Below are 53,464 nucleotides of genomic sequence, written 5' to 3' on the forward strand. Positions count from 1 at the left end.
TCGGCGCGACCGATGCGGTCGGCGCGGGCCAGATGATCGCAGACACCCGCGCTCTGACCGACCGCCCCTTCAACGTCAATCTGTTCGTCCACGCCGCGCCGCGCCGGGATCCTGTCAATGAGGCGGCCTGGCTTCAGGCTCTGGCGCCCCAGTTCGCGGCCTTCGGCGCCGCGCCGCCGGCCGGTTTGGGCGTGATCTATCGCAGCTTCGCCGACGACGACGCCATGCTGGCCCGATTGCTGGCCGATCCGCCTGCGGCGGTCAGCTTTCATTTCGGCCTGCCCGACACTACCCGCATCCGCGCCCTGAAAGCGGTCGGTTGCCTGCTGTTGGCCACCGCCACCACGCTGGACGAAGCCCTGACCTGCAAGGCGGCCGGCGTGGACGCCCTGGTGGCGCAAGGCTGGGAGGCTGGCGGCCATCGCGGCATGTTCGATCCCGACGCCGAGGACAGCCGCCTGGGCGCGATGGCCCTGACCCGACTTCTGGTCGCCCGCGCCGGTCCCGTCATCACCGCCGGTGGGATCATGGACGGACAGGGCGTCCGCGCGGCGCCGAATCTCGGCGCCGTCGCGGTCCAGATGGGCACCGCCTTCGTCGCCTGTCCCGAAAGCGCCGCCGACGCCGGATACCGCGCCGCCTTGGCTGGCGACGCCGCGCTCCATACCGTCATGACCCGCGCCATATCCGGCCGCCCCGCCCGCTGTCTGGCAAATCGCTTCACCGCTTGGGACGCGACGACCGCGGCCGTCCCGCCCGACTATCCGGTCGCCTATGACGCCGGAAAGGCGCTGAACGCCGCCGCCAAGTCCGCTGGTGAGTTCGGCTTCGGCGCCCAATGGGCCGGTCAGGGCGCCGCCCTGGCCCGCACCCTGCCCGCCGCCGACCTGATCGCGGCGCTGGTCGCGGAGATGGACGTCTAGCCGAACGCCGCCAGCCGCCGCTCCAGGCGGTCGCGGACCTCGGGCCAGTCGTCGTCGATAACGGCGAACATGGCTGTGTCGCGGGCCCGGCCGGTCCAGGTGGTCTTGTGCTTTCTCAGCACCCCCTCGGGCTTGGCGCCCAGTTTCAGGATGGCGGCCTGGCTCCGCGGGTTGAGGGCGTCGGTGATGATCTCGACCCGCACCGCCCCGGCGTCGAAGGCATGGGCCAGCAGCAGTCGCTTGCACGCCGGATTGATGGGGCCGCCCCGCGCCTCGGGTCGATAGAAGGTCGAGCCGATCTCGCAGCGGCGATGGGCGGGATTGATCTCGTAAAGGCTGGTCGTGCCCACCACCGCCCCGTCCGAGCGCCGCCGCACCGCATAGGCGATCCGCGTCCCGGTCCGCATCGCCGCCAGCGCCGCCTCCCACCAACCGTCGAAATGGTCCCCATAGGCGGGCCCCACCATGATCTCCCAAGCGTCAGGATCGCAATCCAGCGCCGCACGGATCTCGGCCTCCAGCCCGTCTTCGAACGGCTCCAGCCGCACGAAACCATCCTCCAGCGGCCCCATGCCGATCCGCATCACGCGGTCGCGCCTTCTTCGATCAGGAAGGCCCGAACCTTGGCCGCATCCACACCCTTGGCCACGAAAGCCTCACCGATTCCGCGCGCCAGGATCAGTGTCAGCGCCCCGCCCTCGGCCTTCTTGTCCCCGGCCATCAGGGCCAGCAGACGGTCGGCCCCGAACGCGCCCGCCTGTTCCAGCCGCGTCGGCAAACCCGCGGCGGCGACCACCGCTTCGACCCGCGCGACATCGGCGGCCGAACACAGACCCTCGCGCGCCGAATAGCGGAAGGCCATGCAGCAGCCCAGCGCCACCGCCTCGCCGTGCGCCAGCGCGCCTTCGTCAAAGCCCACTTCCGTCTCGACCGCATGGCCGAAGGTGTGGCCCAGGTTCAGCAGGGCGCGCCGCCCGGCCTCTTTTTCGTCTTCACCAACGATGGCGCTCTTGATCTCGACCGAGCGGATCACCGCCCGTTCCAGCGCCGCCGGATCACCGTTGGCGCCCACAGCGCCCTCGCCCGCCAGCCAGTCGAAGAAGGCCGCGTCGCAGATCAGCCCGTGCTTCAGCACCTCGGCCCAGCCCGAGCGCACCTGACGTTCCGGCAGGGTCGCCAGCACGTCGATGTCGGCCAGCACCAGACGCGGCTGATGGAAGGCGCCGACCAGATTCTTGCCGCGCGGCGTGTCGATGGCCGTCTTGCCGCCGACCGACGAATCCACCTGGGCCAGCAGGGTCGTCGGTATCTGCACAAAGTCGATGCCGCGCATGTAGAGCGCCGCCGCCAGACCGGCCAGATCGCCCACGACCCCGCCGCCCAGGGCGATGACCACATCCTTGCGGTCCAGCCCGATCTCCAGCAGCCGATCCAGCACACGTTCCAGCTGGGCGAAAGACTTCGACCCCTCTCCCGCCGGCACGGCGACTATCTGGGTGTTCACACCCGCCGTCGCCAGCGATTCGGCCAGGGCCGCGCCGTGGATCGCCGCCACAGTCTCGTCCGTAACGATGACCGTGCGCCCTTTCGCCAGGGGCGCGATGCGCCCGCCCGCCTGGGCCAGCAGGCCGCGCCCGACCACGACGTCATAGGCGGCGAAGGCGCCGCCGCTCACGGCAAGGGTGGTCATGTCCGGGTCTCCGCGCGTCTTCGATTGCGCCAGTGCCGGCGCAGGTTCTTGTGAATGGCGTCCACCGCCTGGCCGTGCGAGCCTTGGCCCACGTCCACCGTCACGTCCGCCTCGCCATAGATGGGATAGCGCGCCTCGGCCAAGGTGGTCAGCACCGCCAAGGGGTCCTTGCCGCGAAGCAAGGGCCGCGTGTCGCGTCGCGCCACGCGCTCTGCGATCACGGTCAGATCGGCCCTCAGCCAGATGGTGTCGGCGCGATCCTTCAGCAGAGCCCGCGTTTCGGCGTTCATCATCGCCCCGCCGCCGGTGGCCAGCACGATGGGCGGACCCTCCAGCAGGCGACGCATCACCCGCGCCTCGCCCGCCCGGAACTCGTCCTCGCCCAAGGCCGCGAAGATTTCCGACACTGTCATGCCGGCCGCCGCCTCGATCTCCACATCGCCGTCGGCAAAGGGCAGCTTCAGTCTATTGGCCAGCCGGCGCCCGACTGACGATTTGCCCACCCCCATCAGCCCGACCAAGGCTATGATGCGCGTCGGCGCCGGATTCGCGCGCCGCCTCATCCGGCGGCTCCGGCGGAACGGACGGTCGAAGGAACGGCGAAGGCGAAGGCGCAGGCAGGCATGATCCCTGAAACCTCTACACCAAGCCAGACCATGCGCCATCCGTTCGGCGCGCGGATCGTGCGATGACGCCTCAGATCGAGGCCTTTCTGGAGATGATGGCGGTCGAACGCGACGCCTCGCCCCACACCCTGTCGGCCTATGGTCGCGACCTGGCCGATGCGGAAACTGCGCTGGCCGAGGCGGGCGGCCTGATGCAGGCGGACGCCGAGGCGGTGGAAGCCTGGTTCGCCGATCTATCCCGACGCGGCTTGTCGGCCGCCACCGCCGCACGCCGCCGGTCCGCCGCGCGTCAGTTTTATCGATTCGCCCTGGCCGAGGGCTGGCGCGCGGACGATCCATCGCGCCGCCTCGACGCGCCCAAACAAGGGCGGTCCCTGCCCAAGGTGCTGAGCCGCGCAGAGATCGACGCCCTGCTGGCCGCCTCGGCCGCCCGCGACGCGGCGGCGGGCCTGCGCCTAGTCGCTCTGGTCGAGATGGCCTACGCCTCGGGGCTGCGGGTGTCCGAACTGCTGGGGCTCAAGATCGAGGCGGTGCGGCGCGATCCGGCCTATCTGATCGTGCGCGGCAAGGGCGGCAAGGAACGGCTCGCGCCCCTGAACCCCGCCGCCCGCGAGGCGATCAAGGCTTGGCTGACCGCCCGCGACGCCAAACTCAAGGGAAAGGATGGGCGCAAGCCTGACGGACCCGACAGCCCCTGGCTCTTCCCCTCCTTCGGCCGCAGCGGCCACCTGACCCCGCGCCGCTTCGCCCAGTTGCTGGACGAGGCCGCGATCACGGCCGGCATCGACCCGGCCCGCGTCAGCCCCCACGTCCTGCGCCACGCCTTCGCCACCCACCTGCTGGAAGGCGGCGCCGACCTGCGCATCGTCCAGACCCTGCTGGGCCACGCCGACATCGCCACCACCCAGATCTACACCCACGTCGCCACCGACCGCCTGGCCCAGGTCGTCCACCAGAACCACCCCTTGGCGCGCGACGACTGAACCGCCGCTTGCCGGGCGGCGTTGACCTCTCTAGTTTCCCCTGCCTTCCCCAAGGGCGCTCTTGCCCGTTTGCAGTTCCCGGACGCCTTGATGGCCACGCACTATCTCGACTTCGAAAAGCCGATCGCCGATCTGGAAGCCAAGATCGAGGAACTGTCGCTGCTGTCCGACACCTCGGGCGATTTCGACAATGAGATCGAGGCCCTGCGCAAGAAGGCCGATCAGCTGCGCAAGAAGACCTATGCCGGTCTGGATCCCTGGATGAAGACCCAGGTCGCGCGCCACCCCCAGCGTCCGCACTTCGTCGATTATGTCGAGGGTCTGTTCACCGACTGGAACGAACTGCACGGCGACCGTCAGTTCGGCGACGACCAGGCCATCCTGGGCGGTCTGGCGCGGTTTCGCGGTCGGCCGGTGGTCATCATGGGCCACGAAAAGGGTCATGACACCACGACCCGGATCACCCACAACTTCGGCATGGCGCGCCCCGAAGGCTATCGCAAGGCCGTGCGCCTGATGGACATGGCCGAGCAGTTCGGCCTGCCGGTCCTCAGCTTCATCGACACGGCCGGCGCCTATCCGGGCCTTGGCGCCGAGGAGCGGGGCCAGGCCGAGGCCATCGCCCGCTCGACCGAACGCTGCCTGACGCTGGGCGTGCCTTCCATCGCCACCATAACCGGGGAAGGCGGTTCGGGCGGGGCCATCGCCATCGCGGCGGCCAGCCGGGTTATTATGCTGGAGCATTCGATCTATTCGGTCATCTCGCCCGAGGGCGCGGCGGGCATTCTGTGGCGCGATGGCGCGCGGGCCAAGGATGCGGCCATGGCCATGAAGATCACCGGCCCCGACCTGATGCAGTTGAAGATCGTGGATCGCCTGATCGAGGAGCCGACCGGCGGCGCTCACACCGACCGCGAGGCCGCCATCGCCAAGGTCGGCGACGTTCTGGCCGAGGAACTGAGGGGCTTCGCCGGCCTGTCGCCGCAGCAGATCAAGACGCAACGCGCCGAACGCTTCTACGCCATCGGCGCACTGTAGGGCGCCAGCGCCAGCGTTAACGCAGCGTCCATCATCGTCTGACAGGCTGACGTCCTATCCACAACGGTTGCGGGGCGCACGGCCGGCCATGATAACGAGGGCGGGTTCGATCCGGGGCCGAACGGCATGAGCGGCGGCGAATCTCTGCGTGAAAGCGCCGTCTTCAATCTGACGGGCGCGGTTACGATGATCGTCGATGATTCGCCCTTTTCGCTGACCCTGACGGCCAACGCCCTGGCCGGTTTCGGCATCAGACCCAGCTTCGCCATCGGCAGCGGGGCCGAGGCCAAGCGGCTGCTGGCCGAAAAGACGGTCGATCTGCTGGTCATCGACACCGACATGCCTGACATTGACGGGTTCGAACTGGTCCGCTGGCTGCGGCGGTCCGGCCCCAACCCGAACGCCTTCATCCCCGTCATCATGACCGCCAGTCATATCCGGCGCGGCCGGGTCGCCGAGGCGCGCGACTGCGGGGCCAACTTCGTCGTGACCAAGCCGTTCAGCCCAGCGCTGTTGCTGGAGCGCATTCTTTGGGTGGCGCGCGACACCCGGCCGTTTCTCGAGGTCGGGGACTACCTTGGGCCGGATCGGCGCTTCCGCCACACCGACTACGAAGGCGTCGAACGTCGTGCGGACATGTTGCGCCGCAAGACCGCGATGGAGAGCGTGGCTCTATGACCGTCATCACCCACAACCAGAAACGCTCGCGCCTGGCCGAAATGATGGATCGGCCCGGCGGGATCAGCGTCGGCGTCGCCCTGGCCCAGGCCAGATCCAATCTGGACGCCCTTCAGAGCCAGGCGCGCGACATCATCGCCCAGAACATCGCCGTCCTGCTGACCAAGCCCGACCCCGACCTGATCGAGCCGTTGCGGCTGGATGCGGCCTATTCGGCCTCCAGCCAGATCATCGACGCGGCCAGCCCCTTCTCGATGGACGACCTGTGCACGGCGGCCAAGGGACTGTGCGACCTGCTGGACGCCGCGCCGCGCCAGGGCGGCTTCGACTGGCGCATCGCCACCGTCCACGCCCAGGCCATGAAGGTGCTGCTGTCCCTGCCGGCAGAGGAGCAGGCCGCCCGCACCGCCATCCTGACCAATCTGCACGAAGTCCTTCGTCGCAAACTGCCGGCCGCCGATCAGTCTGCGGTCTGAGCCGCCTTTCCGGCGCGGGTCTGCTTCTTCCACAAGGCGGCGTATTCCCCGCCCTGACGCGCCACCAGTTCGTGGTGGGCGCCGCGTTCGACGATCCGCCCGGCCTTCAGGACCAGTATCTGATCGGCGTCCGCCACGGTGGACAGGCGGTGCGCGACGACCAGGGTCGTGCGGCCATTCCGGGCCTTGCGCAGGGTTTTCTGGATCGCCGCCTCGGTTCGACTGTCCAGGGCGCTGGTGGCCTCGTCCAGGATCAGGATGCAGGGGTCGGCCAGCAGGGCGCGGGCGATACCGACCCGTTGACGCTCGCCGCCCGACAGCTTCAGCCCACGTTCGCCGACCTTGGTCTGCATTCCTTCGGGCAGGCCCCGGATGAAGTCGGCCAGTTCCGCCGCCTCGGCCGCCGCCCAGACCTGGACTTCGTCGGCGTCTGGGCGAGCGAAGGCGATGTTGGCCGCCAAGGTGTCGTTGAACAGGGCCACATCCTGCGGCACCAGGGCCACCGCCGCCCGCAACGACGCCTGGGTCACATCGCGCGCGTCGCGACCGTCGATCAGCACCCGCCCTTCCTGGGGGTCCAGAAGGCGCAGGGCCAGTTTGACGATGGTGGACTTGCCCGCGCCGGACGGCCCGACCATGGCCGTGGTCGTACCGGGCGGGGCGAAGAAGCTGACATCCTCCAACCCGTTGGCTCGCGCGTCGTGGCGGAAACCCACATGCTCGAACCGCACGGCCGCACCGCGCGCATCGGCCGGGCGCGGCAGGGCGACGGCGTCGGGCGCATCGGCCACCTGCGGCGTCTGGCGCGTCACCTTCAGCATCTCCTCCATGTCGATGAAGGACTGGCGGATTTCCCGATAGGCGAAGCCCAGGATGTTCAGCGGCGCATACAGCGAAATCATGATCAGGACGGCGGCGGTCACATCGCCCGGCCCCATCCGTCCTGCCGCCGCCTCGAACCCGGCCATCACCGCCATGACGCCCAGTCCCAGGTTCATGACCAGGGCCTGCATCCCGTTCAGCAGGGCCAGCGAGCTGTTGGCCTTCAGCGACGCCTGGGCGTAGTCGCCCAGCGCTCGCTCATAGGTCTGCGCCGCGCGCGTCTCGGCGCCAAAGGATTTCACCGTCTCATAGTTCAGCAAAGCGTCCACCGAGACGCCGGCGGCCTCGGAATCGGCGGCGTTCATGATCCGCCGATGCTCCAGCCGCCAGTTGGACATGGCGAAGGTGGCGATGGTGTAGATGACCACGACCGCCACGGCGACGGCGGCGAAGCGCCAGTCGTATTTGCCGCCCAGCACAGCGGCGGCCAGCACCAGTTCGACCCCGGTCGGGACCAGGTTGAAGGCCAAGATGCGCAGCAGGAAATCGACCGCGCGCGATCCGCGATCCATCGTCCGCGACAGGGCGCCCGAGCGTTTGGTCTGGTGAAAATCCAGCGACAGGCTCAGCGCATGCGCAAAGGCTTCGGCCGCCGTGGCGCGCTGGGCGGCTGCGCGAACGGGTGCGAACACGACGTCGGAAATCAGCGGCGAGGCCGCCGAAAGCAGCCGCACCAGGGCCCAGCCCACCGCAAAGGCGGCGAAGCCCCAGCCGACGGCGACCGCCGCCCCCTGCCCGGCCGCCAGCCGATTGACCGCCGCGCCGAGCACCAGCGGCGCCAACACCCCAAGCCCCTTGCCCGTCAGCGTCAGGGCGATGGCCGAGATCAGCCGCAGCCGAAGCTGCGGCGCGCCCGAACGCCCCACCAGCCGCGCAAGATCCGCGAGCGCCGTCAGCGTCGCCGGTCCGTCCGCCTTGTCATCCATGCTCCCGGCCTGCTGCGCCTTGACCATCGGGTCGCGCCGGCCGCCTGAGCGCTCTCCACGCATCGCCATCCGCCGCATATGGAAAGCCATTGCGACCGGGGAAAGGCCACGCTGACGCGCGGCCGGGGATTAGTCGCTCAATCCAGCCCGACGATGGCGTCCAACAACTCGTCCACCGCCGCCGCTTGGGTGGCCCAGGAACAGACGAACCGCACCGACCCGTCGTCGAACGGATAGCAGGCCCAGCCCAGGTCGATCAGACGCGCATGCGCCTCGGGCGACATCCGCACGAAAACGGCGTTGGACTCCACCGGATGGGCCAGAACGAAGGATGATCGTGTGGCGATGCCCGCCGCCAGCCGCTGCGCCATCAGATTGGCGTGGGCGGCGCCCGTTTCCCAGTCGCCGCTTTCCAACAGGCCCAGCATGGGCCCGGACAGCAGTCGCGTCTTGGACGCCGTCTGCCCGGCCTGCTTCAGTCGGTTGTCCAAACGCCGCGCCAGGGTCTTGTCGAACAGCACGATGGCCTCGGCGCAGTTCGCCCCGGCCTTGGCCCCGCCGAACACCAGCACATCCACGCCCAGGCGCGGAATATCCTTCAGGTCGAACCCCGCCGCCGCCGCATTGGCCAGCCGCGCCCCGTCCATATGCACGCGATAGCCCCGCGCCTTCACGGGCTCGATCAGGTGGCGCAGTTCCTCCTCGGTATAGATCCCGCCATATTCCGTGGCCTGGGTCAGGGACAAGGCGGCGGGCGGCTGACGATGGCCGACCTCGGCCTCGGCCAACTGCGCCTGCAGGGCCAGGGCGTCGATCTTGCCCGAAAAGCCTGGCAGGCCGATCAGGCCGACGCCATGACCGAAGAAGCCCGGCGCGCCCGTCTCGTCGGTGCAGATATGCGCCGCATGATGCGCCATCACCGCCTCATAGGGCTGGGCCAGCATCGACAGGGCGATGGCGTTGGCGGCCGTGCCGCTGAACACGAACCGCACCTCGGCGTCCGCATCCAGCCGCTGCCGGATCTGATCGGCGGCGCGCGTGGTCACGTCGTCGCCGCCGTAAGCACGGGCGAACCCCTTGTTGGCGCGCACCAGGCCTTCGATGGCGCTCAGCGCCATGCCCGCCGTATTGTCGGACCCGAAATCGTAGCGCATCAGCCGGCCTTGCCCGGAAGACTGCGAACCGGCGCGTCGATGGTGTCGTGACCGGCGTCGCCATAGGGTACGGCGACCTGATGCGGGAACGGAATCTCGATCCCGGCCCCGTCTAGCGCTTCCTTGCCGCCCTGCATCAGATCGGCCTGGGTCTGCCACCAGTCGCCGACCTTGACCCAGGCGTGCAGAGTGATCTGGACCGAACTGTCCAACAGGCCCGTCACCCCCGTCCACGGCTTGGGATCGTGCAAGACCTTGTCGTGCGACCCGGCGACGTCAGCCAGCACCTGACGCGCCTGGTTCAGGTCGTCGCCATACCCGACAGTGAAATGAATCTCGATCCGCCGGGTCTGCTGCCCCGTCAGATTGGTCAGGGAGTCGCTCAGGACCTTGGAGTTTGGAATGACGATCTTGTGGTTGTTGGCGTTCGACAACTGGGTCGTGAACAGGTCCAGCCGCTGCACCGTGCCCGACATCCCGCCCACGTCCACCACGTCGCCGACGCGATAGGGCCGCAGCACCAGCAGCATGATACCCGACGCCACGTTGGACAGCGTGCCCTGCAACGCCAGACCGACCGCCAGCGACGCCGCGCCCAGCACCGCGATGATCGAGGTCGTCTGCACCCCCAGCCGTTGCAGCACGGCGATCATGCCGACGATTATGACCACCACCCGCACCACCTGTACGGCGAAGCTGAGGACCGTCGGGTCGTGCCGGAAGCCGCGCACCCGCGACAGGGCCTTGCGCGCCGCGCTGGACGCCCATTTGGCCGCAAACAGGGTCGCGACGAAGATCAGGATGGCGATGGTCAGGTTGACGGCGAATTCGCCGGCCAGTTCGGTCAGTTTGGCGATCATGACCGCATCGACCGCAATGGCCTTGCGGCCGGCGGCGACCGCTTGGTCCAGGGAGGCGACGTCAAGAGAGAGGGTCGAAGACATGGGCCGGGTCTAACGCTTGACGCCGCGATTGGAAGCCCCGAGCGCCCGTTTTCATGCCTTGGCGATGCGTCCGCCGCCGCTTTCTATGGCGTCCAGCAGGTTCATCACATTGTCCAGGGTGTCGGCCTCGCGCGCGGGCTTGTCCCAGCGGATGCGGCTGACGCGCGGAAATCGCATGGCCACGCCCGACTTGTGCCGGGTCGAGCGGTTCAGCCCCTCGAAGGCGATCTCCAGAACCAGGCCGAAATCCCGCTCGGCCCGCACCGAGCGGACGGGTCCGAAACGATCCACCGTGTGATCCCGTACGAACTTGTCCAACTGCTTCAACTCCTCGTCGGTGAAGCCGAAATAGGCCTTTCCGACCGGCGTCAGCACCCCGTCATCGGTCCAGACGCCGAAGGTGTAGTCGGAATAGAAGCTGGATCGCTTTCCGTGCCCGCGCTGGGCGTACATCAACACCGCGTCGATGACGTGCGGGTCGCGTTTCCACTTGAACCACGGCCCCTTGGGCCTTCCGGCCAGATAGGGACTGTCCCAGCGTTTCAGCATCAGCCCCTCGGCCGCCGCCCCGACCGGCGGATCGGCCCTCAGGCGCGCCAGCTCGTCCCAGTCGGCATAGTGGACCAGCGGCGACAGATGCAGCCGCTCGCCCGCATGATCGGCCACCAGCGTCTCCAGCCGCGCGCGACGCTGGCGCAGAGGCAGACTGCGAAGGTCTTCGCCGTCCTGCGCCAGCAGGTCATAGGCCACCACCGCCGCCGGAAAGGCCTGCATCGCCTTGGCGTCCACCGTCTTGCGGTTCAGCCGCTGCTGCAGATCGCCGAACGGCGCCACCGCCCCCTCGCGCCAGACGATCAGTTCGCCGTCGATGGCGCCCTCAAACGCCAGGGCGTCCATCACATCGGGGAAGGCCGCCGAAATCTCGTCGCCGGTGCGGGAGTAGAGTTTGCGCACCTCGCCCTCCAGCACGGCCTGGACGCGGATGCCGTCCCACTTCCATTCGGCGGCGTAATCGGCGGGCGACAGTTTGGGCAGATCGACCGCCTCGTCGATGGCGACCGCCAGCATGACGGGCCGGAACCGACCGGGCGCATCGGGGCTTGGCCGCTCGGCCCGCCCCTCCAGCCAGGCGAACAGGTCGGCATAGGGCGGCTCCACCGCGTGCCAGACCTCCTCGATGGCCGAGGCGTCCAGCGCCTCCAGCGTCGTCTCCCCTTCGTCGCCGTCCGGCGACGGCGGCGTGGGCGCGACGTCGGGGCGCATCATCGCCGCCGCCGTCTTGGCCAGCCGCGCCGACAGGCCGACCCGCAGGGCCCCGGTCATCAGCTTCAACAGCGCCCACCGCCCCTTGGGCTCCAGCGCATCCAGCCAGTTTTCCAGCAGGCCCCGCACCTCGACCCGGCTGGCCGTCCTCAGCGCCTCGACCACCTCGGCCAGTTCCGGCTCGCGGTTGGGGCGGCGGTCCGGCGTCACCGGCCAGATCAGGGCGACCGTCTCGGCCAGATCGCCCACATAGTCGTAGGACCAGCCGAACAGCACGCTGTCCACCCGCCCCTCCACCGCCTTTCGGATCATGGCCGGCTTGGCGGCGTCGAAGGTCAGGTCGCCGGTCAAGGCGGCCAGCGCCCACCCCCGGTCCGGGTCCGGCGTCGCCCGCAGATAGTCGCGCACCAGCACCAGTTTGGCGTTGCGCGACGCCGTTAGCGACAGGCGATCCAGAAGTTCGGCGAAGGCGCGCATTTCCATCCCTGTCCTGGCGCGCCAACCGTCGCCGCTGGTCTCAAACGAAAAACGCCCCGGAGGTTTCCCTCCGGGGCGCTTGTCGCCGGTGCGACGGCCTAGTTGAACAGGCCCGCGATCACGGCGGTGATCAGACCACCCGCAACGGCCGCCAACACGACGTCGTTGCCGCTGCGGACATATTGATAGCCGTGGGGCGGGGCGCGCAGACCGTAGCGGCCGTAGTCGCGCACAACATAGTCGTTGGTGCGGTAGTAGGACGGCATCCGCTGACCATATCGCCACGACCGGACCTCATAACCGCGCGGCGGCACATAGCGCGGCGCCTGATAACGGCGCTGGGCCTGCTGCCAGCGGGCGTAGGCGCGCTGTTCTTCGCGATAGGCGTGGCGCTCGCGCCGTTGCTCGTGGCGGAAGTCGCGGCGGTCATGTCGCTGCTCACGACGGAAATCGCGGTGATCCGGGCCGGGCCCATGGCGCGCGGCGGGGCCGTGCGGACCATGCGGGGGCATGGGCTGTGCCGAGGCCGCACCCGCGGCGCCCAGGGCGCCGGCGGCCATGACTGCAGCGATCGCGGCGGTGAGTGTCTTTCTCATGGTCGTGTCTCCATCTGCGGCCGAAACGATTCGACGCTTTGCCTTTATGGAGGGGGCGGCCTGAGGCCAGTCTGAACCGCGTCGTTCGGCCGAGGTTCATCGCACGGCCGCACTCTGGCCGTAATGGATCGTACGTCAGGCGGCGGCCGAAGCCTCCGAGGGCTGCTCGAAGGCCATGGCGACCGCGTCGCGCCCCCCGCCGACCCGGCCCATCAGCAGGGCCAGGGCGCTGAAGTCGATCGGCTTGTTCAGATAGGCGTCGGCTCCGGCATTCAGGCCCGCCTCGTGATCCTCCGACCGCGCGGAGGCGGACAACACGACGATGGGCGTGTCGGCGTTCAGACCGCCGCTTTCGCGGATCAGGCGTGTCGCGCTCAATCCATCCATCACCGGCATGTTGACGTCCATGATGATCAGGTCGAACGGCTGGCTGGCGGCGCTATCGACGGCGATCTGGCCGTTTTCGGCGGTGGCGGTGATATGGTTGGCCGAACTCATCCACGCCTCCAGGATCATGCGGTTGACCGGATGGTCCTCGACCACCAGCACGCGAAGCGACTCGCCGCCCTCGATTTCGGCACGGACTTCTTCAGCCATGACCGGCTTGGCCCATTCCACCACCTCGGCCTCGATATCCAGGGTGAAGCACGAACCTTCCGCCAGTTTGGAGGTGACGGTGATGTCCCCGCCCATGATGTTGGCCATGCGCCGCGCGATGGTCAGGCCCAGACCCGTGCCGCCGAACCGGCGCGTGGAGGAGCTGTCCACCTGGGTGAACGGCAGGAACAGCCGCTCCAGATCGGCCGCCGCGATGCCGGCCCCGCTGTCCTGGACGATGAACTGGAAACGCACGCGCTGATCCGAAATCCGGTGCGAGCGCACGGTGTAGTGGATGCGTCCCGCCTCGGTGAACTTGACCGCGTTGGACAACAGGTTCTGCACGACCTGGCAGACGCGCAACGGGTCGCCGCGCACCACGGTCGGCGTTTCGCCCTCGAAGGTGGAGACGAACTCCAAACCCTTCGCCTCGGCCTGGGCCTCGAACGGGCCGGTGATGCGCTTGTGCAGACTGTCTATTGAGACATCTACGACCTCGAAATTCATCTTGCCCGCCTCGATCTTGGTCATGTCGAGGATGTCGTTCAGCAGCGACAGCAGATTGTCGCCCGAGTTGCGAATGATCGACAGATACTCCCGCTGGGTCGTCTCCAGTCGTGTCGCGCTGAGAAGTTGGGCGGCGCCCAGCACCCCGTTCATCGGCGTTCTAAGCTCGTGCGAGATCACGCCCAGAAAGTTGGACTTGGCGTCATTGGCGGCGTTGGCCTTGTCGCGGGCCGCCTCAAGCTCTTCAATCAGATGCGCCTGGTGCGCCTGGAAGACGCGAATACGTTCTTCGCGCAACAGGGTCATGGTCACCAGAACAAACAAGCCGGCGGCGGTGAACGGCAGAACCGCCAGCATGGACCAGAACTCGGCTCCGCCCCACAGGCTCATCAGGATGATCGCCGCTGAGGCGCCATAGGGTGATGAAATGATCAGGGCCTGTCGCGGCGAACTGCGAAGCTGAGCGAAAACCAGCACGTAGCCGGAAATGATCAGGGCCAAGGCCAGCGGCTGACCAAAGCTGGCGCCGGAAAACCACGCCAGCAACGGCGCCGTCGCCCACGCGCCGGTGGTGACGGTTGCGACAGTGGGAAAGACCAGCCCCCAGCCGCCTTCAACGCGATGGCTGACTCGACGCTCGACCACGCCGCGAACCGACCCTGCCACGACAGTCAAACCAAACCAAAGCGTCGCCTTGAACCATCCGATCGTGCCCAGCAGTCCCAGGGCCCAGGAGGCGATGATCATATAGCGCAGATATTGCGTCTGCAGGATGGCCGTCAGGGCCTGGGATGCATCCCCGGCGCGCTGATCGCCTGGCAGCGCCTTCGCAACGCCGTCTGATTCCACCATAGCCCAGAGCCCCACCTTCTGTTTGGTGGCGTGACGCTATGACGAAGATTCTAAGACGATGTGAACGCTGGTTTTTACGCCTGCGCCTCGTCCGGGGTCAGGGCCTTGATCGACAGGGCGTGGACCGGCCCGGCCAGTTCGGCCTTCAACAGGGCGTTGACCGCGCGTTGACGCGCCACGCGCGACTGGCCCTGGAAAGTCTCCGACACGATCACCAGATTGAAGTGGCTTTCGCCGCCAGGCTTGGCGTCCATCCCGCCTTCGTGATGGTGGCCGGCGTGCCGCCAGCTGTCATCTTCGATCTCCAGCCGTCGGGGGGCCAGGCCCTCCGTCAGTTTTGCACGAATAATTGCCGCGACCGGGCCTTCCGACATGATCGATTCCTTGATGCCGTCCAATTCGGCCCTACACTTCGGCTGATGTCCGCCTCCTTTCAATACAAGCCGCGCTTCACCGACATCCGCGTGAAGCCGCCCAAGCCCGAGGAAGAGGCGGCCCAAGCCGACGTTCTTCACCTCAAGCCGGGCGAAAAGCCCTGCCAGTGGCCCGATTGCCGCAAGGCCGCGACGGCCAAGGCGCCCAAGTCGCGCGACCGGCTGAACGACTTCTACGAGTTCTGTCAGCCCCACGCCGGCGAATACAACAAGGGCTGGAACTTCTACGCCGGCATGAGCGAGGGCGAGGTCCGCGCCGCCCAAGAAAATGAGGCCATGACCGGCGGCCGCCCGACCTGGGAGATGAAGGCCGGCAAGTTCACGCGCGAGGCCGCCGCCTTCGCCTCCAAGATGGGCACGTCGAACACCACCGGCGCCGGCTCATGGCGCGACAGCTTCGGCCTGTTCGGCCGCAAGGGCGATCAGGCGCCGCAGTCCCCGACCGAGGATCGCCGCGTGGGCAAGCTGGAACGCGCCGCGCTCGCCGACCTGGGCCTGGATCCCGGCGCCGACAAGGCCAAGGTGAAGGCCAGTTATCACGAGATGCTGAAACGCTTCCACCCGGACACCAACGGCGGCGACCGCGGCGCCGAGGCCAAGCTGCAGCGTGTCATCAAGGCCTGGAAGACGCTGAAGAAGGCCGGGTTGGCCTAAGGCCTGCCCGGCGCCTTGGAGATCAGTTGATCCGCGATCATTTGCGGGGCCTTGGCGTTCATATAGATCAGCGCCTGTTCCGCCGCGGCGCGATCCGCCCGGTTCGCCGTCGATAAGCCGAGCGACGCCAGAAAAGTCGCCCCCGCGCGTTGATCGGGGCAGGCCGGCCCTTCGATGCCGAACGGTTTGGCCGCGTTGTTGAAAACGCAACTGCGGGCGGCCTCGCTGGCCTCATCCCAGGCCCGATCCAGGCTCGCCCTGCTCAAGCCTTTCTCGCGTTCGACCCGCGCCGAAGCTCCCAGTTGGATCACATGGGAAGCAATGGCGGCATGGATCCAACGAGGCGGCAAATCAGATCGGCCCGTACAGTCCTGTGAGATCGCCAGAAGGTCGGCGCCGCGTTGCGACAGGGCGCGCATCCCTTGCGACATGCTGCGGTCATAGGCAGTCATCACCGCCTGCTGCTCCGCCTCCGGCAGGCGCGACCAAGCACAGGCTCCCGTCGCCAACGGCACGTCCGTCGCAGACAGGATCGCAAGCGCAGCGACAACCTGAATCATGGACACCCCCTACGTCCCAACCCGTGACTGTTACTGGCACAATCGAGAGGACAACGGCAAGCGGTCGGGGTGTCACTCTGCGTAGATCATCTTGCGGGTCATCCCGCCGTCGACGGTCAGGACCTGTCCCGTCACGAAGCTGGCCTGGGCAAGATACAAGACCGCCTGGGCGATGTCGCCGGGACGGCCGACGCGGCCGACCGGGTGCTGATCGTAATCGACCGGCCGCAGGCCTTCGCCGTCGGAAATCCAGCCCGGGGCGATGGCGTTGACCCGAATCTTCGGACCCAGGCTGATCGCCAGCGCATGGGTCAGGGCCACGAGCGCGCCCTTCGACGCCGCATAGGCTTCGGTCTCCGGCTCCGACATGAACGCGCGGGTGGAGGCCATGTTGACGATGGCCCCGCCCTCCCTGAGCAAGGGAATGGCGGACCGACACATCAGGAAGGTGCCGGTCAGGTGGCTGTCGACCACCTTGCGCCAGTCGGCCAGCGACAGATCGGCTAGCGGCCCATTGACCGGATCGGCGACCCCGCCGTTGTTGACCAGCAGATCAAGCTGCGACCAGCCCAAGGTTTCGAAGGCGCGCGCGACCGAGGTCTCGTCTCCCAGATCGCAGTCGATATGGCGCGCCGCGCCCTTCCCCGCTTTCAGGTCGAACGAGGCGACGTCCCATCCCTGGTCGATGAGCGACTGGCACAATCCCGATCCGATCAGGCCCGATCCGCCCGTGACGATGGCTTTCTTCATGGGCCTCACAACTGGTCGGACCCGGGTTGGTTGCGACGGTCAGGGTTGTCCGGCGGCCAGACCGTTCGAAGCGGTCATCATCGGCGCGGCCGGTTCGCGGAAATAGCGGTCGATGCCGTCCGCGACCGTCTTCATCAACCGGCGGCGGGCGCGCTCGTCGGTCAGCATCCGCTCGTCCTCGGGATTGGTGATGAAACCCATCTCCAGCAGCACCGCCGGCACGTCGGGCGCCAGCAGCACGGCCAGACCGGCGTCGCGGTGGCTACGGCGCAGCAGCGGCGTCTCGGAACCTTCCAGATGGGTCAGCAGAACGCGCGCGAACTGGGCCGATCGGTTCTGCGTCGCGCGCTGGGTCATGTCCAGCAGTATGCGGTCCACCGAGGGATCGCGTCCCGGCAGATGCAATTCGCGGTGCCAGTTGTCGCCGTGCGTGAACTCTCGCACCGCCCGACCCGCCCCCTGTTCGGACAGGGTGTAGACGCTGGCCCCGCGCAGAGCCGGATCGGCGCCGGCGTCTGCGTGCAGGGAGATGAACAGGTCCGCGTCCGCCTGGCGTGCGATGGCCACGCGACGATACAGATCGACATAACGGTCGTCCTCGCGCGTCAGTCGCACGCGATAGCGCCCAGTCCGCTCCAGCTCGCTCTTCAGCGCCAGGGCGGCGGCCAGGGTCACGGTCTTTTCGCGTGCGCCGGCGCCGCTGGCGCCGGGATCGTTGCCGCCATGGCCTGCGTCGATGACGATCAGCGGCTTTCCTGACCGACGCGGCGCGGGCGGGGGAACCGATGGCGACGGCGCACGGGCGGCCGCGACGGCGCCGCCCACCGCCTTCAGGTCGATGACATAACGATAGTGGCTGACCCCGTCGCCGGGCGGCAGCAGAAAGCGCCGCTCGATCTCGCTGCCGCGCGCCAGCTCCAGCTGGATGCGCGACGATCCGCCCGAAGCCGACACGGCGTAGGATCGCACCAGCCCCGAACCGTCCCCGTTCAGCCCACGGCCCGGCGCCACGCCGTTCAGCGCCAGGGTGACACGCCCCTGCCCGCCGGCGTCGACCACCCGGCCCTGCGCCGCCTTTTCCAGATCGATGACCACGCGGGTCCGGTCGCCGTCCGCGCCGAAGCGCACGCTGAGCACATCGCCCTGAGCGCCCCAGGCGAAGCCGCGCGTGCCGAACAGCCCCACGCCGCAGATGACCACGAAGGCCAGGGCGGTCATCGCCCATTCCTTCGCGCCCCAGCGCATCAGACCTGTCAAAACGCGACCGCTCATTTGCGCCGACGAACCTACTGAAAGCCTACTCGACCCTCAGGATGCCAGACGCTCGTATTCAGGGGGTTAAGGCCAACGCCTTTTAATTCGCGAATTGCGTGACTATGCTGTGACCGCTCGCGAACCGATCGCGCCGATTTCGCCCTTTGCGAAGCCTGGCGCGCCCTCCTCGCGGCGATGACTTTCACCAATCCTAGAATCTCCCGGCATCGCCGAGGATTCGAAGAGCGGACCAGGGATGCGGCCTTCCCAAGGGATTGGCGCGCCCGGTTCAGGACCGACGACTTCCATGAGCCTTAACGCCTGCGCACCCCAACGGCTTGATCAAGCCTGCTTCGCCGTTCTCGGCGAGGGGATGTCGCGCGCGCCGGCCCTCACCTTCATTCGGCGAGCCGCCATGACCCTGTTCCGCCATCCGGGACGGTCGGCCTGCGCGCGCCAGAGAGAGACCTTCCATGTCAAAGACCATGCTGATCGACGCGGCCCACCCGGAGGAAACCCGGGTCGCCATCGTGGACGGACGCCAGATTGAGGAATTCGATTTCGAATCCCGTGCGAAGCGCCAGCTTCGCGGCAACATCTACCTCGCCAAGGTCACCCGCGTAGAGCCCAGCCTTCAGGCCGCCTTCGTCGAATACGGCGGCAATCGCCACGGCTTCCTGGCCTTCAACGAAATCCACCCGGACTACTACCAGATCCCCGTCGCCGACCGCGAAGCCATCATGGCCGAGGCGCACGACGACGACGACGAGGACGATCTGGACCGCGAATCGACCGGCGACGACGTCGATCCCGACGCCGCCCTGGCCGATGAGGAGCGGCTGAAGCGGCGCCTGATGCGTCGCTACAAGATCCAGGACGTCATCAAGCGTCGCCAGATCCTGCTGGTCCAGGTCGTCAAGGACGAACGCGGCGCCAAGGGCGCGGCCCTGACCACCTGGCTGTCGCTGGCCGGCCGCTACTGCGTGCTGATGCCCAACACCGGCAAGGGCGGCGGCATTTCGCGCAAGATCACCAACACCTCGGACCGTCGTCGCCTGAAGAGCGCGGTCGCGGCTCTGGACGTGCCCACGGGCATGGGCCTGATCATCCGCACGGCCGGCGCCAAGCGCACCAAGGCCGAGATCAAGCGCGACTACCAGTACCTGCTGCGCCTGTGGGAGACGATCCGCGAGACCACGCTGGCCTCTCACGCCCCCTCGGTGATCTACGAGGAGGAAAACCTGGTCCGCCGCGCTGTGCGCGACATGTTCGACAAGGACTTCGACGGCATTCAGGTCGAGGGCGTCGAAGGCTTCAAGGAAGCGCGCGACTTCATGCGCGTGCTGATGCCCGCCCAGGCCAAGAAGGTTCACCTGTATCGCGGCTCGCGGCCCCTGTTCGCGGCCAACGGCATCGAGGAGTTGCTGACCCAGATCCACCAGCCGGTCGTGCCGCTGAAGTCGGGCGGCTATCTGGTCATCAACCAGACCGAGGCCCTGGTGGCCATCGACGTCAACTCCGGCCGCGCCACCAAGGAGCGCAACGTCGAGCAGACGGCGTTCAAGACCAATATGGAGGCGGCTGTCGAGGCTGCGCGCCAGTTGCGTCTGCGCGACCTAGCCGGCCTGGTCGTGATCGACTTCATCGACATGGACGAGGGCAAGAACAACCGCGCCGTGGAGAAGGTGCTGAAGGACGCCCTTTCGTCCGACCGCGCCCGCATCCAGATGGGCCGCATCTCGCCCTTCGGCCTGATGGAGATCAGCCGCCAGCGTCGCCGCCTGGGCGTGATCGAGGGCGCGACCGAGGCCTGCCCCCACTGCCAGGGCACCGGCCGGATCCGCTCGGCCGAATCCGCCGCCCTGATGACCCTGCGCGCGGTCGACATCGAGGCCGGCAAGAACGGCGCAGGCGTCGTTGTGCTGAAGGTCTGCACCGCCGTCGGCCTGTATATCCTGAACCACAAGCGCGCCTATCTGCAGGCCCTGCTGGAACGTCGCGGCCTGAACGTCATCGTCCAGATCGACGACAGCCTGGGTCAGGGCGAACACAGTATCGAGCGCACCGAGACCAACGAGGACTTCGTCGCGCCCGAGATCGAAATGCCCGATCTGGACGACGACTTCGACGCCTCGCTCTATGAGGACGAAGAGGACGACGAGGACGAGGAAGTCGTTGCCGACGACGAGGACGACGACGAGGACTCGCTGGAGCGCGAGGACACCGACGACGACGAACCACGCGAGCGGTCGGAGCGTCACGACGGAAACGGCCGCGGTCGCAACCGTCGCCGTCGTCGCGGCGGTCGGCGCGACGAGGGGGCCGTGGACGCCGTGTCCGCAGACGACGCCTCTGACGACGAGGAAGACGAGAACGGCCGTCGTCGCCGTCGCGGCCGTCGCGGCGGTCGCCGGATGCGCGAGGACGGGGATCGCGACGTCTATACCTGGGTGCGCGGCCGCACGCCCTCGCTGGACGAGCCCTATGTCTGGTTCGACCCGCTGAACCCCGGTCGCGGCGAGGGCCGCAGCGAGCGCTTCGAACGCGCCGAACGTCTTGAAGCCGACGCCAGCGTCGAGCCTCTGACCGCGACAGTTGACGAAGCCAATGCCGAAACCACGAACGAGGAAGGCGGCCGTTCGCGTCGCCGCCGTCGTCGCGGTCGCGGTCGTGGCGGCGAGGCCGGCGCGGCGCACGAGATCAAGGTCGAGAACCGCGCCACCAACGAAGGCATGCCGCCCGACGGCTCGCCCGAGACGCCGATGGCGGTCATGATCCAACCGACCAGCGAAACCGTCGAGGCCGCCGCGCCGGCACTTGCGCCCGAACCGCAGCGCCGCCGCGTGCGTCGCAAGTCGGCCAGCGCCAGCCTCGAGGTCGCGACCGAGCCGCACCCCGACACGGCCATCGAGCCGAACGAGGCGACGGTGGAAGGCGAACCGGCCGATCTGGACGTCACACCGCACGAGGCGCTCGTCTCGGAGACGGTCGAGATCGCCCCGGTCGAGCAGCCCGCCGCGCCTGCTCCGACGCCGATCGAGCCCTCGCCCGCCGTCTTGGCCGAACCCTTCGTTGCGCCAAAGCCCGAGATCGATGTCGAGGCCATCATCGCCGAGGATCCCAACCAGATCGTCGCGCCGCCCGAAAAGCCCAAACGCGGGTGGTGGCGCCGCTGATCGGTCAAGATTATATTGTCAGGATGCAGGCGGGGGCCGGTCGCTATTGGAGTTCAGCCATGAGGTGGCTTCCCCGATCTGCATCCCGTCTTCTGGCGGCGGCGGCGACGGCCTTTATGGCCTTGTCCGTCGCCGGCCAGGCCGCCGCACAGAGCCTGATCCGCGACACCGAGATCGAGGGCATCGTGCGCGAATGGGCCGACCCGGTCTTCACGGCCATGGGGCTGAACCCGTCCGACATCCAGGTCCTGCTGGTCAATGACGACGAACTGAACGCCTTCGCCACGCGCGGGCGGATCATGGGCGTCAACACCGGCCTGATCCTGCGCACCAAGACGCCCAACGAACTGCTGGGCGTGATGGCGCACGAGGCCGGCCACATCAAGAACCGCCACACCCTGCGCGACGGCGCCCAGAACGCCGGCAAACAGCCGATGTTCATGACCATGGCCCTGGGCGCCCTGGCCATCGCGGCGGGTGCGCCGGACGCGGGCGTGGCCTTGCTGGGGTCCAGCCAGTATTTCGGCGCCCTGGGCGCCCTGCGCTACATGCAGGGCCAGGAGGGCGAGGCCGATCTGACCGGCGCGCGCGGCCTTGAGGCGGCCGGTGAATCCGGCGCGGGCCTGGTGTCCTTCTTCGACAACTTCCGCTCGCAGGAAGTCTTCTCCGACGCCCGGCGCTATCCCTACTTCCGCAGCCACCCCCTGTCGTCGCAGCGCATAGAGACCCTGCGCCGCTATGTGCAGGAACAACCGCACTACGACCACCGCGACAGCCCCGAGCGTGTGGCTCAGCACGCCCTGATCCTGGCCAAGATCCACGCCTTCATGGACGCGCCGACTGCGACGCTGCGGGACTATCCCTCCACCGACGTCTCCCTGCCCGGCCGCTACGCCCGCGCCATCGCCTGGTATCGCGACGGCCAGACGGACAAGGCCTTGACGGCCGTGGACGCCCTGATCGCCGGCGATGTCGCGAACCCTTATTTCCAGGAACTGAAGGGCCAGATTCTCTTCGAGGAGGGCCGCCCCGCCGAAGCCGTCGCCTCTCACCGCGAAGCCGTGCGACTAAAGCCCGACGCTCCTCTGCTGCGCGTCAACCTGGCCCACGCCCTGATCGAAACCAACGACAAGGCCAATCTGGACGAGGCCATCGACCAGTTGAAACGCGCGGTCGTCGCCGAAAAGGACAACACCATGGCCTGGCGTCTGCTGGCCCAGGCCTACGCCGCCCAGGGCAAGGAGGGCGAGGCGCGCCTGGCCTCGGCCGAATACTATTTCGCCGGCGGCGACGAGAAACAGGCGACCCAGTTCGCCCTGCGCGCCCGGTCCATGCTCGACCCCGGCTCCATCGAATGGCGCCGGGCGGTGGACATCGTCCTGGCCTCGGGCGCCACGCCCGACGATCTGCGCGACCTCGACCAACGCGAGGCCGCCCGCCGGCCCACGACCCTGAACTGACTTTCCCCGACTGCGAGCCTTCATGACCGACGACGCCCCCGCGCCTGCACCCGAACCCCACGCCGCCGCCCAGCCCAGGACGGCGGGGCTGCTGAGCGGCGGGCGCGCCGGCTACATCGCCCTGGGCCTGTCGGTCGTCGCCCTGGGTCTGGCGGCCGCCCCCTATTTCACCGGCGGCTCCAATGTCCGCACCTATTTGCTGAACCACCCCGAGGTCTTGCAGGAGGCCAGCCAGGCGCTGCAGGCCAAGGAAGGCCAGGCCCGCGTTGACGAAACCAACGCCGCCGCCGCCGCCAACGCCGGCCTTCTGGCGCCCGACAGCCGCGATCCCGCCTTCGGTCCGGCGGACGCCAAGGTCACGGTGATCGAATTCTTCGACTTCCGCTGTCCCGGCTGCAAGGCAGTAGCTCACGACTATCGCGCCCTGATGGCGGCCCACCCTGAGGTTCGGTTCGTCTTCAAGGATTGGCCCATCCTGGATCGCGGCGACGACATCACCTCGCAATACGCCGCCCGCGCCGCCCTGGCCGCGCATCAGCAGGGCAAATATCTGGAGGTGTACGACGCGCTGATGAACGAGCGCGCCCTGACCCTTCAATCCATTGACGCCATCCTGGCCGCGCATGGCGTGGACATGACCCGCGCCAAGGCGACCCTGGCCTCGCCCGAGACCACACGCCACATCGCCGACATCCACACCACGGCCGCCGCCCTGCGCCTGCAAGGCACCCCGACCTTCTTCGTCAACGGCAAGGCCGCCGCCAGCATCGACCCTGCCGAGATCGGCAGGATGATCGAGGCCGCAAAGAAATAGGCCCGCGATGCTGAACCGCCTGCCCTGGGCTTTGGTCGTCTTCCGGCTGCTGTGCGCGCCTGCGCTGGTCGGCTTGGCGATCATCGCGCCTCAGGCGGGCGGGACCGCCGCGATCCTGCTGTCCCTGGCGGTGTTGTCCGACATCTTCGACGGCGTCATCGCCCGTCGGCTGAAGGTGGTCACCCCAACCCTTCGACGCTGGGACGGTCGGGCGGACGTGATCTTCTGGTTGAGCGCCGCCTGGGCCCTTTGGCTGATGCATCCGGCCCTGGCGGCGATAGTGGGGCCGCTGGCCTTGATCCTGCTTGTCTTGGAGCTCGCCAATCACGCGGTCAGCTTCGCGCGCTTTCGGCGCGAGGCTTCGCCGCACCACTGGCTGTCCAAAATGTTCTGCCTGTGTCTGTGGGCGCTGTTCGTTCAGCTGTTCGTATCTGGCCAGACGAGTTGGCTGCTGTGGCTGACCTTCGGCCTGGGCGTGCTGTCGCAGATCGAGGCTTTCGCCATCACGATGCGGCTGAGGGCGTGGCGCTGCGACGTGCCGTCCGTTTTCGCCCTGGGGCGTTAGGCCTCGGCCAACGTCATCTGACCGCCGATCCATTCGACGCCCGCGTGGCGCAAGGCGTCGTTCGCCGCCGCCTCGTCGCCCATCGCCTGTTCGGCGCGATAGAGGACATAATAGCTGTAGGGGTCGTTGGGCCAGTCCTTCAGCAGTTCGCCGATCTTGGCCTTGGCCCCCGCCGCATCGCCCGACGCCAGCAAGGCGGCCGCCACGCTGCGGCGGGTCGGATACCAGATCATCGGCGGATCACCCCCTTCGGGGTTCATCGCCTGGATTTGCGCGGCACGGCCATAGGCGGCGATGGCGGCGGGATAGTCGGCCTCGATCATGGCCGCCCGCCCCTCCAGCACCTTCTGGAACAGTTCGGCGAAGCCGGTCTCGCGATCCGCCATCGGTCCCTTGAAAGCCTTATCGGCCAACAGCGCGGCGATGCCCGCCGCCTCGGCCCGCACCGCCCGCGCGTCGTCGCGACGCGCCGCCGCCTCGCCCCGCGCATAACGCCAGCCCACCCGCATCAGCGGCCGACCGGGGTCCGGCTCCGGCAGGGCCGCGACCTGAGCCGCCGTTCCGAACCGGCCGTATAGGGCATAGGCGTCGGCCGCCATGATCTGGCGATAGGCCCAGTAGTCGTCCTCGCCCGCCTGGGGCGCGCCCAGCAGCGTCGGATAGGTCGCCATATACCAGTCGGCCAGCTCCAGCCCCTTTTCGGCCCCGCCCGCCATCAGGGCGCCGCCCATGCCGAAATGGATGTTGTGCGCGTGCAGTCTCATGCCGCGAATGCCGCCGGGCGGTCCGACCAGCTGATCGTAATTCTTGTCCAAGGCCACGGCCTGGACGTTGGACATCATCGCCTCCTTGTAGCGCCCCACGCGATAGAAGGTGTGCGACGGCATATGCACCAGATGGCTGGCCCCCGGCGCCAGCAGGGCCAGCCGTTCGCCATAGGCCAGGGCCCGGTGCGGGTCGTCCGACCATTCGGTCAGGTGGATATACAGGTGGATGGCGCCGGGATCGTTCGGCTGGACCGTCAGGGCGTGTTCCAGGATCGCCATGGCGCGGGTCACGGCCGGATCGGCCGCCTTGCCGTTCTTGTCCCACCACTCGCCCTCGGGCTGCAGCATCCAGGCGTCGGCGGCGATGCTGGCGATGGAAACGTCTTCGGGATGGCGTTTGGCGATCCGGTCCATCGCGCGCGCGAACCGCAGGGCGCGCGTATCTTCCTTGCCGGAATAGCGCTGGATCAGCGCGTCGATCATCTGGCGCTGAACCGGCGTCGCGTCGCGGGCCAGCTGACGCGCCTCGCGCGCGACCCGTAGGCCGGTGGCGATAGAGTCAGGGTCGCCCCCGCCCCCGTTCAGGTTCGGCCCGATGGCCCAGGCCTCACCCCAGGCGCACATGCCGCACGAGGGGTCCAGCTGACGCGCCTTTCGAAACGCCCGCACCGATTCGGAATGTTCGAACGCCCAGCGCAGCCGCACGCCATAGTCGAACCACGCCTGGGCCTCGGGCGTCTTGGCGTCCACCGGAAAGCCGTCGCTGCCGAAACCGGGCGCCATGACCATGTCCGCGGTCGGTTGGACGTCGCCGACCGCCCCCACCCGGCCGCAGACCTGCGGATTGGCGATCAGGGCCAGGGTGGCCGCCGTGGCGGTGGCGTCGGCGACGGCCACCGGCGCAATCAAACAGGCGATCGAAACCGTCGCCACCCACAGGCCCTTACGCATCGCCGCCTCCCCGCGTTTGCGACGGCTATTGTGCGCCGGAATCGCGGACGCGCCAATGCGCAGCCGTTCAGGGCCGGGTGACGGCCAGGGTATCCTCGGGCCGACCGTCACCCGCCGGCGCCGTAAGACCCAGCATCCGCGCCAGGAAGGGCTGAACGTCCACGCTGTCCAGGTCGCTCAGCCGCCGCCCCACAACCACGCCCGGACCGTGGGCGATGAAGATCGCGGCCATCTCGGGCGCCTGGTTGTCATAGCCGTGGGCCCCGCCCGGGCGGGTCACGGGCCGGTCCCGCGTCGCGGTCAGCCAGCCGGTCTCGACCATGCAGACGATCTGGCCCACGCGCGGGTTGGACCCATAGACCAGCCGCGCCGGCACATCGGCCTTGTTCCAGCATTCCATGTGCGGATGCCGGCCGACCAGCTTCTGCTGCACCTCCGCCTCGCGGCCCGGAGCCGGGTCGGCGGTCAGCACCGCCCCGCCATAACCGATCTTCAGCGCCGCCGGGTCGATGATATCGTCGATCCAGACCACCCGGTCGGGGGAAGTCGCCGCCATTCCGTGATCGGACACCACCACCAGCAGGGTCCGGTCGTACAGGCCCCTGGCTTTCAAGCCCTCTATCAGCCGCCCGATAGACGCATCGACCGAGGCCGCAGCCGCGCGCGTTTCCGGCCCATCCGGGCCGTTGCGGTGGCCGGCGGTGTCGACAATGTCGAAATACAGGGTCTCCAGCCTGGGTCGCTGATCCGTCGGCAGGTCCAGCCAGGACAGCAGCCGATCCACCCGCGCGTCGCCCGGCATGCCCTGATCGAACGGCGCCCACTGGCTGGGACGCACGCCGTGGATCTCGACCTCCGATCCCGGCCAGAACATGGTGCCGGTGCGCACCCCCGCCTTCTCGGCCGTGACCCAGATCGGCTCGCCCTGAGCCCAGAAGCCGCTTTCCTTGCTGGCCATGGTGAAGACGCCCAGTTGCGCGTCGGTGAAGCGGTTGGCCACCACCCCGTGATGGTCGGGGTGCAGACCCGTCACCAGCGTATAGTGGTTGGGGAAGGTCACGCTGGGGAACGACGGCCGCATCGGCCCGAACGCGCCCCCGGCGACCAGCCCGTCCAGCACCGGCGTCTGGCCCTTGCCCATATAGTCCGGCCGGAAGCCGTCGATGGAGATCAGGATCACCCGATCCGGCAGGGCGGCCTGAACCGCTGCGCCGGCCACGCCCTGCTGCGTCTGCACAGGCGGCGTCCCGGCGCAGGACGACAAAGCCAGGGCGCCGGCGGCGATCAGACCGGCGAGCGGGAAACGAAACATGGACGACCTCGGATACGACACGAAACCATTGCCTAAACTTAATGCGCGACAGGCGCACGACGGCTTGTCGGAACGTCGTTCTCGCGCCAAGCTTGCATCATGGACACCGTCATCGAAATCCGCAGCCTCACCAAGACCTATGGGGCGGTGAAGGCCCTGGACGGTCTGACGCTCTCGATTCCGCGCGGCGGGGTCTATGGAGTGCTGGGCCCCAATGGGGCGGGCAAGTCGACCCTGTTCCGCACTCTGCTGGGCCTGATTCGGCCGACCGAGGGCGACGCCACGGTGATGGGCGGCCGCATAGGCGATCCGGCGGCGATGCGCCGCATGGGCTCCATGATCGAGACGCCGCGCTTTCCCCCCTTCATGACCGCCCGACAGGTGCTGGTCTGGCTGGCCCAGGCCCATGGCGGCGTCAGCGGGACCGAGATCGACAACTGGCTTCAGCGCGTGGGTCTAGCCGAGGCCGCAAACCGTCGCGTGCGCGGCTTCTCCGTGGGGATGCTGCAACGTCTGGGCGTCGCCGCCGCCCTGATGACCAAGCCCGATCTGGTCATTCTGGATGAACCGACCAGCGGCATGGACCCCCCCGGCATCCAGGAAATGCGCGCCCTGATCCGCAGCCTGGCGGACAACGACGGCGTGACCGTCATCCTGGCCAGCCACCAGCTTCAGGAGGTTCAGCGCGTCTGCGACCGCGTGGCCATCTTCAACAAGGGCAAGGTCATAACCGAGGGCCGGGTCTCGGACCTGACCGCCTCAGGCGAGCGTCTTCGCCTGTCCGTCACCCCCCTGGCCAAGGCCATGGCCGTGCTGGGCCAGCGCGCCGCCCTGGACGGGGACGCCGTTCTGGCCACGGCGCCCCGCGCCGAGGCCCCCGCCCTGATCAAGGCCCTGGTCGAAAACGGCGTCGACATCGAGGAGGCCCGTTGGATCGGCGCCGACCTGGAAGACGTCTTCATGAGCGAGACCGGCTGGACCGGCGTGCAGGAGCAAAACCGTGCTGGCTGACGCGATCCGATCCGAAACCTATCGCCTGTCGCGCAACCGCACCGCCCGGTTCTGGAGCGTGCTGTTCGTGCCGGTCATCAGCCTGGTGCTGGCCACCATCGGCTTCGTGGTCGCCAAGGCCAATGAGGCCAAGTTGGTCGGCAAGCTGCCGCCGGAACTGATGACGGGCGGCCCCCTGGACCTGGGCCTGACGCTGGTCAAGAGCGCCGGCGACTTCGCCAACCCCGCCATCCTGATGTTCGTCCTTATCGGCGCGGCGACTATCTACGCCGGCGACTATCGGTGGGAGACCTGGCGCTTGATCAGCGCCCGCAACACCCGCTCCAACCTGCTGGCGGGCAAGGTCGTGGTCACCGCCCTGCTGATTGTCGCCGCCACCTTCGCCGCCCTGGTGTCCGACCTGATCGCCAGCTTGATCCAGGCGGCGGTGTTCGGCCGGCCCCTGACCTTCTCTATGACGGGCGCCGCCGCCGCCGACTTCGGCCTTCTGGCCCTTACCGGCTGGGCGCGAATCCTGCAGTTCACCATGCTGGGCCTGTTGGCGGCGGTCATGACCCGCTCGCTTCTGGCCGCCCTGTTCGCGCCGCTGGTGATCGGCATCGGCCAGTTCTTCCTGCCGCAGATTCTGATGCCGATGGGCGTGACCCCCGACGGCTGGCTGTTGCCGCTGCTGTCGCCGGGCATGGCGACCGACCTGCTGAAAGCCGTCATCCAGGGCGGGACGGCGGCGGCGGACCTGCCGGATCATGCGCTGTTGAAAGGCGTGCTCGGCCTGGCCCTGTGGATCGTCGTTCCCTTCGCCGCCGCCGTGGCCTGGTTCAACAAGCAGGACCTGTCAAAGGAGTAGGCGGCGGCGGACTGCGTTCGCCTTCCCGCACCAGCCAATCTCGGAAGGCGTCCACGGCGGGGTCGCGCCGCCCTTCCGGCCGCAGGAAGGCGAACCACGACGCGCGTTCCACAAAGCCGAACGGCGCGACCAGCCGCCCGGCTAGGACGTCGGGCGCCACGAAGGCCCAGGGCGCAATGGCCACGCCCAGGCCAGATGCGGCCGCCTCGACCAGCGAATGGTTGTGGGCGAACTCCCGCTCCGGCGCGTCGCCCTTCAACGTCACGCCCGCCAGGTCCGCCCACACCGTCCACGCCTGCCGGAAGGTGGCAGAGCGCAGACGCGGCGCCGCTCCGACCGCCTGAAGCGTGGGCATCTTCGCCATCAAGCCCGGCGCACCGACCGGCCCCTGGTGCTGTGACAGGAAGCGCGTGCTTTCGGTGCGGACATGGCGCTGATCCGGCTCCACGATGCGAATGGCGCCATCGAACCGATCCCGGCGAAAATCGACCGGCAGATAAGATTCCGACAGCCGCACCCTGACCTCGGGATGCGCCTCCAGAAAGCTCGGCAGGCGCGGGATCAGCCATTTCAGCGCAAAGGTGCCCAGGCAAGAGATTTCGATTTCTCGCACCGTCTCACCCCGCGCCTCGGCCACCGCCTCGGTGATCGCCCCGAAGGCGGGCGTCAGAGCCTCCGCCAACCGACGGCCGGCCTCCGTCAGGACCAAGGCATGGCGCGGTCCGCTGACCAGCCGCACGCCCAGCGCGGCCTGCAGCGCCGCGATCTGGCGGCTGACCGCCCCGTGGGTGACGCACAGTTCGGCGGCCGCCCGCGTCATGCTGGCGTGGCGGGCGAACACCTCAAAGGTTCGCAGCGCATTCAACGGCGGCGGCGCACGGCCCGTCATGTGACCTCCCCTCACACAGACCTCACCGCATAATCGATATCGCGGCGCGCGCCTATCGGCTTCAACCTGGCTGATGTCGCACTTCGATCCGCCGCCCCGCCCGCCCCGCCGTCCAATGCAGGACCAGATCGCCTATGGGCTGTGCATATTGCTCATATGGATAATGGCGCTGGCCGCGATTTTGGACGCCTAGAGCCGCTTTTCCATGAAGACGTCGGCTCGGGCATAGGGTGTCGGCCGGGCAGGCAGATGCGCGAACCCAAATCGTTCATACAGGCTCACCGCCGAGGTCAGTCCGCTGTTGGTCTCAAGGTACAGACGCCCCACGCTCATCCGACGCGCCGCCGCCTCGCAGGCCTCCAGCAGGCGCCGCGCCAGCCCCTGCCCCCGCGCCCCTGGCGTCACAGTCATCTTGCACACCTCCACGCCGCCCTCGATCGGCAGGATGGCGCAGCAGCCGATGGCCCGCCCGTCCTTCTCCACAATGAAGATACGCCCGCCCCTGTCCAGAAACGCCCCTCGCGGATCGTCCATGGCCAGTCTGTCCTTGGCCTCGATCTCGAACCCGCCCTCGGCCAACCAGGCCGCGTTCAGCTGCGCCCAGGCGGCGGCGTGGTCGGGGCGGTAATCGACGATGGCGGCGGTCATGGCCGCCTGATGCCCGATCCGCCGGCCAAACAAAAGGGCGGCCGGATCGCTCCGACCGCCCTTTCGGCGTTTGGTCTGTCGACCGGGTTTTAGTCTTCGTCGCCTTCATAGGCCAGGACCGGACCGGAGTCCTTGCCCTTGGCTTCGACGTCGCGATCGACGAACTCGATCACAGCCATCGGGGCGTTGTCGCCGTGGCGGAAGCCGGCCTTCATGATGCGGATATAGCCGCCGTTGCGCTCGCTGTAACGCGGGCCCAGCGTCTCGAACAGCTTGCCGACTTGCGGCACGTCGCGAACCTGGCTGATGGCCTGACGACGCGCGTGCAGATCGCCCTTCTTGGCCAGGGTGACCAGCTTCTCGACGAAGGGACGCAGTTCCTTGGCCTTGGGCAGGGTCGTGGTGATTTGCTCGTGCTTGATCAGCGAGGCGGCCATGTTCGCGAACATGGCGGTGCGGTGGCTGGTCGTGCGACCGAGTTTACGATGGGCGGCGCCGTGGCGCATCTGGGTCTCTCCTACTCCGGGTCCGGTATCTCCTGATCGGAGACCTAGGCCCGTAATCTTCTAACCGCCCCGTCATTCTCCTCGAGAGGAGACGGGCGGAGGGTTGAACTTAGATCTGGTCGTCGAACTTCTTGGCCAGGTCTTCGATGTTTTCGGGCGGCCAGTTCGGCACGTCCATGCCGAGGCTGAGGCCCATCGTCGTCAGAACTTCCTTGATCTCGTTCAGCGACTTGCGGCCGAAGTTCGGGGTGCGAAGCATTTCGCCCTCGGTCTTCTGGATCAGATCGCCGATGTAGACGATGTTGTCGTTCTTCAGGCAGTTGGCCGAACGGACCGACAGCTCCAGCTCGTCCACCTTTTTCAGCAGCGCCGGGTTGAAGGGCAGGTCGGGCTTGCCGTCCGACTGCTCGACAGCCTTCTTGGGCTCTTCGAAGGTGATGAAGATCTGCAACTGGTCCTGCAGGATGCGCGCGGCGTAGGCCACGGCGTCCACAGGCGTCACCGCGCCATTGGTTTCGACTTCCAGCAGCAGCTTGTCATAGTCCAGCGACTGGCCCTGACGGGTCGGCTCGACACGGTAGGCCACCTTCTTGACCGGCGAATACAGCGCATCCACGGCGATCAGGCCGATGGGCGCGTCTTCCGGGCGGTTCAGTTCGGCCGCGACATAGCCCTTGCCGTTCTGAACGGTCAGTTCCATGCGGATCGAGGCGCCGTCGTCCAGCGTGCAGATGACGTGATCGGGGTTCAGAACCTCGATGTCCGCCGGCACGTCGATCTGGCCGGCCGTCACCGCGCCGGGGCCCGTGGCGCGCAAAGTCATGCGCTTGGGACCTTCGGCGTGCATACGCAGCGCCAGTTGCTTGATGTTCAGGACGATGTCGACCACGTCTTCGCGCACGCCTTCCAGCGACGAGAACTCATGGACCACGCCGTCGATCTGGATGGCGGTGACCGCCGCGCCTTGCAGCGAGGACAGCAGAACGCGACGCAGCGCGTTGCCGAGCGTCACGCCGAAGCCACGCTCGAGGGGCTCGGCCACCAGGCGCGCCTTGCGCTGGGCGTCGGAGCCGGTCTCGATCTGGGGCTTCTCGGGACGGATCAGCTCTTGCCAGTTTCTTTCGATCATTTTGTCCCTCGAACGGGTTTCGTCGGCTCCGGCCTTGTCGACGAGGCCATGGTGGAGCCGACGGAGATGGGGTGTGCCTGGAACGAAGTCGCGATTAGACGCGACGACGCTTGGGCGGACGGCAACCGTTATGCGGCATCGGCGTGACGTCGCGGATGGTCGTGATCGTCAGGCCGACCGACTGCAGCGCGCGCAGGGCCGATTCACGGCCGGAACCCGGACCCGAAACGTTCACCTCCAGCGTCTTCACGCCGTGTTCCTGCGCCTTCTTGCCGGCGTCTTCCGCAGCCATCTGGGCGGCGTAGGGGGTCGACTTACGCGAACCCTTGAAGCCCATGTGACCGGCCGAAGACCACGAGATCGCGTTGCCCTGGGCATCGGTGATCGTGATCATGGTGTTGTTGAACGAAGCATTCACGTGGGCGACGCCCGAGGTGATGTTCTTGCGCTCGCGCTTCTTTACGCGACCCGGTTCCTTGGCCATGTGTCTGTCTTACTTCTTCTTGCCGGCGATCGGCTTGGCGGGACCCTTGCGGGTGCGGGCGTTCGTATGGGTGCGCTGGCCGCGGACCGGCAGGCCCTTGCGGTGACGCAGGCCGCGATAGCAGGCCAGATCCATCAGACGCTTGATATTCATCGACGTCTCGCGGCGCAGGTCGCCCTCGACGGTGTGATCCTTGTCGATCGTTTCGCGGATCGACAGGACTTCGGCGTCCGTCAGCTGGTTCACGCGACGGGCGGGCTCGATGCCTACCTTCTCGGTGATGTCCTTGGCGGCGGCGGGGCCGATGCCATGGATGTACTGAAGCGCGATTTCCACGCGCTTGTTGGTCGGGATATTGACGCCAGCAATACGGGCCACGAAATTCTCCAGATACGCGTTAGTCAGACGCAACAAACGCTCCGGTTAACGAACCAGGAGCGTGGCGCCCTTCGCGGGAAGGCGCCCTTATACAGATGATTCACAGGCAGTCAATGTCTGCCGTGGATCAGCGAGGCGGTCGCCCGAAATCCACGCCGACGGTGACGCGCTGGCCCTCGACCGGGCGGCCGTTTTCGGTCGGCGGCTGGAAGCGGAAAAGGCCCGACACCTGCAGGCCCGCTGCGCCGAAGCCCAGGCCCGGCGGGGTTTCATCCACGACGCGACAATCGTCAAGCCGGCTGTCCAGCCGGATGAGGCACGACAATTCGGCCCGGCCATAGCGACTGCGCGCGGCCGGCGGGTGGTTAGCGCGGATCTGGCCCATCGTGGGGCCCGTCACCAGGCGCGGTCCGGTCGAGCCGCCGCCCAGACCGGACCCCGGCCCGACGCCTGAGCCGCTGCCCGCCCCCTGCCCGCCCTGGCCGAAGCCGGGATTGGGCGACGGCGCGGGCGCGACGCCGACGACGGGCGCAGGAACCGGCGCCTGTTTGGGCGGGGCCGGCAGTTCGGGCGGTCGCGGCTGTTTCGGCGGCGGGGGTGTGTGGATACGTGACGGGGCGGCGGGCGCGCCGCCGCCGGTCTGCGGCGCCGGCGGCTGTTCTGACACCGGCGGCGGCGGATCGTACAGAACCACCTCAAACGGCTGCGGCTCAGGGACGGCCGGAACCTGCGGCGCCCGGCCGTCGACCTGGCCCAGCAGCAGAAACAGCCCCGTTTCCGCCCCAGCCACGGCGCAGAAAACGGCGAAGGCGCGCCAGCGTTTGCGGGCGCGCCTCTTGTCGGGATTGGCGTCGTCGTCGTTCATCGGACGTCTAACGCCCGAGCCAGGCTTTGGTCACGCCAAGGCTTCGTCGATCGCCTTGGCGACGAACTCGATCGAGCCCATGCCGTCGGCCTCGGTCAGCTTGCCCTGCTTTTCATAATAGGGAAGCAGCGGGGCGGTGTTGCGGTTGTAGGCCTCCAGCCGCACCTTGAACGATTCGGGATTGTCGTCGGGCCGCCCCTGGTCGGCGAAGCGCTTGGCGATCCGTTCGGTCAGGGCGGCGTCGTCCACCTTCAGCCGCACCACGGCGTCGATCTGGGCGCCGCGCTTGGCCAACATGGCGTCCAACGCCTCGGCCTGGGCCACCGTGCGGGGAAAGCCGTCGAAGATGGCGCCCCCCGCGGCCTCGGCCTCGGGCAGGCGGTCCTCGATCAAGGCGATGACGATCTCGTCAGTGACAAGATCGCCGCGCGCCAGCACGTCCTTGACCTTCACGCCCAGTTCCGAGCCCGAGGCGATGGCCGCCCGGAGCATGTCGCCGGTGGAGAGCTGGACCATGCCCTTCTCTTCCACCAGCCGCTTGGCCTGGGTGCCCTTGCCCGCCGCCGGCGGTCCGAACAGGATCAAGTTCATGCTTCAGCCCTCCCCTGGGCGTCTGACAACCTAAGACTTAGCGGCGAACGGGCGTGGGAGCGCCGCGACCGCCACGACCACGCAACTTGGCCTTCTTGATCAGGCCTTCGTACTGGTGCGCCAGCAGTTGTGACTGAATCTGGGCCACAGTGTCCATCGTCACAGAGACCACGATCAAGATGGACGTTCCGCCAAAATACAGGCTGTTGCCGAATTGGCTGACGATGAATTCCGGCAGCAGGCAGACAGCGGTGATGTAGGCGGCGCCGATCACCGTCAGGCGGGTCAGCACATAGTCCAGATATTCCGCAGTACGTTTGCCCGGCCGGATACCCGGCAGGAAGCCGCCGTATTTCCGCAGGTTCTCAGCCGTGTCCTCCGGGTTGAAGGTGATGGAGGTGTAGAAGAAGCAGAAGAAGACGATAAGGGCGGCGTACAGCGCCATGAACAGCGGCTGGCCGTGCGTCAGCTGCGCCGTCACCAGCGGCAGCCAACTCATCCAGCTGGGCAGGTCGGCGTTGGCCGTCATGGTGGCCACCGTCGTCGGCAGCATCAGCAGCGACGAGGCGAAGATCGGCGGGATCACGCCGGCGGTGTTGACCTTCAGCGGCAGGAACGAACGCTCGCCTCCCGCCATGCGGTTGCCTTCCTGACGCTTCGGATACTGGATCAGAAGACGGCGCTGGGCGCGTTCCATGAAGACGATGAAGACCACGGTGGCCACGGCCAGAACGGCGATGAACAGCAGGGCGAAGGCCGACATCTGACCTTGTTGGGCCAGCCCCAGCAGGCGGGCGACAGTGGACGGCAGGACCGCCACGATGCCCGCGAAGATGATCAGCGAAATGCCGTTGCCGACGCCGCGCGCCGTCACCTGCTCACCCAGCCACATCAGGAACATGGTGCCGCCGGTCAGGGTCACGACCGTCGAGACGATGAAGAAGACGCCGGGATTGTCGACCAGACCGGCCGTGCTGTTCAGGCCGGCGGCGATGCCGAACGACTGCGCCAGCGCCAGGAACACCGTCAGATAGCGGGTGTACTGGTTCAGCTGCTTGCGGCCGCTTTCGCCGCCTTCCTTCTTCAGCTTCTCCCAGGGCGGATACACCGTGCCCATCAGCTGCACGATGATGGACGCCGAGATGTAGGGCATCACGTTCAGCGCGAAGATGGCCATACGCTCGACCGCGCCGCCCGAGAACATGTTGAACATGTCCAGGATGCCGCGCTGGCCCGAGGGGTCCTGGAAGAACTGCAGGAAGGCCTGCGAGTTGATGCCCGGGATCGGCACATAGGTGCCGATGCGATAGACCAGAAGCGCGCCCAGCGTGAACAGCAGGCGCTTGTGCAGCTCGGTCGCTTTCGCGAACGAGCCCATGTTCATATTGGCGGCGAGTTGTTCTGCGGCCGAAGCCATTATGCGTCCCCACGACTGATTGAGTCGTCAGATAGGCGAGAAGCGGCGCTCTTGCGAGGCCGCTTCCGTTCTTTCGTCGTCGCAGGTGTAATCAGGCCACGGCCTAATCGCCGCGACGACGCGTTGCTTAGGCCTTGGCGGCGGCGCGCTTGGCGCGGGCCGAGATCTTGTTCTCGTCGCCGCGCGGAGCCTTGGGCGCCGGGGCCTTGCCCTTGGCGGCGTTGCGCTTCTCGACGCGCGCGGCGGCCTTGGCTTCGGCTTCGATGCGTTGTTCGACGACCGAACCGCCCGCCGCTTCGATAGCTTGCTTGGCGCCCGACGTCGCCGACCATACGACGAGGTTCAGCGCTTGCTTCACTTCGCCGGTGCCCAGCAGGCGCACGCCGTCCTTGACGCGGCGGATCACGCCGGCGGCGACCAGGGCGTCGCCCTTGATTTCCGACTTGGCGTCCAGCTTGCCGGCGTCGATGGCGTCCTGCAGGCGCCACAGGTTCACTTCAGCCAGCTTCAGGGCGTTGGGATTGTTGAAGCCGCGCTTGGGCATACGCATGTACAGCGGCATCTGGCCGCCTTCGAAGCCCAGCAGGCTGACGCCCGTACGCGACTTCTGACCCTTGACGCCGCGACCGGCGGTCTTGCCCTTGCCCGAACCGGGGCCACGGCCGACACGCATGCGCTTCTTGTGCGCGCCTTCGTTGTCGCGGATTTCGTTCAGTTTCATGTGCCTGATCCTTTCGGGTTCTAGCGCCGGACACGACCTCGAGAATGAGGCGGCCAGACTCGGCTCGGAAAAAATGAAGGGCCGCTCATAGGCGACCCCCGAAACATAAGCAAGATGCGAAACGCCCTCCCCCGGTGTTCCGAGGGAGGGCGAAAGGCTTACTTCTCGACCACTTCCACCAGATGGTGGACCTTGGCGATCATGCCGCGAACCGAAGGGGTGTCCTCCAGGGTCGCTTCACGACCGATGCGGTTCAAGCCCAGGCCCACCAGGGTGGCGCGCTGGTCATTCTTGCGGCGGATCGGCGAAGCGATCTGCTTGATGGTGACGGTCTTGTTCTCGGCCATGACTTAGGACTCCACAGCTTCCGGCGTCGAGGCGCCGTCGTTGCGGCGGCCCATCAGGTCGGCGACCTTCTTGCCACGCTTCGAAGCGACCTGACGCGGCGACGACTGGACCTTCAGGGCCTCGAACGTCGCACGGATCATGTTGTAGGGGTTCGACGAGCCGGTCGACTTGCCCACGACGTCCTGGACGCCAAGGGTTTCGAGGACCGCACGCATCGGACCGCCGGCGATGACGCCGGTGCCGGGAGGGGCCGCGCGCATCATGATCTTGCCGGCGCCCCAACGGCCGTTGCCGTCGTGGTGCAGGGTGCGGTTCTCGCGCAGAGGAACGCGGATCATCGTCTTCTTGGCTTCTTCCGTCGCCTTGCGGATGGCTTCCGGCACTTCACGCGCCTTGCCGTGACCGAAGCCGACCCGGCCCTTGCCGTCGCCGACGACCATCAGGGCTGCGAAGCTGAAGCGACGGCCGCCCTTAACGGTGGCGGCGACGCGGTTGATGTGGACCAGCTTCTCGACGATGTCCGAATCCGGGCCATCGACAGCGGGAGCGTTGCGGTTGTCACGACGGTTGCGATCGTTGCCGCCGCCGCCGCGTTGGGGTTGTTGCGCCATCTGTCGCGTCCCTTAGAAGTTCAGGCCGGCTTCACGCGCGGCTTCCGCCAGCGCCTTCACCCGTCCGTGATAGATGTACTCGCCGCGGTCGAAGACGACGTCCTTGACGCCTTTCTCGATGGCGCGTTCGGCGATCAGCTTGCCGATCGCGGCGGCCGCGGCCGTGTCCGAACCCCGCTTGCCCTTGCCGCCCTCCAGCGACGAAGCGGCGGCGATCGTCACGCCCTGGGCGTCGTCGATGATCTGGGCCGAGATGTTCTTGTCCGAACGATAGACCGACAGACGCAGACGACCGTTGGCGACAGCCTTCAGGCGACGGCGAGTGCGCTCTGCGCGGCGCTTGGCTTGTTGTCGAAGAGAGAGAGCCATGACTTACTTCTTCTTGCCTTCCTTGCGACGCACGGTCTCGCCGGCGTAACGGACGCCCTTGCCCTTGTAGGGCTCCGGCGGACGCAGCTTGCGGATGACCGCGGCGACCTGACCCACGGCCTGCTTGTCCGAGCCCGAGATCTTGATCTCGGTCTGCTTGGGCACAGCGAAGCTGACGCCGGCCGGCGGATCGATATCGACTTCATGCGAGAAGCCGAGTTGCAGCGACAGGGCGTTGCCCTTCATCGCGGCGCGGTAACCCACGCCGACCAGTTCCAGCGACTTCTCGAAGCCCGAGGTGACGCCGGTGACCATGTTGTCGACCAGGGTCCGCGACAGACCCCACATCGCGCGGGCGCGAGGGGTGTCCGAACGCGGGGTCAGCGACAGTTCCTCGCCTTCCTGCTTGACTTCGATCTCGTCGGCGACGGTCCAGGCGCGTTCGCCCTTGGGACCCTTGACGGTGATGTTCTGGCCGTCGAGCGTGACAGTCACGCCCTTCGGCACGGCGATGGTTTTCTTGCCAATACGGGACATATCAGTAGACCCTGCAGAGGACTTCGCCGCCGACATTGGCGTCGCGAGCGGCGGCGTCGGACATGACGCCCTTCGAAGTCGAAAGGATCGAGATGCCGAGGCCGTTCTTGATCGGCTTCAGATCGCCGATCGCCGAATAGACGCGGCGGCCAGGCTTGGACACGCGCGCGATCTCGGCGATGACGGGTTGGCCGTCGAAGTACTTCAGCTCGATCTCGAACTGCGGAAACTCACCCGGGTTCTGAACCAGGTTGTAGCCGCGGATGTAGCCTTCGTCCTGCAGCACGTCCAGGACGCGCTGGCGAAGACGCGAAGCGGGGGTCAGCACCTTGGAACGCTTGCGGGTCGCCGCGTTCTTGATGCGAGCGATCATGTCGCTCAGGGGATCGTTGATCATCATGTCTGTTCGCTCCCCTTACCAGCTCGACTTCGTCAGGCCGGGAATCTGGCCCAGGTTGCCCAGTTCACGCAGCGCGATCCGGCTCATCTTGAGCTTGCGATAGAAAGCACGCGGGCGACCCGTCACTTCGCAGCGGTTGCGAATGCGGCTCGGCGCGGAGTTGCGCGGCAGGGCGGCCAGTTGCAGGCGCGCCTCGAAGCGCTCCTCCAGCGGCAGGTTTTCGTCGTTGGCGGTCGCCTTCAGGGCGGCGCGCTTTGCGGCATACTTCGCAACCAGGGCCTTGACGGCTTCGTTGCGGTTTACGGCGCTCTTCTTAGCCATTGTTCTCTTCCCTTCCCGCTCAGTTCTTCACGAACGGGAACTTGAACTCGGTGAGGAGAGCCTTGGCTTCCTCATCGGTCTTGGCCGTGGTGCAGACGACAATGTCCATGCCCCACATCTGATCGATCTGGTCGTAGTTGATCTCGGGGAACACGATGTGTTCCTTCAGGCCGGTGGCGTAGTTGCCGCGACCGTCGAAGGACGTGCCCTTCAGACCACGGAAGTCCTTCACGCGCGGCAGGGCGATCGTGATGAACCGGTCCAGGAACTCGTACATCTGGTCGCCGCGCAGCGTGACCTTGCCGCCGATGACCATGCCTTCACGCAGCTTGAAGCCGGCGATGGAGTTGCGGGCCTTGGTGGCGACGGCCTTCTGGCCGGCGATGGCCGTCAGGTCCTTGAGGGCGGTGTTCACCTTCTTGGAGTCCGCGACGGCTTCGCCGATGCCCATGTTCAGGACGATCTTGTCCAGCTTGGGCACCTGCATTTCGTTCGTATAGCCGAACTTGTCCTTCATCACCTGGCGGATGCGCGAGTGATATTCGCCTTTAAGGCGCGGAGCGTACTTTTCGGTCGCCATCAGATGACGTCTCCCGTCGTCTTGGCGATGCGGACCTTGGTGTCCCCATCGATCTTGAAGCCGACGCGGGTCGCCTTGCCGTTGGCGTCGGCGATCGCGACGTTCGACAGGTGAAGCGAGGCTTCCTTGTTCTTGATGCCGCCTTGCGGGTCAGCCTGGCTCGGGCGCGTGTGGCGCTGAACCATGTTGACGCCTTCGACGACGACGCGGTTTTCGGAAGGCAGGACCTTCAGCACATTGCCCGTGCGGCCCTTGTCCTTGCCGGTGAGGACGACGACGCGGTCGCCCTTCTTGATCTTGGCGGCCATGTTACAGGACCTCCGGAGCCAGCGAGATGATCTTCATGTGGTTCTTGGCGCGCAGTTCGCGGGGAACCGGGCCGAAGATCCGCGTGCCAACCGGCTCGTTCGCCTTGTTGACGATGACGGCGGCCGACTTGTCGAAGCGGATGACCGAGCCGTCCTTGCGTTGGATGTCCTTGGCGGTGCGCACGACGATGGCGCGAACGACGTCGCCCTTCTTCACGCGACCACGCGGGATGGCTTCCTTCACGGAGGCGACGATGGTGTCGCCGATCGAGGCGTAGCGGCGCTTGGAGCCGCCCAACACCTTGATGCACATGACCCGGCGGGCGCCCGAATTGTCGGCCACTTCCAGGTTAGTTTGCATCTGGATCATAAGATCAGATCCTTCTGATTACGAGGCCGAGGCCGGGGAGATGACTTCCCAGCGCTTCAGCTTGGACTTCGGGGCGCACTCGACGATGCGAGCGATGTCGCCGACCTTGAGCGCGTTGGCTTCGTCGTGCGCGTGGTACTTCTTGGAGGACCGGACGGTCTTCTTCAGAAGCGGGTGGAGCAGCGTGCGCTCCACCTTCACGACGACGGTCTTTTCGCCCTTGTCGGACACGACCACGCCTTCGAGAATTCGCTTGGGCATATTCGTTTCCTTACGAGGCCGCACGCTTCTCGCGCAGAAGCGTCGAGATGCGAGCGATGTCTTTGCGCACTTCACCCACGCGGTGGGTCTTTTCCATTTGGCCGGTGGCCGCCTGGAAGCGCAGGTTGAACTGTTCCTTCTTGAGCTTCAGCAGCTCGTCGGCCAGTTGGTCGGTCGTTTGCGACCGCAGATCGGCGATCTTGGTCATTAGGCGGCTACCTCGACATGAGCGACGCCGGCGTCGATGCGGGTCACCACCTTGGTGCGGACCGGCAGCTTGGCTGCGCCGAGACGGAGCGCTTCGCGGGCGACATCGTCCGGAACGCCGTCGATTTCAAACAGGATGCGGCCAGGGTGGCAGCGCGCGGCCCAATGGTCCACGGCGCCCTTGCCCTTACCCATCCGGACTTCGGCCGGCTTGCCCGTGACGGGCAGGTCGGGGAAGACGCGGATCCAGACGCGGCCTTGGCGCTTCATCTGGCGCGTGATCGCGCGGCGAGCCGCTTCGATCTGACGCGCGGTGATGCGTTCCGGCTCCAGCGTCTTCAGGCCGTACGACCCGAAGTTCAGCGAGAAGCCGCCCTTGGCCGAGCCGTGGATGCGGCCCTTGAAGGCCTTGCGGTACTTGGTCTTCTTCGGTTGCAACATGACTTAGTTCTCACGTCCCCGGTCGCGACGCGGACCGCGGTCGCCACGGGGGCCGCCGCGTTCGCGGCCTTCGTTCGAGGACGGACCCGAAGCTTCCTGGGCCCAACGCTTGTCCTGCGCCATGGGATCGTGCTCCAGCACTTCACCCTTAAAGACCCAGACCTTCACGCCGATGATGCCGTAGGTCGTCTTGGCTTCGTAGAAGCCGTAGTCGATGTCGGCGCGCAGGGTGTGAAGCGGCACACGGCCTTCGCGGTACCATTCCATACGCGCGATTTCCGCGCCGCCCAGACGACCCGAGACATTCATACGAATGCCCTTGGCGCCCAGACGCATGGCCGACTGCATCGAACGCTTCATGGCGCGACGGAAGGCCACGCGGCGTTCCAGCTGCTGCGCGATGTTCTCGGCGATCAGCTGTGCATCGGTTTCCGGCTTGCGGACTTCGATGATGTTCAGGTGAACTTCACCCTCGGTGCGCGCCGAGATGTCCTTGCGGAGCTTCTCGATGTCGGCGCCCTTCTTGCCGATCACGACGCCAGGACGGGCGGCGTAGATGGTGATGCGGCACTTCTTGTGCGGGCGCTCGATGATGATGCGCGACACGCCGGCGGCGGCCAGACGTTCCTTCAGCCACTCGCGCAGCTTCAGGTCCTGGTGCAGCAGGCGGGAATAGTCGGCGCCGGCGGCGAACCAACGGCTGTCCCACGTGCGGTTCACGCCGAGGCGCAGACCGACCGGATTGATTTTCTGTCCCATCAGGCGGCCTCGCCGGCTTCACGGACCACGATGGTGATCTCGCTGAACGGTTTCAGGATGCGCGACGAACGACCGCGAGCACGGCTCGCGAAACGCTTCATCACCAGGTTCTTGCCCACGAAAGCCTCGGCGACGACCAGGTTGTCGATGTCGAGGTTGTGGTTGTTCTCGGCGTTGGAGACGGCCGAATACAGGACCTTGCGGACGTCGCCGGCGATGCGCTTACGGCTGAACTCCAGCTCGTTCAGCGCCTTCTGAACCGGCATGCCGCGGATCGAAGCGGCCACCAGGTTCAGCTTTTGCGGGCTGATGCGCACGTTGACCAGCTTGGCGCGGGCCTCGGTCGGGGCGACCCGACGCTCGTTTTTTGTCTGGGCCATCGGTTACTTCCTTTTGGCCTTCTTGTCCGCCGCGTGCCCCGGGAAGTTCCGGGTCGGGGCGAACTCGCCGAGCTTCATGCCGACCATCTCTTCCGAGACCGACACGGGCACGTGCTTCTGACCGTTATGGACGCCGAACGTCAGACCGACGAACTGCGGCAGGATGGTGGAGCGGCGCGACCAGGTCTTGATCACGTCCTTGCGGCCCGACGATTGAACGGCGTCGGCCTTCTTGAGCAGATACCCGTCGACAAACGGGCCTTTCCAGGAGGAGCGGGCCATTCTTAGCGAGCCTTCTTAACGTGGCGGGTACGGATGATGTACTTGTCCGTAGCCTTGTTCTTGCGGGTACGAGTGCCCTTGGTGTCCTTACCCCACGGCGTGACGGGGGTGCGACCACCAGAGGTCCGGCCTTCACCACCACCATGCGGGTGGTCGATCGGGTTCATGGCGACGCCGCGAACGTGCGGACGCCAGCCCATGTGACGCTTGCGACCGGCCTTGCCCAGGTTCTGGTTCATGTGGTCGGGGTTCGAAACCGCGCCCACCGTGGCGATGCAGCCGTCCAGGACCATGCGCAGCTCGCCCGAGCCGAGACGGATCTGGGCGTAGCCCTGATCGCGACCCACCAGCTGGGCGTAGGCGCCGGCCGAACGGGCCAGTTGAGCGCCCTTGCCCGGCTTCATTTCGATGTTGTGGATGATCGTACCCACCGGCATCGAACGCAGCGGCATGGCGTTGCCAGGCTTCACGTCGGTCTTTTCGCCCGCGATGATCGTGTCGCCCGCCTTAAGGCGTTGCGGCGCGATGATGTAGGTCTTCTCGCCATCGGCATAGGTGACCAGCGCGATGAAGGCCGTGCGGTTCGGGTCGTATTCCAGACGCTCGACCGTGCCGACCATGTCCCACTTGCGACGCTTGAAGTCGATCTTGCGGTACAGGGTCTTGGCGCCGCCGCCACGGAAGCGGACCGCGATGCGACCGCCCTGCCCGCGTCCGCCCGACTTGGTCAGGCCTTCGGTCAGCGACTTTTCCGGACGGCCCTTGTGGAGTTCCGAACGGTCGACCAGCACGAGGGCGCGACGGCCCGGCGAAGTCGGATTGTAGGTTTTCAAGGCCATCTGATCAGAGCCCCGTGGTGACGTCGATCGACTGGCCGTCGGCCAGCGTCACGATCGCTTTTTTGATGTCGACGCGACGACCCAGGATGCCCCGGAAGCGCTTGGTCTTGCCCTTTTGGACCAGGGTGTTGACCTTGACGACGTTGACTTTGAACAGGCTTTCGACCGCGGCTGCGATCTCGTCCTTGGACGCCGTGTCGGCGACGCGGAAGACGACCTTGTTCTGCTCGGACAGGATCGTGGCCTTTTCGGTGATCACCGGGGCCAGGATGGTGTCGTAGTGCTTGGCGGTAGGTTGAGCGGCCATTACGCGGCTTCCTTATCGCTGAAGCGGGCTTCGATCGCCTCGATGGCGGCCTTGGTCAGCACCAGCTTGTCCGCGCGCAGGATGTCATAGACGTTCAGGCCGGCGTTCGGCAGCACGTCGATGTGCGGGATGTTGCGTGCGGCCAGGCCGAAGTTCGTGTCGACTTCGGGACCCGCGATGATGAGAGCCTTGGTCCAGCCCAGCTTGCCGAACGTCTCGCGCAGGGCGGCCGTCTTGGCCTCCTTGACCGAGACGGTGTCGACGACGATCAGGTCGCCGGACTTGGCCTTGGAGGACAGGGCGTGACGCAGAGCGAGCGCGCGGATCTTCTTCGGCAGCGAGAAGCCGTGGTCGCGAACGACCGGACCGAAGGCGCGCGAGCCGCCGACGAACTGCGGGGCACGGCGCGAACCGTGACGAGCGCCGCCGGTGCCCTTCTGCTTGTACATCTTCTTGCCCGTGCGAGAGTTCTCGTTACGGGTTTGAACCTTGTGCGTGCCGGCGCGGCGCTTGGCCAGCTGCCAGTTGACGGTGCGAGCCAGGATGTCGCCGCGGATGGCGTCGATGCCGAAGACGGCGTCCGACAGCTCCACGTCGCCAGCAGCCTTGCCGTCGAGTTGGATGACAGAGAGTTTCATTACGCTTCACCGCCTTCGGTCGCTTCGACAGGGGCTTCTTCAGCCGGCGTCGAGGCGGGTTGAGCAGCAGACTTGCTCGACTTAAGCGCGCCAGGGAACGGAGCGTCAGCCGGACGAGCCTTCTTGATGGCGTCGCGAACCTTGACGTAGCTGCCGTCGTGACCCGGGACGGCGCCCTTGATCAGGATCAGACCACGCTCGGCGTCCACGCGGACGACGGTCAGGTTCTGGGTGGTGACGGTTTCCGTGCCGTAATGGCCGGCCATCTTCTTGCCGGGGAACGTGCGACCCGGGTCCTGACGGTTACCCGTCGAACCGTGCGAACGGTGCGAGACCGAGACGCCGTGGGTGGCGCGAAGGCCGCCGAAGTTCCAGCGCTTCATGGCGCCGGCGAAACCCTTACCGATGGTCTCGCCCTGGATGTCCACCTTCTGGCCGACCAGGAAGTGTTCGGCCGACAGTTCGGCGCCCACGTCCAGCAGACCGTCCGCATCGACGCGGAACTCGGTGACATAGGCCTTGGGCTCGACTTCCGCCTTGGCGAAGGTCTCGCGTTGAGCCTTGTTGGTGTTCTTGGCCTTCTTCGTGCCAGCGCCCAGCTGGAGAGCGACGTAGCCGTCACGCTCCTGGGTACGTTGGCCGACGACTTGGCAGCCGTCGAGCTGCAGCACAGTGACCGGTACGTGCGCGCCGTCATCGGCGAACACGCGGGTCATGCCCAGCTTCTTGGCGATCACGCCCGTGCGCATCGGATCCCGCCTCTTTCTACTTTAAATCTTGATCTCGACGTCCACGCCGGCGGACAGGTCGAGCTTCATGAGCGCGTCCACGGTCTGCGGGGTGGGGTCGACGATGTCGAGCACGCGCTTGTGCGTGCGGATTTCAAACTGCTCACGCGACTTCTTATCGACGTGCGGAGAGCGGTTCACGGTGAACTTTTCGATCAGGGTCGGCAGCGGAATCGGACCGCGAACGGTCGCGCCGGTGCGCTTGGCTGTATTGACGATCTCGCGCGTCGAGAAATCGAGGACGCGATGATCAAAGGCCTTGAGCCTGATGCGGATGCTTTGATCCATATCGGTGCTTACTTCCAATGCGGTCGGAGGACCGCGTCCCTGTGAACCATTTCAAAGACCGAAGGCCTTCGGGCACGAGGCCCTCAGGATACGCAAATCCGCAAAAACGATCGGCCCACGCAGTTCCCCGCGAAGGCCGCTGAAGTCCCAAGAAGCTGCAAAGAACAGTGACTTAGGTCGTTCTTGCGAACCGCGTCTGCACCGAAGTGCACAGCCGGTCCAACAAGAGTGGTGGCTTATGCCTACCGATTCCGATTTCGTCAAGCGGCGAAACCAAGGCGCAGACAGGATTCTGTTGTCACTCGGCCCTGTCGTGCCCCACCCCGGATGCGCGCGGTCCGGCCGGCGGATTCCACGACATATATATGTGTAGATCATCGGGCCAACGTCATGGGCCAAAGAACGCCGGCCGGCGTTCGAACAAGGGAACGGTCGAGGCGCCTGCAGACCAATGGCGAGCGTGAGGGCATGCTTTAGCCGTTCCGGGTTCACGTTAACCACCTGCCACCGCTTCTCCGTGTTGCCGACACATTCCTGCCGCACACCGTGACAGTCGCGCAACAATTTGGCGACAGAGACTTATCGAACAGCGGTTTGATGCTGCACCTCGGCCTTATGCTGATAGCAGGCGCCCCTCCCTGGACCCCCATCCGGGCAAGACTGCTAAGGACAAGACAAAATGAAGACGATCCTCCTCGCGTCGGCCGCCGCCGCCACCCTGTTCGCCGCTCCGGCCTTCGCCCAAGATGCCATCGGTTCGGTCGGCCTGGGCTACACCCACACCGACACCGAGGGCTTCAAGACCGACGGCGCGACCCTGGACGGCGTGACCGCCATGAAGGTCGCCCCGGAATGGACCGTGACCCTGAACGGTTCGGTCGCCTACTCCGACAGCGACCTGGGCGACGACACCGTCGGCGCAGCCGCCGCTCACCTGACCAAGACGTTTGGTTCGGATCTGCGCGCCGGCGCCTTCGCGGGCGTTTCGGACCTGGGCGGCGAGAACTACTTCTCGGTCGGCGGCGAAGTGCAGAAATATCTGGCCTCCGCCACCCTGACCGGCGTTGTCGCCTACACCGATCTGGACGGGGCTGACGCCTGGACCTTCGGCGGCGACTACGCCTACTACGTCAACCCGTCGCTGCGCCTGAACGCCGGCGTGTCGTACAACAACATCGACACCGACGTGGCCGGCAAGGTCGACGCCTGGGCTTACGGCGTCGGCGCCGAGTACCAGCTGGACAACAGCCCGATCAGCCTGTTCGGCTCGTGGCAGCGCGTTTCGCTGAACGATGTGGACGTCGATGCCGACAACTTCGTCATCGGCGCACGCTACAACTTCGGCGGCGCGCTGCAGACGCTGGACCGCGCCGGCGCCAACCTGGGCCGCACCCTGGCGGGCCTGCCGGGCATCCGCGGCTTCTGATCGAGCCGCTGGCGAGAGCCGGAAGACAAAGAGGCCCCGGCGGAGCGATCCGCCGGGGCCTTTTCTATGGGCGAAAGGAAAAGGCCCCCGGGGTTCCACGACCGGGGGCCTTGCCTTTAAAGCGATGAGGCGGACCTCAGCGCCCGATCTGCAGCGTGCCCGATCCGACCACGGTGCGCGACACCGCGCCGGTGGCGGAGGCGACGCGGACATTGCCAGATCCGGCGATGGCCACGCTCAGGTCGCGGGTCGCGCCGCCGTAGCGCACGTCGCCCGATCCGCCGATGGCCACCGACAGCTTGTCCATCCGCCCCTGGCGAACATTGATCCCGCCCGATCCGCCAATGGACAGGTCGCCGTCGCCCCCGGCGCTGGCCACCTCGACATTGCCCGATCCGCCCACGGCCGCCTTCAGGTCGCCGGTGGGGCCGGCGTAGATGCTGCCCGACCCGCCCACATTGGCTTCCAGCGCGCGCGAAGAGCCGGCTCGGATCGAGCCGGAGCCGCCGACGCCCAGCGACACCCGCCCGTCGACATTGGCCACGTTCCACGCCCCGCAGCCGCCGCTGTTCAGCTCGACAGAGCGCGCGCCGCGTCCGACCGAGCCGAAAACAGCCCCGCCGGCGCTGACATCCACGTCGCGCGGCGTGCGGATCACGATCATCGGCGCGTCCTCCAGGCGCACGCGGCCCAGGTTGCCGACCTCGACGGTCGCGCCACGGCCCGGCTGGCTGGCGTCGGCCCGGCTGGTGTTGCAGCCGCCAATGCGATTTCCGCCATTGGCCCAGAAGCCTCCGTTACGGCCCAGGCCGCCATCGATGCGGACCCCGCCGCCTTCGCGGCGCACCTGCACGGCCGGCAGCCCCGAGGCGCCCTGCGTCACCTCGACCCCCACATCCTGGCGATCCTCCACGATCACGACGACCCGCGCCACGAGGTTGCGAATCTGGACCTCTGCGGCCGATGCGGGGGCGGCGGCCAGCCCCGTCAGGGCGGCGGCGGCGGCGGCGGCGGCGATCAATGCGGTCTTCATTCGGCTGTTCCCTTCCCGTCTATGCAGGGGAAGGTGCACGCCGCGCGCCGCCAAGTCATTTTAACTTCAGGTCATGAACGCGATTTAACCCGCGGGCCTCAGCGTCCCCGCGCCGTCCGCGGCCCCGACCTCGGGTTCGAAATCACGCTCGAAATGGGCGATTCGGCTCTTCATCGCGCCGGCCTTCTTCAACGCCAGGGATGCGGCCCAGCGCGCGGCCAGTTCCGGCGTGGCCATCTCGTCCGTCTGGCGCGGCCGACCGCCCCGGCTGCGGATCACGGCATTGGTGAACAGCGCCCCATTTCGGAACCGCGACGGCCAGGTCTGAAAATCCATCGACAGGCTGACGCAGAACCGATCCAGATTCTCCACCCGGTGCGGCGCATACAGGGGCCAGGTCAGCGCCCGTCCCGGCTCCAGATCCATGATTTGGGCGTCGTCCTCGAACGCCAGCGTATAGGGCAGTTCCTCAGTCGTCTGGCGCGTCACCACCTGTTCCATGTTGCGCTCTGGCAGGTGACGTTCGTCGCCCGGATAGACGAACAGCCGCTTGCGCCCGCGCAGGTGAAACAGCACCACCCCCGCCGCATCGAAATGATACGGAACCCGCGCCTTGGGCGACGACAGGATCAACTGCCCCGCGTTCCGCACCGCTCGCATTCCCGGATAGGTCGCCTGGATGGCCGCAAAATCCTTCATCGCCGCCGCCCATAGTTCAGGCCAGCCACGTTCGACCTCGCGCAGATTGACCCACAGTCGGCCCTGTTTGATCGCCTCCAGCAGGTCTTTCCCCGACAGACGCCCGCGCGCCCCGGTGCGCAGCGACACCTGTCCCTCATCGTCGTAGTCGTACAGATTGATGTCGAACAGGTCGGCCGGATACCGGTCCAGCACCGCCGCCAGGGCCGCGTCCTCGGCGAAGCCCTGCGCCACCAAGGTGTGCGGATGATCTCTGGCCTCGACGATCGGGCCGGGATAGCGGGTGCGGCGTGTGGTCATGACAGCCTCTCCTTCACGCATGGGCGACGCGCGCCGGCGTCTTCTTGCGGGCGGCCAGTTTCTGCGCCATCGCGCGAGCGGCCGCAGCCGTGCCTTTCAGCCGTCCGGCCGACGTCGGCTCGCACGCCTCGATCGTGGCCCAGCGGCGGCGCAAGGAGGTTCGCACCTTCTCGCCCTTGTCCCCCGCCTTCGCCAGCGCGCCCACGGCCATGTCGCCCAGCGCCTGGCTCAGCCCCGGCTTCAGCACCACGGCCTCGCGCACCGTCTGGCGGGCGTTGACGAAATACTTCTTGTAGGGCTCGCCCTCGAACCCGAAGTCAAACACCCGGAACTCCTCCGCTGAGGCCAGCCGCATCGTGTCCATGCTCAGCAGGATGCCCGGCGAACACCGCGCCAGCCCCGGCTCATAGACCGGGAACCAGAAATGGTAGTGCCGCCCGGCATGGAGCGAAAACTCGACCGCCACCAGCTTGTCGCCCGCGTGCATCGCCGCCATCGAGGCGCCGAAGTCCTCGCGCCGCTCGGCCATCAGGGCGTGCAGCAGGTCCCGCGTCCAACCGCACGCGAAGATGTCGTGCAGGCCCGAGCGCCGATACTGCGCCGCCTTCAGGTCGATCAGTTGGTTCAACAGCGCGGGGTCGCGCAAGCCTCTCTCGACCCGGACCGGCCCCAGCTCGGCCTCCAGGCTGCGACGCGCCCGCTCCTTGTCCTTGAAGTATTTGCCATACGTCGTGCGCCGCTCGGCGTACCAGGCGTCATAGCCGTCTTCCGGCATGGCGGCCTGCACCGTCTGGCGCGTCTGGCCCGCCTCGCCCGCGCCGATCCAGCCCGGCACGTTCAGCCTGCGCGCCTTCAACAGCCGCGCGACATCCTCCAGCGTGATCGTCTCGCCCGCCGGCGCGATCACCCCGTGATAGTCGTTCATCGGCGCGCCCAGCGGCTGCAACGCCCCGCCGCGCCGCTGATGCGGGAAGAAGCCCACGATCCGGCCGTCGCGGCGGAACACCGCGATGGCCGCGCCGGGGCAGACGCGGCTGGCGATCTGGGCATAGTCCCAGCGGAAATAGGGGCTGGCCAGATCCGGGTTCTCGGCTGTCCAGGCGCGCCACAGGGCGACAGCGGCGCCATCCAGCGCTTCGGCCTCCACAATCTCGACCTGCAGGTTTCCGCTCATGCTCATCCTTCGTCGGGCCGTGCGCCGCAAGGTCCGTTTCTCAGCCTACCCTTGCACGGCGCGCGTTTCAGCAGGGTTGATCGGCATGGTGAACAAGCGTTGACGGAGCCGTCGCCCTCCCCGTGCGTTTCCTGACCTCCAAGGAGATGACCATGACCGACAGCCGCCCCGACGACCGCAAGGTCGAGAACGAAAACCTTCGTCCCGACAAGCCCGGCGAGCCCCCGCGGCCGGCGACCGAACCGCAGGGGTCGAAAGGCTCGTCCAACTCCGGCGAGACCGAAACCGATCCCGCCACGGGCAAGCCGAACTGAACACGCCCCTCTCCGACCGCCTGCCGAAAGCCATTCGATGAACCGTCCCGCCTACCTCGCCGCCTTCGCCGTCTTGTCGCTCGCCGCCTGTTCGCCCCAGCAGGAGGCCAAGGCCCCCGCCGCCCAGGTCGGACAGACCGGCCCCCTGTCGCGGGACGCGATCGAAAACGCCGCCTACGCCCCTCCGGCCCAACCGACGCCCCAGCAAGGAAGCGCCCAGCCCCCCGCCCAAACTCAGGCCCAGCCCGATCCCGCCCTGATCCGCGCCCAGGTTCTTCTTGAACGGGCGCGCTTCTCGCCCGGCGCCATCGACGGCCTGGCCGGCTCCAACATGAAACAGGCCATCTCCGCCTTCCAAAAGGCGCAGGGCCTGCCGGTCAACGGCCAGTTGGACGCCGAGGTCATGGGCCGCCTGCGCGCGGTCGGCGCCGGCGCGATCACAACCACCTACCAGATCACCCAGCAGGACATCGCCGGCCCCTATCTCGGCGCCGTGCCGACCGATCTGGCGGCTCAAGGCCAGGCGGAGCACATGGGCTACGCCAACATCGTGGAGGCGCTGGCCGAGCGGTTCCACGTCACCGAGGCCCTGCTGCGCGCCATGAACCCCGGCGCGGACTTCAATCGCGTCGGTCAGTCGCTTCTGGTCCCCGCCGTCAATCACACGCCTCTGCCGGCCGATGTCGATCATATCGACGTCGACAAGTCCGAAGGGTCGGTCCGCGCCTTCGACGCCGACGGCAAGCTGATCGCCTACTTCCCCGCGACCATCGGCAGCGGCGACAACCCCACTCCGACCGGCACGGTCAAGGTCAATGGCGTGGCTCGCAATCCCGACTATACCTACGACCCATCCAAGCTCAGCTACGGCGACGGCAAGGAGAAGGTGGTGGTCAAGCCGGGCCCCAACAATCCGGTCGGCGTCGTCTGGATCGACCTGAACAAGCCCAGCTACGGCATCCACGGCACGCCAGACCCGGAACTGGTGGGCAAGACCGCCTCTCACGGCTGCGTCCGCCTGACCAACTGGGACGCCTGGACCCTGGCCGACAAGGTCAAGCCCGGCGTGACCGTGCGCTTTATCTAGGCGTCAGTGGACCGCGCCGAACGACGTCCCGTCCCAGAAGGCGCAGTGGTGACGTTCGAAGAAGTCGTGGTCCATCCGGTCGCTTTCGGGCGCGAACACCCGCACCGGCCCCGCCCCCTCGACGCGGGGCCATTCGGCGCCAAAGCCCGGCGCGCCGAACGCCGCCCAAAGGCGCTGCATCCGGTCCGACAGCGCCTTCTGCTGCGGGGTGAACCGCTTCACATCCGCGAAGACCCAGCTGGTCCCGAAGACATAGGCCAACTCGCTGGCGTGATAGGCGCCCAGGTCCAGCCCCACGATCCAGGCCGGCAGAATGAACGGCGCCTGGCGATCCGCGAACTCATAGCCCCAGACCGGCACATGGGCCGACAACACGCGCCGCAGGGCTTGGGACGGACAGGCGAACCTCTGGTCGGTGAAGTTCGCAGCGATGGCGTAGGCGGGCCCGTCCTCTCCGACAGGATAGCGCTCCAGCACCCGCGGGCCCTCGTCGCCATACATCCACATCGTCTCCTTCCTATACCGATCCATCGTCTTGACCTCGTTGGCGAACAGCCGGCCTTCGTCCAGATTGGCGCCGACCAGCACCGGGACCTGGGTGAACCGCCCCTCGCGCAGCGCGTCCGCCGGGCTTTCCGGCACGGTCGCGTCCGTATGCACCGGCCCCCACGACCCCGGCCCGTTGATCCCCGCCCTCAGCGACGCCGCCCGCGACAGCCGCCACGCCGGAAGAGCCTTCAAACAGGCGATCTGATCCCCTTCGTCGCACCCCAGCCGTTCGGCGAACATCGGCCCCGACTGGGCGGCGTCCTGCGCGCTGATCAGGGATGACGGCTCCAGACAGCCGCCGCTCTGCATGATGACCCGCTGATACAGCCCCTCCGACCCCGGCGACGCCATCAGATAACAGGCCGTCCAGGCCCCCGCGCTCTCCGCGAACAGGGTGACATTGGCGGGATCGCCGCCGAAGGCCGCGATATTGCGATTCACCCATTTCAGCGCCGCCTGCTGGTCCATCAGGCCGAAATTGCCGCCGAAACCCTCGCCGGTCGCCTCAAACCCCGGATGGGCCAGCCAGCCCAGGGCGCCCAGCCGATAGTTCATCGTCACCACCACCCGCCCCTGATCGCGGGCCAGCTTCGAAGGGTCGTAGTTGGCGCCTGCCCCCACGGTGAAGGCGCCGCCGGGGATATAGACCATCACCGGTCGGGCCTCTTCCGGCTGACCGGCCGGTGCGTAGATATTCAGATAAAGACAATCCTCGGACCCGACCACGATCCCTCCGCCACCGCCCAGAATGGCGCGCCGCCCGATGGCCTGGGTGCAGTCCGACCCGATCCGCGTCGCATCGCGCACGCCGGCCCATGGCTGGACAGGCTGCGGCGCGCGCCAGCGTCCGTCGCCCACCGGCGGCGCGGCGAACGGCACGCCCAGGAACGCCCGCGTTCCATCCCCCTCGACCCCGCGCACCGCCCCGTCCTCCGTCGACGCCAGCACCGTCTTCCCATCGCTGGCGAACCGGACATGATCGACTTTGCCCGGATGGGTGGCGCAGGCGGTCAGCGCGATCAGGCACGCAAGCAGGGGTATCAGGCGCATCGG

Annotated in this window: 64 protein-coding genes (1 of these 64 cut by a window edge); 15 read left to right on the forward strand and 49 right to left on the reverse strand. The window is 67.2% G+C overall.

Going from position 1 to position 53,464, the window contains the following annotated elements; translation table 11 throughout:
• Nucleotides 1-923, forward strand: the 3' portion of a protein-coding gene (locus tag KZX42_RS03535; RefSeq protein WP_248117140.1) for a nitronate monooxygenase. It extends 121 nt beyond the left edge of the window; only the last 923 of its 1,044 coding nucleotides appear in the window; its start codon lies off the left edge, out of view; its stop codon occupies nt 921-923.
• On the opposite strand, the gene KZX42_RS03540 is transcribed toward KZX42_RS03535, so the two are convergent.
• Genes KZX42_RS03540 through KZX42_RS03550 form a run of 3 tightly spaced genes read right to left on the reverse strand, consistent with a single transcriptional unit; the run spans nt 920 to nt 3,176 of the window.
• A complete protein-coding gene (locus KZX42_RS03540) occupies nt 920-1,507 on the reverse strand; it encodes a GNAT family protein (protein ID WP_248117277.1) in 588 nt (195 codons plus the stop codon). The two genes, KZX42_RS03535 and KZX42_RS03540, sit on opposite strands and share 4 nt — an antisense overlap.
• Nucleotides 1,507-2,613 carry a 3-dehydroquinate synthase gene (gene aroB / locus KZX42_RS03545; protein ID WP_248117142.1) on the reverse strand — a complete coding sequence of 369 codons (1,107 nt, stop codon included), beginning with the start codon at nt 2,611-2,613 and terminating at the stop codon, nt 1,507-1,509. Before aroB ends, KZX42_RS03540 begins: the two co-directional genes overlap by 1 nt.
• Entirely contained in the window at nt 2,610-3,176 is a 567-nt protein-coding gene (locus KZX42_RS03550) for a shikimate kinase (protein WP_248117144.1), read from the reverse strand. Before KZX42_RS03550 ends, aroB begins: the two co-directional genes overlap by 4 nt.
• A gap of 125 nt (nt 3,177-3,301) precedes the next feature.
• Here KZX42_RS03550 and KZX42_RS03555 point away from each other — a divergent pair, with 125 nt between their 5' ends.
• From KZX42_RS03555 to KZX42_RS03570, 4 genes are all read left to right on the forward strand, one after another.
• Entirely contained in the window at nt 3,302-4,222 is a 921-nt protein-coding gene (locus KZX42_RS03555) for a tyrosine recombinase (RefSeq protein WP_248117146.1), read from the forward strand.
• Nucleotides 4,223-4,312: 90 nt separating this feature from the next.
• A complete protein-coding gene (locus tag KZX42_RS03560) occupies nt 4,313-5,260 on the forward strand; it encodes an acetyl-CoA carboxylase carboxyltransferase subunit alpha (protein WP_248117148.1) in 948 nt (315 codons plus the stop codon).
• 126 nt (nt 5,261-5,386) lie between these two features.
• The gene (locus KZX42_RS03565; RefSeq protein ID WP_248117150.1) at nt 5,387-5,938 is read left to right on the forward strand and encodes a response regulator; all 552 of its coding nucleotides are present in this window, start codon (nt 5,387-5,389) and stop codon (nt 5,936-5,938) included.
• On the forward strand, nt 5,935-6,414 hold the full coding sequence (locus KZX42_RS03570) for a chemotaxis protein CheE (RefSeq protein WP_248117152.1): 480 nt from the start codon (nt 5,935-5,937) through the stop codon (nt 6,412-6,414). Before KZX42_RS03565 ends, KZX42_RS03570 begins: the two co-directional genes overlap by 4 nt.
• Here the strand turns inward: KZX42_RS03570 and KZX42_RS03575 are convergent.
• The 7 genes from KZX42_RS03575 to KZX42_RS03605 form a co-directional block, all read right to left on the reverse strand.
• Nucleotides 6,399-8,222: an ABC transporter ATP-binding protein/permease gene (locus KZX42_RS03575; protein WP_248117154.1), complete on the reverse strand. Its 1,824-nt coding sequence runs from the start codon at nt 8,220-8,222 to the stop codon at nt 6,399-6,401. The two genes, KZX42_RS03570 and KZX42_RS03575, sit on opposite strands and share 16 nt — an antisense overlap.
• Nucleotides 8,223-8,359: 137 nt before the next feature.
• Nucleotides 8,360-9,376: a beta-eliminating lyase-related protein gene (locus KZX42_RS03580; RefSeq protein WP_248117157.1), complete on the reverse strand. Its 1,017-nt coding sequence runs from the start codon at nt 9,374-9,376 to the stop codon at nt 8,360-8,362.
• Nucleotides 9,376-10,320: a mechanosensitive ion channel domain-containing protein gene (locus KZX42_RS03585; RefSeq protein WP_248117159.1), complete on the reverse strand. Its 945-nt coding sequence runs from the start codon at nt 10,318-10,320 to the stop codon at nt 9,376-9,378. The genes KZX42_RS03580 and KZX42_RS03585 overlap by 1 nt, the downstream gene beginning before the upstream one ends.
• A gap of 51 nt (nt 10,321-10,371) precedes the next feature.
• On the reverse strand, nt 10,372-12,060 hold the full coding sequence (locus tag KZX42_RS03590; protein ID WP_248117161.1) for a cisplatin damage response ATP-dependent DNA ligase: 1,689 nt from the start codon (nt 12,058-12,060) through the stop codon (nt 10,372-10,374).
• A 98-nt stretch (nt 12,061-12,158) separates the two neighbouring features.
• Nucleotides 12,159-12,656, reverse strand: coding sequence for an RcnB family protein (locus KZX42_RS03595; RefSeq protein ID WP_248117163.1), 498 nt, complete (start codon nt 12,654-12,656; stop codon nt 12,159-12,161).
• 135 nt (nt 12,657-12,791) lie between these two features.
• Entirely contained in the window at nt 12,792-14,612 is a 1,821-nt protein-coding gene (locus tag KZX42_RS03600) for an ATP-binding protein (RefSeq protein ID WP_248117165.1), read from the reverse strand.
• A 74-nt stretch (nt 14,613-14,686) separates the two neighbouring features.
• The gene (locus KZX42_RS03605; RefSeq protein ID WP_248117167.1) at nt 14,687-14,986 is read right to left on the reverse strand and encodes a BolA family protein; all 300 of its coding nucleotides are present in this window, start codon (nt 14,984-14,986) and stop codon (nt 14,687-14,689) included.
• A 45-nt stretch (nt 14,987-15,031) separates the two neighbouring features.
• Between KZX42_RS03605 and KZX42_RS03610 the strand changes: the two genes are divergently transcribed.
• On the forward strand, nt 15,032-15,700 hold the full coding sequence (locus KZX42_RS03610; protein WP_087119288.1) for a J domain-containing protein: 669 nt from the start codon (nt 15,032-15,034) through the stop codon (nt 15,698-15,700).
• Here the strand turns inward: KZX42_RS03610 and KZX42_RS03615 are convergent.
• The 3 genes from KZX42_RS03615 to KZX42_RS03625 all read right to left on the reverse strand — a co-directional run bounded on the left by KZX42_RS03615 (nt 15,697) and on the right by KZX42_RS03625 (nt 18,228).
• On the reverse strand, nt 15,697-16,119 hold the full coding sequence (locus KZX42_RS03615; protein ID WP_248117168.1) for a hypothetical protein: 423 nt from the start codon (nt 16,117-16,119) through the stop codon (nt 15,697-15,699). The two genes, KZX42_RS03610 and KZX42_RS03615, sit on opposite strands and share 4 nt — an antisense overlap.
• Before the next feature lie 213 nt (nt 16,120-16,332).
• Nucleotides 16,333-17,010, reverse strand: coding sequence for an SDR family oxidoreductase (locus tag KZX42_RS03620; protein WP_248117170.1), 678 nt, complete (start codon nt 17,008-17,010; stop codon nt 16,333-16,335).
• A gap of 39 nt (nt 17,011-17,049) precedes the next feature.
• The gene (locus tag KZX42_RS03625; RefSeq protein WP_248117172.1) at nt 17,050-18,228 is read right to left on the reverse strand and encodes an N-acetylmuramoyl-L-alanine amidase; all 1,179 of its coding nucleotides are present in this window, start codon (nt 18,226-18,228) and stop codon (nt 17,050-17,052) included.
• Nucleotides 18,229-18,737: 509 nt separating this feature from the next.
• Between KZX42_RS03625 and KZX42_RS03630 the strand changes: the two genes are divergently transcribed.
• Genes KZX42_RS03630 through KZX42_RS03645 form a run of 4 tightly spaced genes read left to right on the forward strand, consistent with a single transcriptional unit; the run spans nt 18,738 to nt 24,279 of the window.
• Nucleotides 18,738-21,440 carry a ribonuclease E/G gene (locus tag KZX42_RS03630; protein ID WP_248117174.1) on the forward strand — a complete coding sequence of 901 codons (2,703 nt, stop codon included), beginning with the start codon at nt 18,738-18,740 and terminating at the stop codon, nt 21,438-21,440.
• A gap of 59 nt (nt 21,441-21,499) precedes the next feature.
• A complete protein-coding gene (locus KZX42_RS03635; protein WP_248117176.1) occupies nt 21,500-22,900 on the forward strand; it encodes a M48 family metalloprotease in 1,401 nt (466 codons plus the stop codon).
• Between the two features lie 22 nt (nt 22,901-22,922).
• Nucleotides 22,923-23,714 carry a thioredoxin domain-containing protein gene (locus KZX42_RS03640; RefSeq protein WP_248117177.1) on the forward strand — a complete coding sequence of 264 codons (792 nt, stop codon included), beginning with the start codon at nt 22,923-22,925 and terminating at the stop codon, nt 23,712-23,714.
• A gap of 7 nt (nt 23,715-23,721) precedes the next feature.
• Nucleotides 23,722-24,279 carry a CDP-alcohol phosphatidyltransferase family protein gene (locus KZX42_RS03645; RefSeq protein WP_248117178.1) on the forward strand — a complete coding sequence of 186 codons (558 nt, stop codon included), beginning with the start codon at nt 23,722-23,724 and terminating at the stop codon, nt 24,277-24,279.
• Here KZX42_RS03645 and KZX42_RS03650 read toward each other — a convergent pair.
• Nucleotides 24,276-25,997 carry a hypothetical protein gene (locus KZX42_RS03650; RefSeq protein ID WP_248117179.1) on the reverse strand — a complete coding sequence of 574 codons (1,722 nt, stop codon included), beginning with the start codon at nt 25,995-25,997 and terminating at the stop codon, nt 24,276-24,278. The genes KZX42_RS03645 and KZX42_RS03650 overlap by 4 nt on opposite strands.
• A gap of 67 nt (nt 25,998-26,064) precedes the next feature.
• A complete protein-coding gene (locus KZX42_RS03655; RefSeq protein WP_248117180.1) occupies nt 26,065-27,309 on the reverse strand; it encodes an ectonucleotide pyrophosphatase/phosphodiesterase in 1,245 nt (414 codons plus the stop codon).
• A gap of 99 nt (nt 27,310-27,408) precedes the next feature.
• On the opposite strand from KZX42_RS03655, the gene KZX42_RS03660 reads away from it, so the two are divergent.
• On the forward strand, nt 27,409-28,320 hold the full coding sequence (locus tag KZX42_RS03660; RefSeq protein WP_248117181.1) for an ABC transporter ATP-binding protein: 912 nt from the start codon (nt 27,409-27,411) through the stop codon (nt 28,318-28,320).
• Entirely contained in the window at nt 28,310-29,167 is an 858-nt protein-coding gene (locus KZX42_RS03665) for an ABC transporter permease (RefSeq protein ID WP_248117182.1), read from the forward strand. The genes KZX42_RS03660 and KZX42_RS03665 overlap by 11 nt, the downstream gene beginning before the upstream one ends.
• Here KZX42_RS03665 and KZX42_RS03670 read toward each other — a convergent pair.
• The 30 genes from KZX42_RS03670 to rpsJ form a co-directional block, all read right to left on the reverse strand.
• Nucleotides 29,139-30,056 (reverse strand): LysR substrate-binding domain-containing protein, encoded by a 918-nt coding sequence (locus tag KZX42_RS03670; RefSeq protein ID WP_248117184.1) that lies wholly within the window; start codon nt 30,054-30,056, stop codon nt 29,139-29,141. The genes KZX42_RS03665 and KZX42_RS03670 overlap by 29 nt on opposite strands.
• Before the next feature lie 189 nt (nt 30,057-30,245).
• Nucleotides 30,246-30,704 (reverse strand): GNAT family N-acetyltransferase, encoded by a 459-nt coding sequence (locus KZX42_RS03675; protein WP_248117185.1) that lies wholly within the window; start codon nt 30,702-30,704, stop codon nt 30,246-30,248.
• 89 nt (nt 30,705-30,793) lie between these two features.
• Nucleotides 30,794-31,210 carry a 50S ribosomal protein L17 gene (gene rplQ, locus KZX42_RS03680; protein ID WP_087119301.1) on the reverse strand — a complete coding sequence of 139 codons (417 nt, stop codon included), beginning with the start codon at nt 31,208-31,210 and terminating at the stop codon, nt 30,794-30,796.
• Between the two features lie 109 nt (nt 31,211-31,319).
• Nucleotides 31,320-32,339: a DNA-directed RNA polymerase subunit alpha gene (locus KZX42_RS03685; protein ID WP_248117186.1), complete on the reverse strand. Its 1,020-nt coding sequence runs from the start codon at nt 32,337-32,339 to the stop codon at nt 31,320-31,322.
• A gap of 94 nt (nt 32,340-32,433) precedes the next feature.
• Complete coding sequence (rpsK, locus tag KZX42_RS03690) at nt 32,434-32,823, reverse strand: 30S ribosomal protein S11 (protein ID WP_013268944.1); 390 nt, start codon at nt 32,821-32,823, stop codon at nt 32,434-32,436.
• Between the two features lie 9 nt (nt 32,824-32,832).
• Nucleotides 32,833-33,201 carry a 30S ribosomal protein S13 gene (gene rpsM / locus KZX42_RS03695; RefSeq protein ID WP_026108555.1) on the reverse strand — a complete coding sequence of 123 codons (369 nt, stop codon included), beginning with the start codon at nt 33,199-33,201 and terminating at the stop codon, nt 32,833-32,835.
• 127 nt (nt 33,202-33,328) lie between these two features.
• Complete coding sequence (locus KZX42_RS03700) at nt 33,329-34,066, reverse strand: energy transducer TonB (protein ID WP_248117187.1); 738 nt, start codon at nt 34,064-34,066, stop codon at nt 33,329-33,331.
• Nucleotides 34,067-34,096: 30 nt separating this feature from the next.
• Nucleotides 34,097-34,657: an adenylate kinase gene (locus KZX42_RS03705; protein WP_248117188.1), complete on the reverse strand. Its 561-nt coding sequence runs from the start codon at nt 34,655-34,657 to the stop codon at nt 34,097-34,099.
• Between the two features lie 37 nt (nt 34,658-34,694).
• Nucleotides 34,695-36,074: a preprotein translocase subunit SecY gene (gene secY, locus KZX42_RS03710; RefSeq protein ID WP_248117189.1), complete on the reverse strand. Its 1,380-nt coding sequence runs from the start codon at nt 36,072-36,074 to the stop codon at nt 34,695-34,697.
• Between the two features lie 127 nt (nt 36,075-36,201).
• Complete coding sequence (gene rplO / locus KZX42_RS03715) at nt 36,202-36,795, reverse strand: 50S ribosomal protein L15 (RefSeq protein WP_248117190.1); 594 nt, start codon at nt 36,793-36,795, stop codon at nt 36,202-36,204.
• Between the two features lie 158 nt (nt 36,796-36,953).
• A complete protein-coding gene (gene rpmD / locus KZX42_RS03720) occupies nt 36,954-37,142 on the reverse strand; it encodes a 50S ribosomal protein L30 (RefSeq protein WP_248117192.1) in 189 nt (62 codons plus the stop codon).
• 3 nt (nt 37,143-37,145) lie between these two features.
• Nucleotides 37,146-37,754 (reverse strand): 30S ribosomal protein S5, encoded by a 609-nt coding sequence (gene rpsE / locus KZX42_RS03725; RefSeq protein WP_248117194.1) that lies wholly within the window; start codon nt 37,752-37,754, stop codon nt 37,146-37,148.
• Between the two features lie 12 nt (nt 37,755-37,766).
• Entirely contained in the window at nt 37,767-38,123 is a 357-nt protein-coding gene (gene rplR, locus KZX42_RS03730; protein ID WP_248117196.1) for a 50S ribosomal protein L18, read from the reverse strand.
• A gap of 3 nt (nt 38,124-38,126) precedes the next feature.
• On the reverse strand, nt 38,127-38,660 hold the full coding sequence (gene rplF, locus KZX42_RS03735; protein ID WP_248117198.1) for a 50S ribosomal protein L6: 534 nt from the start codon (nt 38,658-38,660) through the stop codon (nt 38,127-38,129).
• Nucleotide 38,661: 1 nt separating this feature from the next.
• Nucleotides 38,662-39,060 (reverse strand): 30S ribosomal protein S8, encoded by a 399-nt coding sequence (rpsH, locus tag KZX42_RS03740; RefSeq protein WP_219895805.1) that lies wholly within the window; start codon nt 39,058-39,060, stop codon nt 38,662-38,664.
• 15 nt (nt 39,061-39,075) lie between these two features.
• Nucleotides 39,076-39,381 carry a 30S ribosomal protein S14 gene (gene rpsN, locus KZX42_RS03745; protein WP_017506048.1) on the reverse strand — a complete coding sequence of 102 codons (306 nt, stop codon included), beginning with the start codon at nt 39,379-39,381 and terminating at the stop codon, nt 39,076-39,078.
• A 19-nt stretch (nt 39,382-39,400) separates the two neighbouring features.
• Nucleotides 39,401-39,961 (reverse strand): 50S ribosomal protein L5, encoded by a 561-nt coding sequence (gene rplE / locus KZX42_RS03750; protein WP_248117200.1) that lies wholly within the window; start codon nt 39,959-39,961, stop codon nt 39,401-39,403.
• A complete protein-coding gene (rplX, locus tag KZX42_RS03755; RefSeq protein ID WP_087119312.1) occupies nt 39,961-40,269 on the reverse strand; it encodes a 50S ribosomal protein L24 in 309 nt (102 codons plus the stop codon). Before rplX ends, rplE begins: the two co-directional genes overlap by 1 nt.
• 1 nt (nt 40,270) lies before the next feature.
• Nucleotides 40,271-40,639, reverse strand: coding sequence for a 50S ribosomal protein L14 (rplN, locus tag KZX42_RS03760; protein WP_248117202.1), 369 nt, complete (start codon nt 40,637-40,639; stop codon nt 40,271-40,273).
• 18 nt (nt 40,640-40,657) lie between these two features.
• Nucleotides 40,658-40,900, reverse strand: a complete 243-nt coding sequence (gene rpsQ / locus KZX42_RS03765) for a 30S ribosomal protein S17 (protein ID WP_087119313.1) — start codon at nt 40,898-40,900, stop codon at nt 40,658-40,660.
• Between the two features lie 10 nt (nt 40,901-40,910).
• A complete protein-coding gene (gene rpmC, locus KZX42_RS03770; RefSeq protein WP_054765463.1) occupies nt 40,911-41,108 on the reverse strand; it encodes a 50S ribosomal protein L29 in 198 nt (65 codons plus the stop codon).
• Entirely contained in the window at nt 41,108-41,548 is a 441-nt protein-coding gene (gene rplP, locus KZX42_RS03775) for a 50S ribosomal protein L16 (RefSeq protein WP_087119314.1), read from the reverse strand. Before rplP ends, rpmC begins: the two co-directional genes overlap by 1 nt.
• A 3-nt stretch (nt 41,549-41,551) precedes the next feature.
• Nucleotides 41,552-42,307, reverse strand: a complete 756-nt coding sequence (gene rpsC, locus KZX42_RS03780; RefSeq protein ID WP_248117204.1) for a 30S ribosomal protein S3 — start codon at nt 42,305-42,307, stop codon at nt 41,552-41,554.
• Nucleotides 42,307-42,687, reverse strand: coding sequence for a 50S ribosomal protein L22 (gene rplV / locus KZX42_RS03785; RefSeq protein ID WP_248117206.1), 381 nt, complete (start codon nt 42,685-42,687; stop codon nt 42,307-42,309). The genes rpsC and rplV overlap by 1 nt, the downstream gene beginning before the upstream one ends.
• 3 nt (nt 42,688-42,690) lie before the next feature.
• Nucleotides 42,691-42,969, reverse strand: coding sequence for a 30S ribosomal protein S19 (rpsS, locus tag KZX42_RS03790; RefSeq protein WP_017506055.1), 279 nt, complete (start codon nt 42,967-42,969; stop codon nt 42,691-42,693).
• Nucleotides 42,970-42,971: 2 nt separating this feature from the next.
• Entirely contained in the window at nt 42,972-43,808 is an 837-nt protein-coding gene (rplB, locus tag KZX42_RS03795) for a 50S ribosomal protein L2 (RefSeq protein WP_248117208.1), read from the reverse strand.
• 4 nt (nt 43,809-43,812) lie between these two features.
• Nucleotides 43,813-44,115 carry a 50S ribosomal protein L23 gene (locus tag KZX42_RS03800; RefSeq protein ID WP_017506057.1) on the reverse strand — a complete coding sequence of 101 codons (303 nt, stop codon included), beginning with the start codon at nt 44,113-44,115 and terminating at the stop codon, nt 43,813-43,815.
• Entirely contained in the window at nt 44,115-44,753 is a 639-nt protein-coding gene (rplD, locus tag KZX42_RS03805) for a 50S ribosomal protein L4 (RefSeq protein ID WP_248117210.1), read from the reverse strand. Before rplD ends, KZX42_RS03800 begins: the two co-directional genes overlap by 1 nt.
• Entirely contained in the window at nt 44,753-45,502 is a 750-nt protein-coding gene (gene rplC, locus KZX42_RS03810) for a 50S ribosomal protein L3 (RefSeq protein ID WP_055753390.1), read from the reverse strand. Before rplC ends, rplD begins: the two co-directional genes overlap by 1 nt.
• Nucleotides 45,503-45,523: 21 nt before the next feature.
• Nucleotides 45,524-45,829 carry a 30S ribosomal protein S10 gene (gene rpsJ / locus KZX42_RS03815; RefSeq protein WP_003164367.1) on the reverse strand — a complete coding sequence of 102 codons (306 nt, stop codon included), beginning with the start codon at nt 45,827-45,829 and terminating at the stop codon, nt 45,524-45,526.
• 679 nt (nt 45,830-46,508) lie between these two features.
• On the opposite strand from rpsJ, the gene KZX42_RS03820 reads away from it, so the two are divergent.
• Nucleotides 46,509-47,255 (forward strand): outer membrane beta-barrel protein, encoded by a 747-nt coding sequence (locus KZX42_RS03820; RefSeq protein WP_248117212.1) that lies wholly within the window; start codon nt 46,509-46,511, stop codon nt 47,253-47,255.
• A gap of 136 nt (nt 47,256-47,391) precedes the next feature.
• Here the strand turns inward: KZX42_RS03820 and KZX42_RS03825 are convergent, their stop codons facing one another.
• From KZX42_RS03825 to KZX42_RS03835, 3 genes are all read right to left on the reverse strand, one after another.
• Nucleotides 47,392-48,288 carry a DUF2807 domain-containing protein gene (locus KZX42_RS03825; RefSeq protein WP_248117214.1) on the reverse strand — a complete coding sequence of 299 codons (897 nt, stop codon included), beginning with the start codon at nt 48,286-48,288 and terminating at the stop codon, nt 47,392-47,394.
• A gap of 84 nt (nt 48,289-48,372) precedes the next feature.
• Nucleotides 48,373-49,287, reverse strand: coding sequence for a cupin-like domain-containing protein (locus KZX42_RS03830; protein WP_248117216.1), 915 nt, complete (start codon nt 49,285-49,287; stop codon nt 48,373-48,375).
• A gap of 13 nt (nt 49,288-49,300) precedes the next feature.
• Nucleotides 49,301-50,461: a GNAT family N-acetyltransferase gene (locus tag KZX42_RS03835; protein WP_248117218.1), complete on the reverse strand. Its 1,161-nt coding sequence runs from the start codon at nt 50,459-50,461 to the stop codon at nt 49,301-49,303.
• Nucleotides 50,462-50,613: 152 nt separating this feature from the next.
• Between KZX42_RS03835 and KZX42_RS03840 the strand changes: the two genes are divergently transcribed.
• Both KZX42_RS03840 and KZX42_RS03845 read left to right on the forward strand, forming a co-directional pair.
• On the forward strand, nt 50,614-50,775 hold the full coding sequence (locus tag KZX42_RS03840; RefSeq protein WP_248117220.1) for a hypothetical protein: 162 nt from the start codon (nt 50,614-50,616) through the stop codon (nt 50,773-50,775).
• A 37-nt stretch (nt 50,776-50,812) separates the two neighbouring features.
• Nucleotides 50,813-51,862, forward strand: coding sequence for a L,D-transpeptidase family protein (locus tag KZX42_RS03845; RefSeq protein WP_248117222.1), 1,050 nt, complete (start codon nt 50,813-50,815; stop codon nt 51,860-51,862).
• Nucleotides 51,863-51,865: 3 nt separating this feature from the next.
• On the opposite strand, the gene KZX42_RS03850 is transcribed toward KZX42_RS03845, so the two are convergent.
• Complete coding sequence (locus KZX42_RS03850; RefSeq protein ID WP_248117224.1) at nt 51,866-53,461, reverse strand: carboxylesterase family protein; 1,596 nt, start codon at nt 53,459-53,461, stop codon at nt 51,866-51,868.
• Between the last annotated feature and the right edge of the window lie 3 nt (nt 53,462-53,464).

This window comes from Brevundimonas sp. EYE_349 (assembly GCF_023147505.1).
Classification (GTDB): Bacteria; Pseudomonadota; Alphaproteobacteria; order Caulobacterales; family Caulobacteraceae; genus Brevundimonas.

Bases quoted from the DNA above. Each gene is read 5' to 3' on its own strand.
- KZX42_RS03540 (WP_248117277.1), bottom strand. From the start codon at position 1,507: ATGCGGATCGGCATGGGGCCGCTGGAGGATGGTTTCGTGCGGCTGGAG.
- aroB (WP_248117142.1), bottom strand. From the start codon at position 2,613: ATGACCACCCTTGCCGTGAGCGGCGGCGCCTTCGCCGCCTATGACGTC.
- KZX42_RS03550 (WP_248117144.1), bottom strand. From the start codon at position 3,176: ATGAGGCGGCGCGCGAATCCGGCGCCGACGCGCATCATAGCCTTGGTC.
- KZX42_RS03555 (WP_248117146.1), top strand. From the start codon at position 3,302: ATGACGCCTCAGATCGAGGCCTTTCTGGAGATGATGGCGGTCGAACGC.
- KZX42_RS03560 (WP_248117148.1), top strand. From the start codon at position 4,313: ATGGCCACGCACTATCTCGACTTCGAAAAGCCGATCGCCGATCTGGAA.
- KZX42_RS03565 (WP_248117150.1), top strand. From the start codon at position 5,387: ATGAGCGGCGGCGAATCTCTGCGTGAAAGCGCCGTCTTCAATCTGACG.
- KZX42_RS03570 (WP_248117152.1), top strand. From the start codon at position 5,935: ATGACCGTCATCACCCACAACCAGAAACGCTCGCGCCTGGCCGAAATG.
- KZX42_RS03575 (WP_248117154.1), bottom strand. From the start codon at position 8,222: ATGGATGACAAGGCGGACGGACCGGCGACGCTGACGGCGCTCGCGGAT.
- KZX42_RS03580 (WP_248117157.1), bottom strand. From the start codon at position 9,376: ATGCGCTACGATTTCGGGTCCGACAATACGGCGGGCATGGCGCTGAGC.
- KZX42_RS03585 (WP_248117159.1), bottom strand. From the start codon at position 10,320: ATGTCTTCGACCCTCTCTCTTGACGTCGCCTCCCTGGACCAAGCGGTC.
- KZX42_RS03590 (WP_248117161.1), bottom strand. From the start codon at position 12,060: ATGCGCGCCTTCGCCGAACTTCTGGATCGCCTGTCGCTAACGGCGTCG.
- KZX42_RS03595 (WP_248117163.1), bottom strand. From the start codon at position 12,656: ATGAGAAAGACACTCACCGCCGCGATCGCTGCAGTCATGGCCGCCGGC.
- KZX42_RS03600 (WP_248117165.1), bottom strand. From the start codon at position 14,612: ATGGTGGAATCAGACGGCGTTGCGAAGGCGCTGCCAGGCGATCAGCGC.
- KZX42_RS03605 (WP_248117167.1), bottom strand. From the start codon at position 14,986: ATGTCGGAAGGCCCGGTCGCGGCAATTATTCGTGCAAAACTGACGGAG.
- KZX42_RS03610 (WP_087119288.1), top strand. From the start codon at position 15,032: ATGTCCGCCTCCTTTCAATACAAGCCGCGCTTCACCGACATCCGCGTG.
- KZX42_RS03615 (WP_248117168.1), bottom strand. From the start codon at position 16,119: ATGCGCGCCCTGTCGCAACGCGGCGCCGACCTTCTGGCGATCTCACAG.
- KZX42_RS03620 (WP_248117170.1), bottom strand. From the start codon at position 17,010: ATGAAGAAAGCCATCGTCACGGGCGGATCGGGCCTGATCGGATCGGGA.
- KZX42_RS03625 (WP_248117172.1), bottom strand. From the start codon at position 18,228: ATGACCGCCCTGGCCTTCGTGGTCATCTGCGGCGTGGGGCTGTTCGGC.
- KZX42_RS03630 (WP_248117174.1), top strand. From the start codon at position 18,738: ATGTCAAAGACCATGCTGATCGACGCGGCCCACCCGGAGGAAACCCGG.
- KZX42_RS03635 (WP_248117176.1), top strand. From the start codon at position 21,500: ATGAGGTGGCTTCCCCGATCTGCATCCCGTCTTCTGGCGGCGGCGGCG.
- KZX42_RS03640 (WP_248117177.1), top strand. From the start codon at position 22,923: ATGACCGACGACGCCCCCGCGCCTGCACCCGAACCCCACGCCGCCGCC.
- KZX42_RS03645 (WP_248117178.1), top strand. From the start codon at position 23,722: ATGCTGAACCGCCTGCCCTGGGCTTTGGTCGTCTTCCGGCTGCTGTGC.
- KZX42_RS03650 (WP_248117179.1), bottom strand. From the start codon at position 25,997: ATGCGTAAGGGCCTGTGGGTGGCGACGGTTTCGATCGCCTGTTTGATT.
- KZX42_RS03655 (WP_248117180.1), bottom strand. From the start codon at position 27,309: ATGTTTCGTTTCCCGCTCGCCGGTCTGATCGCCGCCGGCGCCCTGGCT.
- KZX42_RS03660 (WP_248117181.1), top strand. From the start codon at position 27,409: ATGGACACCGTCATCGAAATCCGCAGCCTCACCAAGACCTATGGGGCG.
- KZX42_RS03670 (WP_248117184.1), bottom strand. From the start codon at position 30,056: ATGACGGGCCGTGCGCCGCCGCCGTTGAATGCGCTGCGAACCTTTGAG.
- KZX42_RS03675 (WP_248117185.1), bottom strand. From the start codon at position 30,704: ATGACCGCCGCCATCGTCGATTACCGCCCCGACCACGCCGCCGCCTGG.
- rplQ (WP_087119301.1), bottom strand. From the start codon at position 31,210: ATGCGCCACGGCGCCGCCCATCGTAAACTCGGTCGCACGACCAGCCAC.
- KZX42_RS03685 (WP_248117186.1), bottom strand. From the start codon at position 32,339: ATGATCGAAAGAAACTGGCAAGAGCTGATCCGTCCCGAGAAGCCCCAG.
- rpsK (WP_013268944.1), bottom strand. From the start codon at position 32,823: ATGGCCAAGGAACCGGGTCGCGTAAAGAAGCGCGAGCGCAAGAACATC.
- KZX42_RS03700 (WP_248117187.1), bottom strand. From the start codon at position 34,066: ATGAACGACGACGACGCCAATCCCGACAAGAGGCGCGCCCGCAAACGC.
- KZX42_RS03705 (WP_248117188.1), bottom strand. From the start codon at position 34,657: ATGAACTTGATCCTGTTCGGACCGCCGGCGGCGGGCAAGGGCACCCAG.
- secY (WP_248117189.1), bottom strand. From the start codon at position 36,074: ATGGCTTCGGCCGCAGAACAACTCGCCGCCAATATGAACATGGGCTCG.
- rplO (WP_248117190.1), bottom strand. From the start codon at position 36,795: ATGAAACTGAACGAAATCCGCGACAACGAAGGCGCGCACAAGAAGCGC.
- rpmD (WP_248117192.1), bottom strand. From the start codon at position 37,142: ATGGCCGAGAACAAGACCGTCACCATCAAGCAGATCGCTTCGCCGATC.
- rpsE (WP_248117194.1), bottom strand. From the start codon at position 37,754: ATGGCGCAACAACCCCAACGCGGCGGCGGCGGCAACGATCGCAACCGT.
- rplR (WP_248117196.1), bottom strand. From the start codon at position 38,123: ATGGCTCTCTCTCTTCGACAACAAGCCAAGCGCCGCGCAGAGCGCACT.
- rplF (WP_248117198.1), bottom strand. From the start codon at position 38,660: ATGTCCCGTATTGGCAAGAAAACCATCGCCGTGCCGAAGGGCGTGACT.
- rpsH (WP_219895805.1), bottom strand. From the start codon at position 39,060: ATGATGATCAACGATCCCCTGAGCGACATGATCGCTCGCATCAAGAAC.
- rpsN (WP_017506048.1), bottom strand. From the start codon at position 39,381: ATGGCTAAGAAGAGCGCCGTAAACCGCAACGAAGCCGTCAAGGCCCTG.
- rplE (WP_248117200.1), bottom strand. From the start codon at position 39,961: ATGGCGACCGAAAAGTACGCTCCGCGCCTTAAAGGCGAATATCACTCG.
- rplX (WP_087119312.1), bottom strand. From the start codon at position 40,269: ATGGCCGCCAAGATCAAGAAGGGCGACCGCGTCGTCGTCCTCACCGGC.
- rplN (WP_248117202.1), bottom strand. From the start codon at position 40,639: ATGATCCAGATGCAAACTAACCTGGAAGTGGCCGACAATTCGGGCGCC.
- rpsQ (WP_087119313.1), bottom strand. From the start codon at position 40,900: ATGCCCAAGCGAATTCTCGAAGGCGTGGTCGTGTCCGACAAGGGCGAA.
- rpmC (WP_054765463.1), bottom strand. From the start codon at position 41,108: ATGACCAAGATCGCCGATCTGCGGTCGCAAACGACCGACCAACTGGCC.
- rplP (WP_087119314.1), bottom strand. From the start codon at position 41,548: ATGTTGCAACCGAAGAAGACCAAGTACCGCAAGGCCTTCAAGGGCCGC.
- rpsC (WP_248117204.1), bottom strand. From the start codon at position 42,307: ATGGGACAGAAAATCAATCCGGTCGGTCTGCGCCTCGGCGTGAACCGC.
- rplV (WP_248117206.1), bottom strand. From the start codon at position 42,687: ATGGCCCAGACAAAAAACGAGCGTCGGGTCGCCCCGACCGAGGCCCGC.
- rpsS (WP_017506055.1), bottom strand. From the start codon at position 42,969: ATGGCCCGCTCCTCCTGGAAAGGCCCGTTTGTCGACGGGTATCTGCTC.
- rplB (WP_248117208.1), bottom strand. From the start codon at position 43,808: ATGGCCTTGAAAACCTACAATCCGACTTCGCCGGGCCGTCGCGCCCTC.
- KZX42_RS03800 (WP_017506057.1), bottom strand. From the start codon at position 44,115: ATGGCCGCTCAACCTACCGCCAAGCACTACGACACCATCCTGGCCCCG.
- rplD (WP_248117210.1), bottom strand. From the start codon at position 44,753: ATGAAACTCTCTGTCATCCAACTCGACGGCAAGGCTGCTGGCGACGTG.
- rplC (WP_055753390.1), bottom strand. From the start codon at position 45,502: ATGCGCACGGGCGTGATCGCCAAGAAGCTGGGCATGACCCGCGTGTTC.
- rpsJ (WP_003164367.1), bottom strand. From the start codon at position 45,829: ATGGATCAAAGCATCCGCATCAGGCTCAAGGCCTTTGATCATCGCGTC.
- KZX42_RS03820 (WP_248117212.1), top strand. From the start codon at position 46,509: ATGAAGACGATCCTCCTCGCGTCGGCCGCCGCCGCCACCCTGTTCGCC.
- KZX42_RS03825 (WP_248117214.1), bottom strand. From the start codon at position 48,288: ATGAAGACCGCATTGATCGCCGCCGCCGCCGCCGCCGCCGCCCTGACG.
- KZX42_RS03830 (WP_248117216.1), bottom strand. From the start codon at position 49,287: ATGACCACACGCCGCACCCGCTATCCCGGCCCGATCGTCGAGGCCAGA.
- KZX42_RS03835 (WP_248117218.1), bottom strand. From the start codon at position 50,461: ATGAGCGGAAACCTGCAGGTCGAGATTGTGGAGGCCGAAGCGCTGGAT.
- KZX42_RS03840 (WP_248117220.1), top strand. From the start codon at position 50,614: ATGACCGACAGCCGCCCCGACGACCGCAAGGTCGAGAACGAAAACCTT.
- KZX42_RS03845 (WP_248117222.1), top strand. From the start codon at position 50,813: ATGAACCGTCCCGCCTACCTCGCCGCCTTCGCCGTCTTGTCGCTCGCC.
- KZX42_RS03850 (WP_248117224.1), bottom strand. From the start codon at position 53,461: ATGCGCCTGATACCCCTGCTTGCGTGCCTGATCGCGCTGACCGCCTGC.